General features: G+C 65.5%; 50 protein-coding genes (1 of these 50 only partly in view). 21 read left to right on the top strand and 29 right to left on the bottom strand.

Going from position 1 to position 52603, the window contains the following annotated elements; translation table 11 throughout:
* Positions 1–202: 202 nt before the first annotated feature.
* Genes HMPREF2559_RS08105 through HMPREF2559_RS08085 form a run of 5 tightly spaced genes read right to left on the bottom strand, consistent with a single transcriptional unit; the run spans position 203 to position 5785 of the window.
* Positions 203–1216, bottom strand: coding sequence for a threonine aldolase family protein (locus HMPREF2559_RS08105; protein WP_066510739.1), 1014 nt, complete (start codon positions 1214–1216; stop codon positions 203–205).
* 9 nt (positions 1217–1225) lie between these two features.
* Positions 1226–2497: an ABC transporter permease gene (locus HMPREF2559_RS08100; RefSeq protein ID WP_066484792.1), complete on the bottom strand. Its 1272-nt coding sequence runs from the start codon at positions 2495–2497 to the stop codon at positions 1226–1228.
* Positions 2494–3165: an ABC transporter ATP-binding protein gene (locus tag HMPREF2559_RS08095; RefSeq protein WP_066510742.1), complete on the bottom strand. Its 672-nt coding sequence runs from the start codon at positions 3163–3165 to the stop codon at positions 2494–2496. Before HMPREF2559_RS08095 ends, HMPREF2559_RS08100 begins: the two co-directional genes overlap by 4 nt.
* The gene (locus tag HMPREF2559_RS08090) at positions 3162–4772 is read right to left on the bottom strand and encodes a permuted SH3 domain-containing protein (RefSeq protein WP_066484801.1); all 1611 of its coding nucleotides are present in this window, start codon (positions 4770–4772) and stop codon (positions 3162–3164) included. Before HMPREF2559_RS08090 ends, HMPREF2559_RS08095 begins: the two co-directional genes overlap by 4 nt.
* Positions 4772–5785 carry a PspC domain-containing protein gene (locus tag HMPREF2559_RS08085; protein ID WP_066510745.1) on the bottom strand — a complete coding sequence of 338 codons (1014 nt, stop codon included), beginning with the start codon at positions 5783–5785 and terminating at the stop codon, positions 4772–4774. Before HMPREF2559_RS08085 ends, HMPREF2559_RS08090 begins: the two co-directional genes overlap by 1 nt.
* 112 nt (positions 5786–5897) lie before the next feature.
* Here HMPREF2559_RS08085 and HMPREF2559_RS08080 point away from each other — a divergent pair, with 112 nt between their 5' ends.
* Together HMPREF2559_RS08080 and HMPREF2559_RS08075 are read left to right on the top strand one after the other, a co-directional pair.
* On the top strand, positions 5898–7043 hold the full coding sequence (locus HMPREF2559_RS08080; RefSeq protein ID WP_066484805.1) for an ATP-binding protein: 1146 nt from the start codon (positions 5898–5900) through the stop codon (positions 7041–7043).
* Between the two features lie 2 nt (positions 7044–7045).
* Complete coding sequence (locus HMPREF2559_RS08075) at positions 7046–7699, top strand: LuxR C-terminal-related transcriptional regulator (protein WP_070540227.1); 654 nt, start codon at positions 7046–7048, stop codon at positions 7697–7699.
* 57 nt (positions 7700–7756) lie between these two features.
* Here the strand turns inward: HMPREF2559_RS08075 and HMPREF2559_RS13510 are convergent, their stop codons facing one another.
* The 6 genes from HMPREF2559_RS13510 to HMPREF2559_RS08050 all read right to left on the bottom strand — a co-directional run bounded on the left by HMPREF2559_RS13510 (position 7757) and on the right by HMPREF2559_RS08050 (position 14276).
* Positions 7757–7876, bottom strand: coding sequence for a PspC domain-containing protein (locus HMPREF2559_RS13510; RefSeq protein WP_368527169.1), 120 nt, complete (start codon positions 7874–7876; stop codon positions 7757–7759).
* A 102-nt stretch (positions 7877–7978) separates the two neighbouring features.
* Positions 7979–9214: an alkylhydroperoxidase domain protein gene (locus HMPREF2559_RS08070; RefSeq protein WP_066484809.1), complete on the bottom strand. Its 1236-nt coding sequence runs from the start codon at positions 9212–9214 to the stop codon at positions 7979–7981.
* A gap of 13 nt (positions 9215–9227) precedes the next feature.
* Complete coding sequence (locus HMPREF2559_RS08065) at positions 9228–10838, bottom strand: dipeptide ABC transporter ATP-binding protein (protein ID WP_070540224.1); 1611 nt, start codon at positions 10836–10838, stop codon at positions 9228–9230.
* Positions 10835–11656, bottom strand: a complete 822-nt coding sequence (locus HMPREF2559_RS08060; protein ID WP_066484813.1) for an ABC transporter permease — start codon at positions 11654–11656, stop codon at positions 10835–10837. The genes HMPREF2559_RS08065 and HMPREF2559_RS08060 overlap by 4 nt, the downstream gene beginning before the upstream one ends.
* A complete protein-coding gene (locus HMPREF2559_RS08055) occupies positions 11656–12624 on the bottom strand; it encodes an ABC transporter permease (protein WP_066484816.1) in 969 nt (322 codons plus the stop codon). The genes HMPREF2559_RS08060 and HMPREF2559_RS08055 overlap by 1 nt, the downstream gene beginning before the upstream one ends.
* A complete protein-coding gene (locus HMPREF2559_RS08050) occupies positions 12624–14276 on the bottom strand; it encodes a TIGR04028 family ABC transporter substrate-binding protein (protein WP_070540220.1) in 1653 nt (550 codons plus the stop codon). The genes HMPREF2559_RS08055 and HMPREF2559_RS08050 overlap by 1 nt, the downstream gene beginning before the upstream one ends.
* 105 nt (positions 14277–14381) lie before the next feature.
* On the opposite strand from HMPREF2559_RS08050, the gene HMPREF2559_RS08045 reads away from it, so the two are divergent.
* Complete coding sequence (locus tag HMPREF2559_RS08045; RefSeq protein WP_246818467.1) at positions 14382–16295, top strand: FAD/NAD(P)-binding protein; 1914 nt, start codon at positions 14382–14384, stop codon at positions 16293–16295.
* On the opposite strand, the gene HMPREF2559_RS08040 is transcribed toward HMPREF2559_RS08045, so the two are convergent.
* From HMPREF2559_RS08040 to HMPREF2559_RS13505, 3 genes are all read right to left on the bottom strand, one after another.
* Entirely contained in the window at positions 16292–16969 is a 678-nt protein-coding gene (locus HMPREF2559_RS08040) for an SDR family oxidoreductase (RefSeq protein ID WP_066484822.1), read from the bottom strand. The two genes, HMPREF2559_RS08045 and HMPREF2559_RS08040, sit on opposite strands and share 4 nt — an antisense overlap.
* A gap of 10 nt (positions 16970–16979) precedes the next feature.
* Positions 16980–17198 (bottom strand): hypothetical protein, encoded by a 219-nt coding sequence (locus HMPREF2559_RS12775; RefSeq protein WP_066510765.1) that lies wholly within the window; start codon positions 17196–17198, stop codon positions 16980–16982.
* A 329-nt stretch (positions 17199–17527) separates the two neighbouring features.
* Entirely contained in the window at positions 17528–17689 is a 162-nt protein-coding gene (locus HMPREF2559_RS13505; RefSeq protein ID WP_338078344.1) for a hypothetical protein, read from the bottom strand.
* A 521-nt stretch (positions 17690–18210) separates the two neighbouring features.
* Between HMPREF2559_RS13505 and HMPREF2559_RS13275 the strand changes: the two genes are divergently transcribed.
* Both HMPREF2559_RS13275 and HMPREF2559_RS08030 read left to right on the top strand, forming a co-directional pair.
* The gene (locus HMPREF2559_RS13275) at positions 18211–18615 is read left to right on the top strand and encodes a hypothetical protein (protein WP_230383985.1); all 405 of its coding nucleotides are present in this window, start codon (positions 18211–18213) and stop codon (positions 18613–18615) included.
* Between the two features lie 47 nt (positions 18616–18662).
* Positions 18663–20234 carry a Y-family DNA polymerase gene (locus tag HMPREF2559_RS08030; RefSeq protein WP_066484827.1) on the top strand — a complete coding sequence of 524 codons (1572 nt, stop codon included), beginning with the start codon at positions 18663–18665 and terminating at the stop codon, positions 20232–20234.
* Here HMPREF2559_RS08030 and HMPREF2559_RS08025 read toward each other — a convergent pair.
* Positions 20231–20860, bottom strand: coding sequence for an AMIN-like domain-containing (lipo)protein (locus HMPREF2559_RS08025; protein ID WP_066484829.1), 630 nt, complete (start codon positions 20858–20860; stop codon positions 20231–20233). The genes HMPREF2559_RS08030 and HMPREF2559_RS08025 overlap by 4 nt on opposite strands.
* 96 nt (positions 20861–20956) lie before the next feature.
* Between HMPREF2559_RS08025 and HMPREF2559_RS08020 the strand changes: the two genes are divergently transcribed.
* Positions 20957–21835, top strand: coding sequence for a sucrase ferredoxin (locus tag HMPREF2559_RS08020; RefSeq protein WP_066485557.1), 879 nt, complete (start codon positions 20957–20959; stop codon positions 21833–21835).
* A 56-nt stretch (positions 21836–21891) separates the two neighbouring features.
* Here HMPREF2559_RS08020 and HMPREF2559_RS08015 read toward each other — a convergent pair whose 3' ends face one another.
* The 3 genes from HMPREF2559_RS08015 to HMPREF2559_RS08005 form a co-directional block, all read right to left on the bottom strand.
* Positions 21892–22569 (bottom strand): methionine ABC transporter permease, encoded by a 678-nt coding sequence (locus HMPREF2559_RS08015; RefSeq protein ID WP_066484832.1) that lies wholly within the window; start codon positions 22567–22569, stop codon positions 21892–21894.
* Positions 22566–23609, bottom strand: a complete 1044-nt coding sequence (locus tag HMPREF2559_RS08010; protein ID WP_246818466.1) for a methionine ABC transporter ATP-binding protein — start codon at positions 23607–23609, stop codon at positions 22566–22568. The genes HMPREF2559_RS08015 and HMPREF2559_RS08010 overlap by 4 nt, the downstream gene beginning before the upstream one ends.
* Before the next feature lie 211 nt (positions 23610–23820).
* Positions 23821–24699: a MetQ/NlpA family ABC transporter substrate-binding protein gene (locus HMPREF2559_RS08005; protein ID WP_066484834.1), complete on the bottom strand. Its 879-nt coding sequence runs from the start codon at positions 24697–24699 to the stop codon at positions 23821–23823.
* A gap of 130 nt (positions 24700–24829) precedes the next feature.
* On the opposite strand from HMPREF2559_RS08005, the gene HMPREF2559_RS08000 reads away from it, so the two are divergent.
* The gene (locus HMPREF2559_RS08000) at positions 24830–28075 is read left to right on the top strand and encodes an error-prone DNA polymerase (RefSeq protein WP_070540241.1); all 3246 of its coding nucleotides are present in this window, start codon (positions 24830–24832) and stop codon (positions 28073–28075) included.
* Here HMPREF2559_RS08000 and HMPREF2559_RS07995 read toward each other — a convergent pair.
* Together HMPREF2559_RS07995 and HMPREF2559_RS07990 are read right to left on the bottom strand one after the other, a co-directional pair.
* Positions 28068–28523 carry a hypothetical protein gene (locus HMPREF2559_RS07995; RefSeq protein ID WP_066484837.1) on the bottom strand — a complete coding sequence of 152 codons (456 nt, stop codon included), beginning with the start codon at positions 28521–28523 and terminating at the stop codon, positions 28068–28070. The genes HMPREF2559_RS08000 and HMPREF2559_RS07995 overlap by 8 nt on opposite strands.
* A 31-nt stretch (positions 28524–28554) precedes the next feature.
* The gene (locus tag HMPREF2559_RS07990; RefSeq protein WP_066484840.1) at positions 28555–28749 is read right to left on the bottom strand and encodes a hypothetical protein; all 195 of its coding nucleotides are present in this window, start codon (positions 28747–28749) and stop codon (positions 28555–28557) included.
* Between the two features lie 219 nt (positions 28750–28968).
* Here HMPREF2559_RS07990 and HMPREF2559_RS07985 point away from each other — a divergent pair, with 219 nt between their 5' ends.
* Genes HMPREF2559_RS07985 through HMPREF2559_RS07975 form a run of 3 tightly spaced genes read left to right on the top strand, consistent with a single transcriptional unit; the run spans position 28969 to position 33040 of the window.
* Positions 28969–31107 carry a BCCT family transporter gene (locus HMPREF2559_RS07985; protein ID WP_082723158.1) on the top strand — a complete coding sequence of 713 codons (2139 nt, stop codon included), beginning with the start codon at positions 28969–28971 and terminating at the stop codon, positions 31105–31107.
* A 38-nt stretch (positions 31108–31145) separates the two neighbouring features.
* The gene (locus HMPREF2559_RS07980) at positions 31146–31619 is read left to right on the top strand and encodes a PH domain-containing protein (protein WP_371325680.1); all 474 of its coding nucleotides are present in this window, start codon (positions 31146–31148) and stop codon (positions 31617–31619) included.
* A complete protein-coding gene (locus HMPREF2559_RS07975; protein ID WP_369799403.1) occupies positions 31616–33040 on the top strand; it encodes a PH domain-containing protein in 1425 nt (474 codons plus the stop codon). Before HMPREF2559_RS07980 ends, HMPREF2559_RS07975 begins: the two co-directional genes overlap by 4 nt.
* 91 nt (positions 33041–33131) lie before the next feature.
* On the opposite strand, the gene HMPREF2559_RS07970 is transcribed toward HMPREF2559_RS07975, so the two are convergent.
* Positions 33132–33602 (bottom strand): tRNA (cytidine(34)-2'-O)-methyltransferase, encoded by a 471-nt coding sequence (locus HMPREF2559_RS07970; protein ID WP_066484846.1) that lies wholly within the window; start codon positions 33600–33602, stop codon positions 33132–33134.
* 24 nt (positions 33603–33626) lie between these two features.
* Between HMPREF2559_RS07970 and HMPREF2559_RS07965 the strand changes: the two genes are divergently transcribed.
* Together HMPREF2559_RS07965 and HMPREF2559_RS07960 are read left to right on the top strand one after the other, a co-directional pair.
* On the top strand, positions 33627–34484 hold the full coding sequence (locus tag HMPREF2559_RS07965) for a bifunctional methylenetetrahydrofolate dehydrogenase/methenyltetrahydrofolate cyclohydrolase (protein WP_066484849.1): 858 nt from the start codon (positions 33627–33629) through the stop codon (positions 34482–34484).
* A gap of 13 nt (positions 34485–34497) precedes the next feature.
* A complete protein-coding gene (locus tag HMPREF2559_RS07960) occupies positions 34498–34890 on the top strand; it encodes a DUF3017 domain-containing protein (protein WP_082723159.1) in 393 nt (130 codons plus the stop codon).
* 146 nt (positions 34891–35036) lie between these two features.
* Here the strand turns inward: HMPREF2559_RS07960 and HMPREF2559_RS07955 are convergent, their stop codons facing one another.
* The 3 genes from HMPREF2559_RS07955 to HMPREF2559_RS07945 form a co-directional block, all read right to left on the bottom strand.
* A complete protein-coding gene (locus HMPREF2559_RS07955; protein WP_066484850.1) occupies positions 35037–36185 on the bottom strand; it encodes a homoserine O-acetyltransferase MetX in 1149 nt (382 codons plus the stop codon).
* A 437-nt stretch (positions 36186–36622) separates the two neighbouring features.
* Positions 36623–37954 (bottom strand): O-acetylhomoserine/O-acetylserine sulfhydrylase, encoded by a 1332-nt coding sequence (locus tag HMPREF2559_RS07950; protein WP_070540216.1) that lies wholly within the window; start codon positions 37952–37954, stop codon positions 36623–36625.
* A gap of 153 nt (positions 37955–38107) precedes the next feature.
* The gene (locus HMPREF2559_RS07945) at positions 38108–38323 is read right to left on the bottom strand and encodes a hypothetical protein (protein ID WP_066484867.1); all 216 of its coding nucleotides are present in this window, start codon (positions 38321–38323) and stop codon (positions 38108–38110) included.
* Positions 38324–38823: 500 nt separating this feature from the next.
* Here HMPREF2559_RS07945 and HMPREF2559_RS07940 point away from each other — a divergent pair, with 500 nt between their 5' ends.
* The 3 genes from HMPREF2559_RS07940 to HMPREF2559_RS07930 are packed head-to-tail and all read left to right on the top strand — an operon-like array spanning position 38824 to position 42954.
* Positions 38824–41421 (top strand): nitric-oxide reductase large subunit, encoded by a 2598-nt coding sequence (locus HMPREF2559_RS07940; protein WP_070540212.1) that lies wholly within the window; start codon positions 38824–38826, stop codon positions 41419–41421.
* Positions 41422–41445: 24 nt separating this feature from the next.
* Positions 41446–42102 (top strand): hypothetical protein, encoded by a 657-nt coding sequence (locus HMPREF2559_RS07935; RefSeq protein ID WP_066510784.1) that lies wholly within the window; start codon positions 41446–41448, stop codon positions 42100–42102.
* Between the two features lie 57 nt (positions 42103–42159).
* The gene (locus tag HMPREF2559_RS07930) at positions 42160–42954 is read left to right on the top strand and encodes an SPFH domain-containing protein (RefSeq protein ID WP_369814867.1); all 795 of its coding nucleotides are present in this window, start codon (positions 42160–42162) and stop codon (positions 42952–42954) included.
* Between the two features lie 98 nt (positions 42955–43052).
* On the opposite strand, the gene HMPREF2559_RS07925 is transcribed toward HMPREF2559_RS07930, so the two are convergent.
* Complete coding sequence (locus tag HMPREF2559_RS07925) at positions 43053–43661, bottom strand: MBL fold metallo-hydrolase (RefSeq protein WP_066510792.1); 609 nt, start codon at positions 43659–43661, stop codon at positions 43053–43055.
* Between the two features lie 41 nt (positions 43662–43702).
* Positions 43703–45307: a cytochrome c biogenesis protein CcdA gene (locus HMPREF2559_RS07920; protein WP_070540209.1), complete on the bottom strand. Its 1605-nt coding sequence runs from the start codon at positions 45305–45307 to the stop codon at positions 43703–43705.
* Between the two features lie 189 nt (positions 45308–45496).
* On the opposite strand from HMPREF2559_RS07920, the gene HMPREF2559_RS07915 reads away from it, so the two are divergent.
* Genes HMPREF2559_RS07915 through HMPREF2559_RS07905 form a run of 3 tightly spaced genes read left to right on the top strand, consistent with a single transcriptional unit; the run spans position 45497 to position 47147 of the window.
* Positions 45497–45856 (top strand): hypothetical protein, encoded by a 360-nt coding sequence (locus tag HMPREF2559_RS07915; RefSeq protein ID WP_066510802.1) that lies wholly within the window; start codon positions 45497–45499, stop codon positions 45854–45856.
* 53 nt (positions 45857–45909) lie between these two features.
* On the top strand, positions 45910–46473 hold the full coding sequence (locus HMPREF2559_RS07910; RefSeq protein WP_230384013.1) for a sigma-70 family RNA polymerase sigma factor: 564 nt from the start codon (positions 45910–45912) through the stop codon (positions 46471–46473).
* Entirely contained in the window at positions 46470–47147 is a 678-nt protein-coding gene (locus HMPREF2559_RS07905) for an anti-sigma factor (RefSeq protein WP_066484906.1), read from the top strand. The genes HMPREF2559_RS07910 and HMPREF2559_RS07905 overlap by 4 nt, the downstream gene beginning before the upstream one ends.
* A gap of 35 nt (positions 47148–47182) precedes the next feature.
* On the opposite strand, the gene HMPREF2559_RS07900 is transcribed toward HMPREF2559_RS07905, so the two are convergent.
* Positions 47183–48532: a MocR-like pyridoxine biosynthesis transcription factor PdxR gene (locus tag HMPREF2559_RS07900; protein WP_070540206.1), complete on the bottom strand. Its 1350-nt coding sequence runs from the start codon at positions 48530–48532 to the stop codon at positions 47183–47185.
* Between the two features lie 80 nt (positions 48533–48612).
* Here HMPREF2559_RS07900 and pdxS point away from each other — a divergent pair, with 80 nt between their 5' ends.
* Both pdxS and pdxT read left to right on the top strand, forming a co-directional pair.
* Positions 48613–49500, top strand: a complete 888-nt coding sequence (pdxS, locus tag HMPREF2559_RS07895; RefSeq protein ID WP_066484911.1) for a pyridoxal 5'-phosphate synthase lyase subunit PdxS — start codon at positions 48613–48615, stop codon at positions 49498–49500.
* 4 nt (positions 49501–49504) lie between these two features.
* Positions 49505–50155, top strand: a complete 651-nt coding sequence (pdxT, locus tag HMPREF2559_RS07890) for a pyridoxal 5'-phosphate synthase glutaminase subunit PdxT (RefSeq protein WP_068801606.1) — start codon at positions 49505–49507, stop codon at positions 50153–50155.
* On the opposite strand, the gene HMPREF2559_RS07885 is transcribed toward pdxT, so the two are convergent.
* Together HMPREF2559_RS07885 and HMPREF2559_RS07880 are read right to left on the bottom strand one after the other, a co-directional pair.
* A complete protein-coding gene (locus HMPREF2559_RS07885; protein WP_070540203.1) occupies positions 50152–50394 on the bottom strand; it encodes a helix-turn-helix domain-containing protein in 243 nt (80 codons plus the stop codon). The two genes, pdxT and HMPREF2559_RS07885, sit on opposite strands and share 4 nt — an antisense overlap.
* Positions 50395–50433: 39 nt before the next feature.
* Complete coding sequence (locus HMPREF2559_RS07880) at positions 50434–50664, bottom strand: helix-turn-helix domain-containing protein (RefSeq protein ID WP_068801604.1); 231 nt, start codon at positions 50662–50664, stop codon at positions 50434–50436.
* A gap of 282 nt (positions 50665–50946) precedes the next feature.
* Between HMPREF2559_RS07880 and ppc the strand changes: the two genes are divergently transcribed.
* Positions 50947–52603, top strand: partial view of a phosphoenolpyruvate carboxylase gene (gene ppc, locus HMPREF2559_RS07875; RefSeq protein ID WP_070540201.1) — the 5' portion only. The gene runs 1064 nt beyond the window's last position; 1657 of the gene's 2721 nt are visible here — the first part of the coding sequence; it begins with the start codon at positions 50947–50949; the stop codon falls past the right edge of the window.

The raw sequence follows: 52603 nt of genomic DNA, 5'->3' as shown, positions 1-52603 counted from the left end.
AACTTGGCATCGGCAAGCGTTAGGCCGCGGTCGCGCAACTGGGCGACGGTGAGGCCGGCGGCTTCCTTGAGAGAATCAACACCGAGAGCAAGAGCATCGAAGATCGAGACGGTCATGCCACGGAGATTAAAGAGGCATCGGAAAGCCTGCAACCGATTGCCCAATGCATTTGTCGAACAGGGGTATTCGAACAGGGGTAGACCTAGAGTTGGGCGATGGAGGCACAGAGCGCGTCGACGTCCTCGTCGCGCGTGGACCAGGACGTGCAAAAACGCACGGCGCGTAGGCCGTCGTGTTCCTCGAAGAACTGGCAGACGTAGTCCTCGGACAGCGCAGCCTCCTGCTCGGGTGTGAGGAGTGCGAACTGCTGGTTGGTGGGTGAGTCGAAGAGCAGCCGAATGCCGACGGAGGCGAAGGCGGCGGCTATGCGCTGGGCTTGTTCGTTGGCATGCGCCGTAATTGCCTCGTAGAGGCTGTCGGTGAAGAGGGCCTCGAACTGCGCGCCGAGCAGCCAGCCCTTGGCCAGCAGCCCGGAGTTCTGCTTCATCGCGTTGCGGAAGTAGGGGTGCGGGGTGGCGAAGACGATGGCTTCGCCGAAAGCGGCGCCGCATTTGGTGCCGCCGATGGTAAACACGTCCGCGAGACGCGCGAGGTCCGGCAGCGTGACGTCGGAGGCGGCGAGGCCATAGCCGAGGCGCGCGCCGTCGACGAAGAGCGTGAGCCCGAACTCATCGCACACGGAGCGCAACGCGGCGAGCTCAGAACGTGAGTACACGGTGCCGTATTCGGTGGGTTGCGAGATATAGACCATCGCGGGCTCGACGGCGTGCTCGAGGACGCCGGAGCCGCGGTACTCCTCGACGAGCGCAGCGACCTGTGCGGCCGTGATCTTGCCCAGCGCTGAGGGTAGCGTCAGGATTTTGTGGCCCGCGTGCTCGACGGAACCGGTCTCGTGGGTATTGATGTGGCCGGTATCGGCGGAGATAACGCCCTGCCACGGCCGCAGCAGGGAGGCGATGGCAGTCGTGTTGACCTGCGTGCCGCCCACCATGAAGTGCACGTCTGCGGCGGGCGCGGCACACGCGTTACGGATGAGCGACGCGGCGCGGGCGGAGTGCTCGTCGAGACCGTAGCCCGCATGTGATCCCGGCGCGGCGAGGGCCGCGAGGACGGCGGGATGGGCAGTTTCGTTGTAGTCGTTGCCGAAATGAATCATGCAGCCAGGCTACTCGTAGCGCAGCGCCTCAATCGGGTCGAGTTTTGCCGCCTTGCCCGCGGGGTAGTAGCCGAAGAAGAGCCCGATGGCGAGCGCGAAGAGCAGCGAGACCACAATCGCGCCGAGCGGCGGGAACACGAAGTAGCCCATGAGTGAGGATCCAATCATGCCCGCCACAGCGCCGAGCACCACGCCGATGAGCCCGCCGATGAGACACACGATGATGGCCTCCGTCACGAACTGCAGGCGGATGTCACGCCGCCGCGCGCCGAGCGCCTTGCGCACGCCAATCTCGCGCGTGCGCTCCGTGACGGTAATCAGCATGATGTTCATAACGCCGATGCCGCCGACGAGCAGCGAGATCCCGCCGATAGCCGCAATCGCCGCGGACAACGCCGTGAGCAGCTGGTTGAGGCTCGCCAGGTCCTTGCTAAAGTCGGTGACCTCGACGCGGTAGTCCTCGTTGTCGGCGTACATCGAGTCGAAGGCCGCTTGGAGCCGTGCGCCGAGCGCGGCCTTGTCTGTGCCGGCCGCCGCGCGGATGGACACGGAGGAAAAGGCCTCGCCGGCTAAGGGGGCATCGGAAAGCTGGGCAGCGAGGGGATAGGGCACGAGCGCGTGTTCGGGCCCGCCGCCACCGATGAGCGCGCCGGTGGCGGGGCTGTCGTAGACGCCGATGACCGTGAGCTCCAGATCCGTGCCGTCGAGCGGGGCAAAATTCAGCGTCTGGCCCACCGGGTCGGCGTCGCCGAAGAGCTCGGTGGCGGTCGCGGCGGAGAGCATGGTCACGGCACGGTCGGCTGCGATGTCGTCGTCCGTGAGTGCGCGGCCGGTGCGGACGGTGAACTGCGAGGCCGTCACGTAGTCCGGGTTGGTGGGTTGCACCATCACCGCTGAGCTTTCCGATGCCCCTTCGGGCGTCAGGTCGCCCGGATGCGTGTCGTATTCGCCGATGATGACGCCCTCGACGTCCGGCGCGAGCGCCGTGCGCACCTGCTCGAGCTGTTCGGGGGTGAGGAGGGAGTCGGGGTCGTCGACGGAGGACTCGACGTAATAGTCGGTCTCGCCTTCGTCGGTGCGTTCCTTGACCTGGACCTGGAAGTTATTGGCGCCGACCTTGTCGAGGTCAGAGGTGAACTGGCCCTTGAGCGCGGAGCCGAGGGTGAGGATCGCGATGACGGCGGCAATGCCGATGATGACGCCCAACAGCGTGAGTAGCGAGCGCATCTTGTTGGTGCGCAGCGAGGTGAGCGCCATGCGCAGGGATTCGGTGAGATTCATTTCAGCACTCCGTCCGTCATGGTTACGGTGCGCGAGCACTCGGCGGCGAGTTCTGGGTTGTGGGTGATAAACACGATGGAGGTGCCACGCTCGCGGTTGAGCTCGTGGAAGAGGTCCATGACCAGGCGGCCGGTCTGGGAGTCAAGGGCACCGGTGGGCTCGTCGGCGAGGATGACCTCCGGGTTGTTGGCGAGCGCGCGGGCGATGGCGACGCGTTGCTTCTGGCCGCCGGAGAGTTCGTTGGGCAGGTGGCTGGCGCGCTCGGACATGCCGACGAGGTCGAGGAGCTCGGCGGCGCGGCGGGCGCGCTCGCGGCGGGGCACACCGGCGTAGACCATGGGCATCTCCACGTTGGCAAGCGCGGTGATGCGGCCGATGAGGTTGAAGTTCTGGAAGACGAAGCCGAGCTTGTCGGCGCGCAGGCGGGCGAGCGCGTCATCGTCGTAGGCGGAGACGTCCTCGCCGTCGAGGAAGTACTCGCCTGCGGTGGGGCGGTCGAGCAGCCCAATGATGTTCATGAGCGTGGATTTGCCGGAGCCGGACTGGCCGATGACGGCGACGAACTCGCCGGGCTCCATCGAGAAGTCGCAGCCGGGCAGGACGGTGATTTCGGCGTCGGTGCCCTCGTTAAAGCGCTTGACGATGCCCCGCATGTCGATGAGGCTCATTTCTCTCCGCTCGCTGCGTCGGGCAGGTATGCCTGCTGACCTACGTCACCTTCGTGGGCCGCGCCCTGGGTAAGCACGCGGTCGCCGCGGTGGAGGCCTTCGGTCACGGCGGCCTCGAAATCGGTGCGGGTGCCCAGTTTCACGTCGCGGCGCTCGATGGTGCCGGAGTCGGAAACGACGAGCACGGCTTTGTCGCCGTCGATGAGTGCGCTGAGCGGCACCGTGAGCGCGTCTTTGTCCTCGTGTGTGACGACCTTGACCTTCGCGGTGGAGCCCAGGCGTAGGCCCTCGCGGTTGCCGTCCACGCGGACCTCGATGGGGAACTCGGCTTTCGCAGAGCCGGAGCCGGCGGGCGCGGCGGCTGCGGCGCCGGAGGAGGCGGCATCGTCAGGCGCTGCGGGGGAGGCGGCGACGGGCGAGATGAAGGACACGGTGCCCGTGTATTCCTTGTGCGGCTGGCTGGGGGAGGTGAAGGTTACGTGGTCGCCGACCTGGATGTCCGCGATGTCGGCCTCCTTGACCGTGGCCTTGACGAGCAGCATGGAGTCGTCCGCGACGCTGAGCAGCGGGCCTTCGGCGGGGCGGCCCTGCTGGGCGGTGACAGTCGTGACCACGCCGCTTAGTGGCGAGAGGAGCTGGGCGCCGGAGATGTCGAACTCGAGCTTCGCGTTGGCCTCCTCGGCGGCGACGCGGGTGCCCGCGGCGGACTTGAGGGCGTGGTCGACAGCCTGGGATTGCGCGTCGACTTGCTGTTGGGCGCTGAGCTCGGCGGCGCGCTGGGCGAGCTGGGCATCGGAAAGCTGGGCGTAGGCGGCGTTGGCGGCGCGCTGTTTGGCACCGACCTCGCGGTCGACGGCCTCGAGCGCGCGGGCGTAGGACTCCTCGGCGTGGTCGAGCTGGGTCTGCGCGTCGCTCACCGCGTGGTCGGCCTCGGTCCACTGGACGAGTGCAGTGGCCATGGTCGTGCCGGGGACCTCGCCCTCGTTCGTCGCGCCGAGCGAGGCGAGCGCGGCTTGGAGCGATGCGTTATTCGCGGTGCGCAGCCCGGCGCGGGCCGTGTCGACCGCGGCGGCGGCTTCGGCGACGGAAGGATCTGCGGCGGCGCGGGACTCGGCGACGGCCTGCTGCGCGTCGTCGAAGCTGTGCTGCGCGGTGCCCACGGAGGCGCGGGCGGCGTTGACCTCGCCGTTGAGGCCTTGAGCCAGCGCGTCCTGGAGCTGGGTGAGCTCGAGCTGCGCGGCCTCGACCTGATTGAACGCGCCGATTTCTTCCGCGGCCTGAGCGGCACGCTGACTGTGGAGTTCGCGTTCGGCGGCAGACGTGTCGAAGGAGGCGAGGACCTGGTTGGCCGTGACGCGCTGGCCGACCTTCGCGTCGAGCGTGACGATGGGCCCAGACTGCGTCGTGGCGAGCGAGACCTCGCGGACGGGTGCGATCGAGCCCGTGGCGGGCACGGACTGCGTGATGTCCTTCGCCGCGACGGTCGTGACATCGGCGGCGGTGAGCACCACGCCGTCGGGGCCGACGGCGAGGTAGTAGGCGCCGCCACCGCCCGCAGCGAGGACGGCGAGGGCGGTGGCGGTGAGGGCGATAGTCTTCTTTTTCATTACTCGTGGATAGTTGTAGTGCCAATTTCGTTGTCGATAATCACAGTCAACTTAGCACCTGCGTCCTTGCGCGGCGTGCAATTGCTCGTGCCGAGTCCGGTATCACATTCAATGGCGATGGGCGTCTTCTTCGGAAGGTAGACATCGATGCTGCCCACGCCGTTATCGATGGTGAGCGTGCGGGGCTTATCGAGCGTGAGCTCGCGCAGGTCGACGGTCATGGAGCCCACGCCGTTGGAGTAGGTGTCTGGCAGGTCCGCGGCGTCGCGCACGGTATAGGTGACCGAGCCCGCGTGGTTCTTCGTGTTCTCTTCGGACGCGGCCATTGTCAACATAAATGAGATGCCCACGACGACAGCGGCGCTCACGGCGACCGTCGCGATGAGACCCTCGTGGGATTTCTTCTTGGGTGCGGGGGCGGGCGCGGGGTCTGGCAGGTCCCAGGCCTCGGGCACGGTGCCGAGAGGGTCCCACGCCGGCGGGGTCTGGCGGCCAGGCGGGAAGGGGTAGCCCTCGACCGGCGTGAAGACCGACATGTCAGGGCCCGGCGCGGTCTCCCGCGCGGTGGCGAGCAGACCCGCCGGCGGGACGGGCTGATGGCGGTGCAGGCCGTACCACGCGGCGGCCGCGAGGACAACAATGACCAGGGTGGACACCATCTGCCGGTCGTCAAAGAAGCGGCCGAGGCCAACAGCGATGATAAGCAGGATGAGCAGTGAAATTCCCAGGCCGGACTCGGACTTGGGGCCATCCTGTTTACCAAAGAGGTCCTGGATGGGCGCGGTGGACTTGCCGTAGAGCGGCATGCACGCCCACACCAGCACGTAGAGGGCGAGGCCGCCGCCGAGGACGAGCGCGGTGACGACGAAGGCCACGCGCACGAGGGTGGGGTCTACTTGGTAGCGCGCGCCGATGCCTTCGCAGACGCCGGCGATCTTGGCATTGCCGCCCTGAGAGCTCGGGATGCGGGGCGGGCGCGTTGCCCACATCTCGTTGAGAGTCGCGGTGTTCATGTCTTTATCGTCGCCCACGGTTCGTGCAAGAGCTATCGGGGAACGCCCTGATTTTTAAAGTTCAGGGTTTACCCCGATCCGCGCCAGGGAGGCGCGTGCGAAGATAAAACGCATGACTTCTCCCTATGCGCCGCGTGAGGTCCAGCCCGCCTACCCGCGCCTGTCCCGCCCGCAGGACGGCCGCGTCGTGGCGGGCGTGGCTGCAGGGCTCGCGGGGCACCTCGGCGTCGATGTGCTCTTTGTGCGTCTGGCGTTCACTGCGCTGTGCGCCCTGGGCGGCCTGGGCGCGTTCCTCTACGCCGGCGTCTGGGTAGCCACCAAGCCTGCCGATGCCCCCGCCCCCACCTCGCGCTTTGACTTCCGCGCCCATTGGCTGCTGGTCCTTGCCGCCGTCTTGGCCGTCGGGCTCGGCATGAGCGCGGGAGGCCTGCTCATTCCGCTGGTCATCGTCGGTGCCGGTGCGCTGATTACCTGGCAGGCCTACGACCGCGGCCTGGGCTCCGTGACGAATAAGGTCAGCGTGGGGGCGGGCGGCGTGCTCGTGCTGGCCGGCGTGGTCATTACCGTCGCGCGGTGGAACGGCGGGACGGACTTTGGGCCAGCGTTGGCCGCGGTGCTGCTCACGGTGGTCGGCTTCGGTGCGCTCGTCGTGCCGCTCGTGCTGAAGCTGTGGCGGCAGGTGGCGGACGAGGGCGCGGAGAAGGCGGCATCGGAAGCACGGGCGGACATGGCGGCGCAGCTGCATGACTCGGTGTTACAGACCTTGGCGCTCATTCAAAAACGGGCGGAGGACCCGGAGGAGGTCGCGCGCTTGGCGCGCGGGCAGGAGCGCGAGCTGCGCGCGTGGCTCTTTGACTCGCCGTCGGCGGCGCCAGCGACCGTCTTCGGCGCGCTCGCCGTGGCGTGCGGCGAGGTCGAGGACCTCTTCCCGGTGCGAATTGCGCCGGTTACGGTGGGCGAGGACGTGGAGCTCACCGAGGCGACGAAGCTTGCGGTGCAGGCCGCGCGCGAGGCGATGGTCAACGCGGGCAAGCACGCGGGGGTGGACACGGTGGACGTGTATGCAGAAAATCTGGCTGGTGAGCTCGCGATTTTTGTGCGCGACCGCGGCGCGGGCTTCGACATGGATGCGGTAGCGGAGGACCGGCATGGGATTCGGGATTCCGTCTGCGCGCGCATGGAGGCCGCTGGGGGCACCGCGCGGGTGAACTCGCGTCCGGGAGAGGGCACAGAGGTGGAGCTCACGGTAGCTTTGTAGCCATGGTTGCTGTTTTCCTCGTCGATGATCATTCTGTCTTCCGCGCCGGCGTGCGTGCGGAGCTGGCCGCCGCGGGGGATATCGAGGTCGTGGGCGACGCGGGCACGGTCGCCGAGGCGGTCGCCGGGATTGAGTCGGCGCACCCGGACGTGGTGCTGCTCGACGTGCATATGCCGGACGGCGGCGGGGTGGCCGTGCTGCGTGGCGCCTCGGGACCGGTGTACTTGGCGCTGAGTGTTTCGGACGCGGCGGAGGACGTCATCGCGCTCATCCGCGCCGGCGCTCGGGGCTACGTGACGAAGAATATTTCAGGTCCGGAGCTGGCCGCGGCCGTGCGCCGGGTGCATGAGGGGGATGCGTATTTCTCGCCGCGGCTGGCGGGGTTCGTGCTCGATGCGTTCGCATCGGGTGCGCCTGCCGAGTCGAAGCCCGGCGCGCCGGACGAATCCGTGGACCCGGCGGTTGACGCGCTCACACGGCGCGAGCTCGAGGTGCTGCGGCTGCTCGCGCGCGGTTACACGTATCGCGAAATCGGCGAGCGTCTCTTTATCTCGGTGAAGACGGTGGAGACGCACGCGTCGAATATTTTGCGCAAGACGCAGCAGTCGAACCGCTATCAGCTCACGCGCTGGGCCGCGGACCGCGACTTGGCCTAGCGGGGGCGCACGGTGCCGATGCCACTCTCTCCGTGATCCCGGAGAGGGGTGCCGAGCTCACCACGAGGATGAACGCGATGAGGAGCGCAATGCCGTGGCCGCCGCCATGAAGTATGCGCGCACCACGGTGGGATCGAGAGCGTAGCGCTGCGCGATGCCTGCGCAGACGCTGGCGATTTTTGTGTTACTGCCCGCGGGTGGCTCACATCCGGCTGAGCGTGGAGGTATTGTCCCTCCTGCTCAGGAGGGATAAAAGGGAATGAGATGTGATGTGTGTGCTTAGCGGAAGCGCGCGGGTAGCTCCGCCGTGCCGAGAGTGAGCATGAGGCGGTTGGCCCAGTTGAAGAAGGACGCGGCGTTGACGACGTCGAGGATGGCGATATCGTTGAGGCCGGCGGCGCGCAGGGCGCTGACGTGTTCCTGTCCGAAGGCGAGAGGCGTCGCGGTGAGCGCGAGGGCGGCGCGGCGGATGGCGTCCCAGAGCTCGGAGCCGAGGTCGGCCTCGATGCCCTCGAAGAGGAGGCGGTCGACGGCGGCGCGGTCGCCGCCTTCCTCGACGGTGCGGCCCTGGTGGACCGAGGCGCAGTACTCGCAGCCGTTGAAGCGCGAGACGACGGTGGCGGCGAGCTCGCGCTCGGCGCGGGGGAGGCCGCCTTCGACGTTGTAGAAGATGTCGAAGTCGGTGAGCGTGCGGGCCTTGAGCGCGGCGGCGTCGCGGGCGAGCAGGCGGAAGTAGGCGGACTTGGCGCGCTCGGGCTTGATGAGCGCGTCGCGTTGCTCTGCGGTGAGCTCGTCCTCGTCGAGCGCGGCGATCCAGGGGACCCAGCCGAGGGAGTGGTTGACGAAGCTGTCTGGGCGCACGACGTCCTCGGCCGTGTTGATACCCGCGACGGGCTGCCAGTCCGGGGCGGACGTGGGGCGTGGGTTCGGTGCGGCAGGTGCGGCCGGCGCGTGGCCGGCGAGGACCGCGGCGCCGTGGGCGACGCGCAGCTGGAAGGCCTCGAAGGCGACGAGCTGGGACAGCGAGACGACGGTGTCGGCGTCCCAGCCCGCGGCGTAGAGATGGCCGAGCGCGGCGGGTGAGGCGTCCTTGGGATGGAAGGTGAGCAGGTGCGCGTAGTCGAGCGCGGCGGCGAGGCGCGCGCCGAGTGCCGCGGCGTTGTGGAGTGCGAAAGCGGGCGCGGCGGGGCCTGCGATATAGGGGCCTTGCGTGCGGCCGGCGGCGATGGCGGCCTCGACGGGGGCGACGAGCTCTTCGGACTCGTCGGCTAGCAGATCGAGGTAGAAGCTGCCGCCGGCGTGCGTGAGGCCCGCGACGAAGGCGGCGACGGCGTAGCGCTCGGCATAGGTGAACGTGCCGGGCTCGGCGGGCTCGAGGAGGGCCTCGAAGCTGGCCTGGGCGTTGGAGACGGCGTCGGGGCGCGCGGAGCGGGCGGTCGCGATAGCGGCGGCAGCGCCGGTCGCGGTGTCGGACTCGGATTCGAGGCCGGCGAGGAGGTTGATGATGTCAGACATGTCTGGTCCTTTCTTAGAGCCCCAGATTGAGGTCGCCGGCGCGGTAGCGCTGGCCTGGGATGGCGTCGATGAGCTCGCGGGTAAACGGGCTGGCCGGGTGGGCGAAGACTTCGCGGGTGGTGCCGGATTCGAGTTGCTTGCCGTGGCGCAGGACGGAGACGGTGTCCGAAATCTGCGAGACGACGGCGAGGTCGTGCGAGATGAAAATATACGTGAGGTCGAGCTCGCGTTGCAGGCGGTCGAGCAGGCGCAGGATCTGGGCCTGGACGGTGACGTCGAGAGCGGAAACGGCCTCGTCGAGGATGACGAGCTTCGGCTCGACGATCATGGCGCGGGCGATGGCGACGCGCTGGCGCTGGCCGCCGGAGAGCTCACGGGGACGGCGCTCGGCAAACTGTGGGTCGAGGGCGACGAGGTCGAGGAACTCGCGGGCCTTCGTGCGGGCGGCGGACTTCGAGGCTCCTGTGAAGTTACGCAGCGGCTCGGCAATGATATCGCCGATGGACATGCGCGGGTTCAGCGAGGAGTACGGATTCTGGTAGACGAGCTGGATGCCACGGCGCAGCTCCTTGAGCTCAGCCTTCGAGTGCTGCGCCGTGACATCGTGGCCGCCGACGGTCACGGTGCCGAAGCTGGCTTGCTCGAACATGGAGATGATGCGGCCGGTGGTTGTCTTGCCGGAGCCGGATTCGCCCACGATGGCGTGGGTCGTGCCGCGGGCGACGTCGAAGCTCACGTGGTCGATGGCCGTGAAGTCGCCGAAGGTGCGCGTGAGGTCGCGGACCTGCACCAAGGTTTCCGATGCCGCCATCTTGCGCGGCGACGTAAAGGACTCGGGGTGGCGGTCGACGTCGGCGACGGTGAGGGAGGGGGCATCGGCAAGCAGGCGGCGCGAGTAGGGGTGCTGCGGGTCGGCGAAGACGCGTGCGGCGAGGCCTTCTTCGCGGACCTCGCCCTCTTCCATGACGACGATGCGGTTGGCGCGGTCGCCAGCCACGGACAGGTCGTGCGTGATGAAGAGGATGCCCAGGCCGAGCTCGCGGCGCATGTCGTCGAGGAGATCGAGGATGGTCTTCTGGACGGTGACGTCAAGGGCAGAGGTGGGCTCGTCAGCCACGATGAGGTCGGGCTCGAGGGCGAGCGCGGCGGCGATGAGCACGCGCTGCTTCATGCCGCCGGAGAGCTCGTGCGGGTATTGGCCGTAGCGGCGCTCGGGGTCGTCGATTCCGACGCGGGCGAGCCAGTCGAGGGCGGTGGCGCGCAGGTTTTGCGTGCGGCCGTGAATGCGCAGGCCTTCCTCGATGGAGTGGCCGATGGTCTTCAGCGGATTGAGTGAGTTGTTGGGATCCTGGGGGATGAGCCCGACGCGGGCGCCGCGCAGGGCGCGCCATTGCTTGTGCGTGAAGTGTGTGACGTCCTGGCCGTCGAAGGTGATGCGGCCGGAGTCGATGCGTGCGTTGGCCGAGTTGAGGCCGAGCGCGGACATGGCGGTGGTGGTCTTGCCGGAGCCGGACTCGCCGACGATGGCGGTCATCTCGCCGGGTTCGACGTGCAGGCTAATGCCCTGGACGGCGGGTTTATCGCCGTAGGAGACCGAAAGGTCTTCGATAGTGAGCAGCGTCATGCGCGGGCTCCTTCGCGGTTCTGGAGGCGTTGGGACAGGTAGTTGGCGCTCATCACGACGGCAACGATGGCCAGGCCGGGCAGGATGATGAGCCACCAGGAGGTGGCCATGAAGTCGCGTCCCTCGGCGATGATGAGGCCCCACTCCGGCGTGGGCGGCGGGGCGCCGTAGCCGAGGAAGCCCAAAATGGACAGCTGGAGGATGGCGGTGCCGAACTGCAGGGTGGCCAGGGCCAGGACAGGCGTGAGCGAGTTGGGCAGCACGTGGCGGGCGAGCACCTGCGCGGTGGTGGCGCCGGAGCCGTAGGCGGCCTCGACGAACTCGGAGTTGGCGACCGTCATGACCTGCGAGCGCGCGAGGCGGGCGAAGGCGGCGACGGTGGTCATACCGACGGCGAAGGCGGCCTGCAGTGAGCCGAAGCCGAGCAGGATGATGATTGACAGCGACAGCAGGATGCCGGGGATGGACAGCAGGACGTCGACGACGCGCATGAGCACGGTGTCGACCCAGCCGCGCAGCGTGCCGGCGAGAAGGCCGAGCAGCGTGCCGAGGACGAGGCCCACGGCGACGGCGATGAGCGCGCCGAGGAGCGACTGGCGGGCGCCGAAGATAACGCGGGCGAGCACGTCGCGGCCCACGGCGTCCGTGCCGAACCAGTGCGCGGAGTTCGGGGCCTGGAGGGCGACATCTGTGCCGGAGTACGGATCCGCGGAGGTGAACACGCCGGGGAAGAGCGCCCAGGCGAAGGCGACCACGAGGATGACCGCGGAGAGGACCACTGGGAGGACCACGGGGACAGTGGTGGTAAAGCGACGCATTAGGCGGTCCTTTCAAGCTGGGCGGAGGTGGAGGGGGCATCGGAAAGCGGGCGCTCGCGCAGGCGGACGTCGAGGACGGGGTAGAGCAGGTCGACGACGAGGTTGATGAGCACGTAGGCCGTGGCGGCGATGATGACGATGGCGAGCAGGACCGGGGTGTCGCGGTTGGAGACCGCCTGGACAGTGAGGTAGCCCAGGCCGGGGCGACCGAAGACGGTCTCGGTGACGACGGCGCCGCCCACGAGCTCGCCGAAGAGGAGGCCCACCATGGTGAGCGCGGGGAGGAGCGAGTTGTGCAGGATATTGCGCCAGAAGACCCAGGACTCGGAGGCGCCGCGGGCGCGGACGACCTGGACGAAGGTCATGGCGCGGGTGTCGTCGATGGACCGGATGAGCACCTGAGTGAGGGGTGCGGCCATGGGCACGGCGAGGGTGAGCGTGGGCAGGATGAGGCCCTCGAAGGGGCTCGGGTCGATGACGCGGACCCAGCCGAGTTTGAAGGAGAAGAACTGCAGCAGGAGGATGGCGATCCAGAAGCCCGGCAGGGAGACCATGAACGACGGCAGGGCACGGAAGAAGCCGCCCACGGCGGGGACCGTTGTGGCGAGGAACGCGAAGGCGAGCGCGACGACGATGGCCAGGGCGATGGAGCTCGCGGCGAGCGCGAGCGTGTGCGGCAGTGCGGTGGCGACCATGGAGCTCACGGCGGTGCCGGTCTGCGTGGAGATGCCGAAGTTGCCCGTGACGAAGCCGGCGAGCGAGGTGAGGTACTGCGTGAGCAGGGGCTTGTCGATGCCCATCTCCTCGCGGATGCCGTCAATCTCGGCCTGGGAGAGGCCCAGGGCCGGGTCGCCGAAGCGGGCCATGACGCCGTCAGAGGGCAGGGCCGAGAGCAGGAGGAAGGCGACGGTGAAGGTGATGAACAGGACGAGGACGGCCTGTCCGATGCGGCGTGCGATGTGGGCCATTACTGGGCCTCCTTGGCGGCGTGGTCGATGTAGGCCTCGTAGCACCAGGGACGCGCGACGGCCTCGGGGCTAAATCCCTTGAGGTAGGGCGCGACGGCGTAGACAACGGGTTCTTCGAAGAGCGGCAGGGAGTAGGACTGCTCGGTGATGTAGTCCTGGACGTCCTCGGTGGCCTGTTTGCGCTCGGCGTCGGTGGGCGCGGAGATGACCGTGGTGAGCAGGTCCTCGAGGTGCTGGTCGATGGGGTTGCCCTTGGCGTCCTGGTTGAGGAAGGCGTCGCGGTTGGTGACCGAGTACAGCGAGTGGATGGCGTCGTAATCCGCGCGGCCGACCATGGAGTGATAGACCTGGATTTTGTCGATGTCCTTGGCATCCGCGTTCTGCGTGGCTTGGTCGCCGGCGTTGATGAGCCATTCGATGCCGAGCTCGCGCATGTCTTCCTGGACCATGGTCTGGACCTCCTTGGAGCGCGGTTGCGGCAGGGCGGTGTTGACGCGCAGGGTGAGGCGTTGGCCGTCCTTGACGCGGATGCCGTCTTCGCCGGGGACCCAGCCAGCCTCGTCGAGGAGCGCCGTGGCGTGTTCGGGGTCGTAGGAGTAGGCGGCGGACTGGTCCTTGTAGCCCAGACCGGTCGCGGCGACGGTGGACGTGGCCAGGGGGTAGGTGGGCGAGAAGAGGATGCGCATGATCTCTTCGCGGTTGATGCCATTCATGATCGCGTCGCGCACCCGCTTGTCCTTGAGGATGGGGTGGTTGAAGCGGAAGGCGAGCTGGTTATTCATCGAGTTAGTGCCGCGGGCGATGATGTTGATGCCCTGGGCCTCGAGCTGCTTTTCCACGGGTGCGGAGACCTGGCGGGCGATCTGTGCTTGGTCGGAGACGAGCGCGCCGGCGCGGGTGGATTCCTCCGCGGCGAGGCGGTAGTGGATGCCATCGAGACGAGCGCGGCCCTGGTGGCGGGCGGCGGGCGGGGCCCAGTTGTAATCGTCGCGCGCGGTGAGGTCGAGGGCGGTGTTGAGCGTCTCGCCTGTGATGACGAAGGGACCGGAGCCGATGACGGCCTCGGCGTTGCCGGGGGCAAAACCCTCGTTGTCGAGCTGCAGCGTGGAGTCGGCGACGAGGCCCGCGTTGTAACCGGCGGTGGCCTGGGCGAAGCCGGGCGAGGGCGCCGAGAAGTAGAACTTCACGGTGTCGTCATCGACGACCTCTCCGTGGTCGTAGTTCGTAATCTGCTCCGAGGAGTTGAGCGTGCGCGACTTATCGCCCTTGCCGTAGAGGTCGAAGTTCGCGACGACGTTTTCGGCCGTGAGCGGCGTGCCGTCAGAGTACGTAACATCGGTGCGGATGTTGAAGGTGTACTCCGTGGCGTCCGCGTTGATCTTAGGCAGGTCGGTGGCGATCCACGGGGAGAGCTGAAGCGTTTCCGGATCTTGGTAGAGCAGGCGGTCGGTGACCTGGTTGACCACGCCGCCGTTGGGGTAAAAGCCTGCGGCCGGCGGATAAAGCGTCCTAAACATTTGGGGCTCGAGGTAGGTAATCCAATTCTCGTCGGTAGACGCCGACGATGAGGATGGAGACGCGCAGCTCGTCACCGCCCCGGCGAGGGCGAGAGCCAGCGCGGCGGCGAGCGTCGCACGGAAGGGAGATTTCACGGTTTTCCTTTAGCGTTGAAGTTTAACGAGAGTGAACAGTACACCACGGTGGACGATTTTGTCTCATCTTTACATACTGATCTGTCTAGTAGTACTGTCAACGAGGTGACTGATAATAAAATTCCTTCCGCCGCTCCGGCGATTGCGATCGTGGGCGCGGGTCCGCGCGGCGTCTCGCTCGTCGAGCGCCTGGGTGCCTACCTGCGCGAGCCTGCCTACGCGGGACGTGCGGTGGAGCTCCACATCATCGATGACGCTCAGGTTGGCTCCGGCCGCATCTGGAACACGGAACAGACCCGTACGCTGTGCATGAACACGCTGGCCGGCGCCGTGACGCTCTTTACCGAGCCGGGCTCCACGGTGGGTGCGCCGGTGCTTGAAGGCCCTACGATGTTCGAGTGGATTCAGGCGCTGCGCGGCGAGGAAATTCCGGCCGCGAAGGCCGCGCTCGTGGAGCGTTACCCCGCGCACGTACCGGATGAATTTAAAGCCGAGCTGGATGCCACTGTGCCGGAGTCGAACCCGTCGCGCGCGCTCTACGGCGAGTACATCGCGTGGGTCTTCGAGGTCGCGCTGGGCGAGCTGCCGGAGACGGCGACGGTGGAGCGCCACGCAGCCCGCGCGGTGCGCCTGACTGAGAGCGACGGCGTGGACGGCATCGAGCTCTCCGACGGCACGCGCATTGAAGCCGCGACAACCGTCATAGCCTCGGGCTGGACGACGCCTGCGCTGAACGCGGAGGAGCGCGCGCTCGCGGCTGCGGAGATTGAGTGGGTCGCGCCGGCCAACCCGGTGGAGCAGAACCTGAGCGCCGTGCCTGCGGGCGAGGACGTGCTCGTGCGTGGCTTGGGCATGGGCTTCTTCGACGTCATGGCGCGCCTCACCATGGACCGCGGCGGCCGCTTCATTGAGGATGACTCGGCGCGCGCCGGGCTGCGCTACATCGCATCCGGCCGCGAGCCGCGCCTTATCGTCTCCTCGGGCCGCGGCTACCCGTACTTGCCGAAGAGCGAGTATCACTCGCTGCCGCCCAAGGCGAACCTTGAGCGCCTGCGTACGACCATCGCGGATAACCAGGTGGAGGCGGGCTCCAACTCGCTCAACTTTGGCCGAGTGCTGTGGCCGGCGCTCGTGCGCGATGCGTTTGCGGAGTACTACCGCACGCTCGCCGAGGTACGCCCCGAGGCGCTCACCGTCCCGCTCGCCGAGATTCTCGCGACCATTGACGAGGACCTGCCCGTCGACCAGTTCGACGCGACGGTCACCCCGGCCGCGCTCGAGGCCAAGCTTGGCCGTGCCACCTCCGAGCCCTTTGTTCTTACCGACTGGTTCTACCCGCTCGCCGGCACCGAAGGCATGACGCGCGAGGAGCTCACCGCACATATTGCAACGGGCATGGAACGCGACATCGCGGAGGCCGTCGCCGCGCGTCGCTCGCCGCTCAAGGCGGGCCTGTGGGCGATCTCTGCGGGCCGCAAGCCCTCGTCCATCGCAGGCTCGAATGGACGGTTCTGCTGGGACTCGCGCTCGGGATCCTTCAACCAGTTCATGGCGCTAGGGCAGATGGTGGGCTCGGGCCCGCCGCTGTTCCGTACGCGTGAGCTCCTCGCGCTCGTCGATGCCGGGCTGGTCACGTTTCTCGGCGCACGCCCAGCCTTGGCGCTCGCCGACGGTGAGGTGACGCTCACGGCGGGGACGAAGGCGGCATCGGCAAGCGTGCTCATTGATGCGTGGATGCACAGCCCGGACGTGCGGCACCGCGCGGACCCGCTCACGCTGTCGCTGGGGGAGCGCGTGCGGCCGTTCGTGGATGACGGGCGGGAGACCGGTTCGCCGGAGACGACGCACGAGCGCCGGACCGTGCACGCGGACGGCGCGGTGGACGAGCGCCTGCACGTCGTGGGCATTCCGACGTACGCGCAGTGGCCGGATACGACGATTTCGCCGATGCCGGGCACAGACCCGCTCATGCTGCAGGAAACCGACCGCACCGCGGCGGACCTGCTCGCGCTTATTTAGTCGCGGCCGAGGGCGGCGCGCTGCGCGAGCTCGAGGCGCGGGCGGACCTGGACCTCGGTGAGTTGGGTCGTGGGGCCGGCGTCGACGACGGCGCGGATGGCGCGGGCGACCTCGACCGGCGCGATGACGTGTTCCGGGTTGTAATCCTGCAGGCCCTGCAACATGGGTGTGTCCGTGGGGCCGGGCGCCACGGTGGAGACGCGAATATCGGGCTCGGCGAGGCGCAGGCCATCCGCGAGGGCGTAGAGCGCGTGCTTCGTTGCGGCATAGATGACGTTGTCTGCATAGGAGTGACGGCCCGCGCCCGAGTTGATGAAGACCACGGTACCGCCCGCTGCGCGCAGAGCAGGCAGGAGCAGGCGGGTGACCTCGGCGGGGGCGTGAACGTTGAGATCCATCTGCGCGCGCCAGTCCGCGGGGCGGGCCGAGTCGACCGAGAAGTGCTCGGCGCGGGCGGCGGCGTGGACGAGGACGTCGACGCGCTCGAGCTCCGGCAGCGGGAGGTCCTCGATATCGGCGACTAAGTCGATGGCGACGGGCGTGATGTTGTCGAGGCCCTCGAGCGCCTCGGCACGACGGCCCAGCGCGTAGACGTGGTGGGTGCGGGCCAAGTCCGCGATGATTTCGCGGCCCATGCCGCCGGTGGCTCCGGTTACTACTGCGATTTTATCCATGCGTACAACCCTAGCGGCGTGCGACCGCCGCGGCGCCATGTTCGAGCAACTGGCCGGACAGCTTCAGCAGCCTGGGCAGGGGCATCGCCTTGCCTGTAGTGACCCAGTGCCGGTCAAGGCCCACGGAGCTCGACACCATGAAATTGTTGACCATGGCCTGCTCCGCGGCGGGCAGATGCGCGAAAGGATTGAAGTGCTCTCGGTTATGCCGCAGGTTCGCCGCGTTCACCCGGTGCGCGAGCTCCGCTCCGGTCGAGGGCGCGACCAACGAAGGGCTCGAGCCGGTCGCGGATGCGGAGTACGACGCGCTCTAAAACCGCATGCAAAAGGCGCGCTTCCCGTTGCGGGAAGCACGCCTTTGAGCGTGTGAACTAGGCCTCGCGGTGAGCGGCGGCCTTGTCGAAGACAGGAAAGAAGCCGTCCTCGCCGTAGTTCTCGAGCGGCGGCAGGTTGTTGAGGGTTTCCATGTCGGCGTCCGAAATCTCGAACTCGACGTCGGCGTTGGAGTCGATGCGCTCGTGGTCGCGGACTTGGGCAGGGAGATAAGCCCCAGCTTATTTAGGGACTCGGTAATCGACGCGAGGGCGGTGTTGTGGTCTTTGATCTCGCCCTGGATCTTGGTGGTGACACAAAGTTCTTCGCGCGGGCGATGCTACGGCCTACACCCGCCTCGTTGCCGTACGCCTGTGCGGTGTCGATGTGGCGGTAACCGTGTGCGATGGCGTGGTAGACGGGCTCGACGACAGCGTCGTCATCGATAAGTCAGGTGCCTAGTTCGAGCTGGGGATGGTGTGATTGTCGTTGAGTGTGAGCGTCTGGTCGAACATGGGTGTATTCTGCGCTGAGGAACGGGGAACCGCATGACGCTGAGCATGCTTTTCGAACAGTAGTTTGCACATGTCGGGCGGGTGAATAAACTGTGTTGCGTGACTGGATCAGGTGTTCGAAAGCTCGGCGAGGACAAAGCGTCCCGCGTCGCGGCTTTGCGCGCCCAGGTTGCGGCCATGGAGTCTGGATCGGCGCTGGCGGGAAGCGGTGCGGCGGCTCGCGTGCTGCGTGCTGTGCCCGACGCGGAACCGCCGGTCGAGGGCGCTGACCTGCTGGAAGTGGGCGGCGATTTGGCGCGCTTGTTGCCGGGTGGCGGGCTGGAGCGCCGTGCGGTCACGGAGTTGAACGACTGTCCGGCGCTCGCAGTGGAACTGCTTGCGCGGGTTACGCGGGCGGGTGGGTTCGCCGCTGTTGTGGGGTGGCCCGAACTCTCTCTCGCACGGGTGATCGACGAGGGGGAAGCGGCGCGGATCATCGCGGTGCCGGACCCGGGTGCGCAGCCGTGGGAGGCCACGAGCGTGCTCGTTGAGGGTCTCGATCTTGTCATCCATCACGGCGCGGCCGCGGAGCTCAGCCCTACGCGGGCGCGCCCCATCTTAGCGAAGCTGCGTGCGGGGCATGCGGCGCTCGTCACGGTAGGCCCGCACCTGCCGGGCGCGCGGTTGACGTTGCGCGGTGAGGTGACGACCTACCGGGGCATCGGCCGCGGGGCGGGACGCATTCGCGGTGTGGACCTTGCGGTGACGGCGCGGACGAAGCGGGGCGAGCAGCGCGGCACCGTAACCGCCGGGCAGCGGCGCCGTTTGGAGCTCGTATGAGCGCGCCAGCAGTGCGCAGAAAGCGGCATGGCTCGCGCGCGGCGGGCATGCGTGTTGCGGCGCTGTGGTTTCCGGATTGGCCGGTGCAGGCCGCGGACTTGGACGAGGAGGTGGCGCCGGGCGTGGTTGCGGGGCCGGTGGCGGTGGCGGCGAACCATCACGTCGAGGTGTGCAACGGACCGGCGCGCGGGGCCGGCGTGCGGCGTGGCATGCGCGTGCGTCAGGCACAGGCGGTGTGCCCGGAGCTGGTCGTCCTCGATGCAAACCCGGAGCGTGACGGCGCGGTCTTTGGGGCGATTGCGGACTCGCTCGATGACGTGGCGTCCTCGGTGGAGATCCTGCGGCCGGGGCTGGTGATCGTGGACCTCGCGGCGGCGGGTGCGTTCCATGGTGGGGAAGATCGCGCGTTGGAGATGCTCATCGACGCCACCGCACGCGCGGGTGTGGATTGTCTTGTGGGCGCGGCGGACGAGATTGCCACGGCGCTCATCGCGGCTCGGCATGCCGGGCGCGGCGCGGTTGTCGCGGCGGGCGAGTCGCGGGAGTTTCTCGCGGGTGAACCGGTGGGCGTGCTCATCGCGGAAGCAGCGCTGGGCGTGGATGCGCGGCTCGTGGAACAACTGGGCAAGCTTGGCGTGCGACGTTTGGGCGAGCTCGCCGGGCTGCCGCGCGGGCAGGTTGTCACGCGCTTTGGACAGGCGGGTGCGAAGGCCCAGTCCATCGCGCAAGCCACGCCCGACCGTCGTGTCGCGCCGGAGCTGGCGGTCACGGAGCTGCGCGTGGGGCTTACCCCGGAAGAGCCCATCGAGCGTGTCGATGCCGCTGCATTCGCCGCGCGCCAACTCGCCAGCTTGTTGCATGGCAAGCTCGACGCGGCGGGACTCGTGTGCGTGCGCCTCGAGGTCGTCGCGGAGTTCACGAGCGGCCAGCGCCTGGAACGCGTGTGGCGCACGCGCGAGGCCTTGGATGAGGAAGCGACGGCCAACCGGGTGCGCTGGCAGCTTGATGGGTGGCTGAGCACGGCGCGGGCGGCGGAGGCTGGGGGCATCGGAAGGCTGGAGCTTGTTCCGGTGGAAGTAGCGCCGCCGGAGGCGGGTGAGCTCTTTGGCGCGCGGACGAGCGATGAGCAGGTGCGGCGCGCGGTGGCGCGCGTACAGTCGCAGCTGGGCGTGGATAAAGTGCTGGTCCCGCGGCCGGCGGGCGGGCGCGGCGTGGCTGAGCGCGTGGAATTCGTGCCCTATGGCGAGGCGCGCGACCCGGCGCCACGGGGCACGTGGCCGGGCCGGATTCCGGGGCCGCTGCCGGCGCGGCTGGGTGGCGGCATGAACCATCCTGCTTCGCGTTTTTACCTGGTGAGCGCGAAAGATGAGCCGGTTATCGTTACGGCGGAGGCGGAGCTCAACGCCGAGCCCTATGCCGCGAAGTGGGGCGCGTACGTCTACCGCGTGGCGGGCTGGGCAGGGCCCTGGCCCGTGGATGCACAATGGTGGACGGCGGAGCCGGGAAGCCGAGTGGCGCGGCTGCAGCTCGTGGGACAAGCCGACGGCGAGGAGGTGCAGCGGGCGTGGCTGCTGTACTTCGCGCGCGGGGCGTGGCGTGTGGAGGCGGCCTATTTTTAGGACAGGATGTCGATGACCAGGCGCGTGGGTTCTTCGAGAGCCTGCACGGAGTAGGCGTGCTGGCCCTTGAGCCCGATGAAGAATTGGGAGCGGCCCTCAAAGGTGCCGACGGGGACGACTTGGGTGATAAAACCGCCGTGGCCGTCCGTGGTCTTCAGGCCGGGGTCGTCGTGGCCTACCTCGAAGGGGAGGACGGTGCCGTCGATGTTGACGTTGAGGGCGGCGTCGCCGTCGACCTTGACGGTGTTGCCGGAGCCCTGCTGCGTGGGGCGGTCCGTAAAGTCGATGAACCAGCCCGGCGTGCCGGTGCCTTCGAGATCAAAGACGACGCGCTCGAAGCCCTCGTGCTTGCCCGTGCGGATATTGGTGACGAGCAGCTGACTAGGCGCGCCGGGGCGCTCCGTCTTGAGGGTGGTGTTGGCGTCTCCCAAGGGAGTGAGTCCGGCGCCGGTATTCCCGGACTCGGCGGACGCGGCCATCGTCTTCAGCGTGGTGCTGGCAGACGAGGCCTCGTGTGCGGCCGGAGTGCTGGTGGGAGCGGCGGAGCATGCGGTGAGAGCCAGGACGCAGGCGGCGCCGAGAGCACACGCGAGTGCGGCGGACGGAGTGGCCTGAGAGGGATGCATTCCTCCACCGTAAAGGTTCACTGGAGAAAGCGAAAATTACTATCGTGAGAAAGCACATTTCTTAACCGGATTGTTGTCAAAGCTATGCTGGGGGACATGACTTCCACGCACAACTTGTGCTCCGACGCGTACCTGCACGGCGATCCGGAGCCGCTGCCCGGTACCGCGAAGCAAGAGTCCGTCTATGTTCTCTTTGAACAGCCAGGCCGGTGGTCGCACGACATTATGGACGGCCACACGTTTGGCGAGGAGCTCACGGCGCAACTCAAAGCGAAGATGAAGGGCCAGGCTGGCCTGCAGCTCATTCGCCTGCCAGGTCGTGAGGGCCGTGACGTCGGTAAGTTGCACCGTTGCTACCTCGTGTGGGCGAAGGAGCAGGTGATGGAGCTGCTCCTGCTGGAAAAGCCGGAAGACATGCTCGACCTGGATCTCACCGGTCCGGGCCGCAATGGCGGCGAGCCTGTCGATACCCCCTTGGTGCTGGTATGCACGCACGCCAAGCGCGACCAGTGCTGCGCTATCAAGGGCCGTCCGCTCGCTGCGGCGCTCAACGAGGAATTCCCCGGCAAGATGGTCTGGGAAGCCTCGCATATGAAGGGTCACCGCTTCGCGCCGACGCTGCTGCTTATGCCGTGGGCGTACTCCTTTGGCCGGCTCAATGAGGAGGCGGCGCGCCAGATGACGCGTGCGGCGCTGCGCGGCGAGATGTTTGTTCCCGCCAATCGCGGCTCCGGCCTGCTGCCCCCGCGCGGGCAGGTGGCGGAGCTGGCTGTCGCGGCCATGCTCACGGGGCTGCACTACGGCGAACTCGAGGTGGTAGACCCCGGCGAGGGTGCCGTCACCGTGCGCCACCCGGATGGGCGTGCGTGGCGTGTGACGCTTACCCAGCGCGAGGTTTACGGGATTGTCTCCTCGTGTGGGGACGAGCTGAAGACGTCGCAGGCGTGGGTCGCGGATTCCGTAGAGACGCTCTAGAACGAAGCGCGGCCCCGTCCTCGTGTGAGGGCGGGGCCACGCGCATGCGCGGGGACTTAGCGGCGCATGATCTTGGCGGAGAGCCAGTTGCCGAAGAACTGGGCTGCTTGGACCATGACGATGATGATAAGCGTCGCGACGACGGTGACTTCCCAGTCGAAGGAGCGGTAACCGTAGACGATGGCGAAGTCACCCAGGCCGCCGCCGCCCACGTAACCGGCCATCGCGGACATGTCGATGATGCCGATGAAGAGGAAGGCGTAGCCAAGGACCAGCGGGCCGAGGGCCTCGGGGACGATGACGGAAGTGATGATCTTCCAGGGGCTCGCCCCCATGGCGCGGGCGGCCTCAATAACGCCCGGGTCAATAGCCATGAGGTTTTGCTCGACGATGCGCGCCACGGCGAAGGTCGCAGCGATGACCATGACGAAGGTCGCGGGGTTACGGCCGATAGACCCGCCCATGACGGCAACGGTGAGCGGCTGGACGAAGGCCAGCAAAATGATGAACGGGATAGGGCGGACGAAGTTCACCGCGACGTTGATGAGGAAATAGATGAACTTGTTTTGCAGGATTCCGCCGGGGCGGGTGGTATAGAGCAGGACGCCCAACGCCAGGCCCAGGATGCCCGCCACGAGAAGCGTGACGGAGACCATGATGAGCGTGTCGACGATGGCGGTGACGAGGGTATCGCCTAGGCGATCCCAGTCTGCGGCGAGGGTGGTGACGGTCATCGCTGAATCTCCTCAATGTCGGTGGTGCGGGCAAGCGTGGCGTAGAACTCCTCGATGGCGGCGTCGGGGCCGTTGAGGCGGACCGTCACCTTGCCAAAGGAATGCCGCTGCAGCGTCGTGATGCCGCCGTGGACGATGGCGATGGTCACTCCAGCTTCGGCGAGCTTCGCCGCGGCGTTAAAGAATCCGGAGTGTTCGGTGAGGTTGACGGTAAACAGGCGTCCCTCGTGGGCGAGTAGGTCATCGGCCTCGACGAGGTCCGGGGTATTGCGCAGCGAGGTTGACACGAACTTCGCGGCGGTGTCCGTCTGCGGGTGCGAGAAAACCTCGTAGACCGAGCCGTTTTCGACGACGCGGCCGTTTTCCATGACCACGACGTGGTCCGCGATGGAACGCACGACCTCCATCTCGTGAGTGATGACGACGATGGTGATGCCTAGTTCCTTGTTGACGCGGCGCAGGAGTTCGAGGACCTCGTGCGTCGTGGTGGGGTCGAGGGCGCTCGTCGCCTCGTCTGCGAGCAGCAGGGAGGGGTTGACCGCAAGCGCACGAGCGATGCCCACGCGCTGCTTCTGGCCGCCGGAGAGCTGCTCCGGGTAGTTGCCGCCCTTATCGGCCAAGCCGACGAACTCGAGAAGTTCCTTGACGCGCTTGGTGCGCTCGGCCTTGGGCATGCCCGCCAGCTGCAGCGGGTATTCGATATTGCCTGCCGCGGTGCGGGAGGTGAGCAGGTTGAACTGCTGGAAGATCATGCCGATGTCGCGGCGGATGGTGCGCAGCTTCTTCTCCGGCAGGCCCACGATGGATGTGCCGTCGAGGAGCACGTCACCGGAGGTGGGCGTGTCGAGGGCGTTGATCATGCGCACGAGCGTGGACTTACCGGCACCGGAGTAGCCGATGATGCCAACGATCTGTCCGGGCTCGATGGCGAAGCTGACGTCCTGCAACGCGGCGGTTTCGGTCTTCTTGTTCTTGAAGACCTTGCTCAAGTTGCGGAACTCGACGCGCGTGCCGTGGCGTTGCGGCAAAGATGTGGTCACGAGTGGGGTCCTTTATGGGTTCAAACTATGGGTGTTCTTGTCGGGCTTTGAGTGTGCCCGACGCGGCTGACAATGTCGACTGCAGCGTCACTACAGCGTCTGCTGCACCGTATTTAACAAGAAGACGGTGGTGAAAAGGGGTGCGACCCCCGGTGCGTGCGCAGGGAGCCGGGGGTGCGGGAGTGAAAGGGGAAGGGGAGAGGGGTCGGGACTAGAGCTGCTCAGTGAGACGGTCGACGATGGCCTTGAGCTCCTCCGGGGTGCGCTCGACCTCAACCGAGGTGCCCTTGGAGTCCTCGGAGACGGCTGCCTGGACGGCATCGGAATGCCAGACCTCGGCGAGCTTGGTGATGTTTTCGTTGGTGGCGTCCTCGGCGCGAACGACGAAGGCGTTGATGTAGGGCTCGGCCTCTTCGGAGTTTGGGTCATCCTGGAAGACGGAGGTCGTCGGGTCGATGCCGGCGCGGTCGAGGAACGAGTTATTGATGATCGCCGGGGTGCCCTCGCCGTAGGCGGCCGGGGTCTGGGCGGCATCGACGGCGGTGACCTTCACCTTGGAGGCGCCCTCGTCGATATCGGCGATGGCCGGGGTAATGAGGCCTTCCTTCTTCAGCTTGACCAGGTCAGCCTGGACGAGCACGTTGATGGCGCGGCCCTGGTTGGTGGAGTCGTTCGGGATAACGATTTCCTGGCCCTCGATGCCGTCGAGGGAGTCGTGGTCCTTCCAGAACAGGGCGAGCGGAACGATCTCGGTGGCGACGATCGGCACGAGGTCGGTGCCGTTGGCCTTGTTGTACTCGGAGAGGAACTTGAGGTGCTGGAAGTTGTTGGTATCCAGGGCGCCCTGGTCGAGGGCCTGGTTCGGGGTGGTGTAATCCGAGAAGTTCTGGATTTCGACCTTGAAGCCTTCCTTCTTAGCTTCGTCCTCGAAGGCGGCCCAGGCCTTCTTGGAGGCATCCGTCGTGCCGACCTTGATGGTGGGGTTATCGCCGGAGGCGGAATCCGACGAATCGGAGGAAGAGCAGGCGGCGAGGCCGGTGGCGGAAATGGCCACGGCGGCGGTGGTGGCGAGAACGCGACGGAGGAACATGATGGAGACTTTCTTACTTGGGGTAATTTGCTGTTGCTCAACGTAGCAACGAACGAACCGCTTTGTCTATCCCGGGTCGGACGAACGGAAAGTTTTGATTGGAACGAGTTTTCGAAATATCATGTGGCGCATGAGGTTCAATGGAGGCGAGGCGCTGCCGTGGTCACGCGTGGAGCGCATCCTGTCCGGCCGCCCTGGGCCTACGCCCGTGCCTGCCGATGCCCCCTCGGCGCTCGAGGTGGCTCTCGCCGGGGCTTCCGATGCCGCCGCGCGGGGCCGCGCGCAGGGTCCCGCCTTTGCGGAGCTCCATGCCGTTTCGTCCTACTCTTTCCTTGACGGTGCCTCGGAACCAGAGGATATGGTTGCCCGCGCGCTGGAGCTGGGGCTCTCGGGGCTCGCGATCCTGGATAGGGACGGTTTTTATGGCCTTATGAAGTTTGTGGAAGCCGCAGCGGAGGCGGGTTTACCGGCGGTCTATGGCGTGGAGCTCTCGGTCGAGCGGGCGCCTGGCGACACGGCGCGCGGCACGCGTCCTGCGGGAATTGTGGCGACGGAAGGCCGGCGGCTCACGGTGCTCGCGCGCACGCCGGAAGGCTACCGGCGGCTGAGTCGACTCGTCGCCCGCGCGCGCATGGATGCGCGCGCAAAAGGCGAGGTTGCCTACCCGCCGCTCGAGGCGATTCTGGACGATCTGGGGGAGGAATGTCTCTATCTTCTGGGCCACGAGTGGATTGACTCTTTCGATATCTTTAGCGAAAGAATAAAAATAGACAGCTTGGTTTTGGAGTATGTCTGCGAGCAGCTGCCGGAGGACGCGGACCGCCACGCGGCGCTCGACGAGCTGCGCGACCGTCGGCCCGGGCTGCGCGCCATCGCGACGGCGCGGCCCGCGGCGGCGACCCGCGATCGCGCGCGGCTGGCCGGTGCAAAGCGGGCGCTTGCGCGCCGCAACTCCGTGGGCGAGGCGGAGCCTAATGCGCATCCCATGGGGGCGAGCTGGATGCGCGGCGGAGCGCAGATGGCGAAACTGCTGCCGGGGCGCCCCGAGCTGCTCGCGGAAACGCTGCGCGTGGTGGAGGAGTGCTCCTTTACGTGGACCTCGCTCGCCCCGCGTCTGCCGGACTATGGCGTGCCGGAGGGGCACACGGAGATGTCCTGGCTCGAGCACCTCACGTGGGAACGTGCCGAAGTCCGCTACGCTTCGCGTGACGCCGATATTAGGGAACGGGCGTGGACGCAGATCGAGTATGAGCTGGGGGTCATCGAGAAGCTCGGCTTCCCAGGCTACTTCCTCATCGTCTGCGACCTCGTGGACTTCTGTAAGAAGACGAATATCCTGTGTCAGGGTCGCGGCTCGGCGGCGAATTCCGCAGTGTGCTTCGCGTTGGGCATCACCAACGCCGAGCCGATTTCCGCGGGCCTGCTCTTCGAGCGCTTTCTCTCGCCGGACCGTGACGGCCCGCCCGATATCGATATCGACATCGAGTCAGGGCGGCGCGAAGAAGTCATCCAGTATGTCTACGAGTCACACGGGCGCGAGCGCGCGGCGCAGGTCGCCAACGTCATTACGTACCGGCGCAAGGGCGCCACGCGCGACGCGGCCCGCGCGTTGGGCTACCCGCAGGGCACCGCGGACGCATGGGCCAAGGGCAAGGGCGAGCCGCCGGAGAACGTGCGGCAGCTTGTGGAACAATTCAAGGGACAACCGCGGCACCTGGGCATTCACTCCGGTGGCATGGTGCTGTGCGACCGGCCGATTTCGGACGTCGTGCCCATGGAGTGGGCGCGCATGGAAGCTCGCTCGGTCCTGCAATGGGATAAGGATGACTGCGCGGCGGCGGGGCTCGTGAAGTTCGACCTACTGGGCTTGGGCATGCTGGAAGCTCTGCATCACATGCTCGATCTGGTGGAGGAAACGACCGGACGCGTGGTCAACCTGTGGGAGCTGGACCTCGCGGACGGGGAAGTCTACGACATGCTCTGCCGCGCGGATGCTGTGGGTGTGTTCCAGGTTGAGTCGCGCGCGCAGCTGTCCACGCTGCCGCGCCTGAAACCGCGGCGCTTCTTTGACCTCGTGGTGGAGGTGGCGCTCATCCGACCGGGCCCCATCCAGGGCGGCTCGGTGCACCCGTACCTGCGCCGCCGCGATGGGATTGAGCCGGTGACGTATGAGCACCCGGTGCTCGAGAAGTCGCTGGGCAAGACACTGGGCATTCCGCTGTTCCAAGAGCAGCTCATGCAGATTGCTGTCGACGCTGCGGGATTTTCCGGTGCGGAGGCCGACAGCCTGCGCCGCGCGATGGGCTCCAAGCGCTCGCCGGCGAAGATGGCGGCGTTGCGCGACCGCTTCTACACCGGCCTGCGCGAGACCAACGGCATCACGGGGCAGACCGCGGACACGCTGTGGAACAAGATTGTGGCGTTTGCGGCTTACGGCTTCCCGGAGTCGCACTCGCAGTCTTTCGCCTCGCTCGTCTATTTCTCGGCGTGGTTCAAGCGTTACTATCCGGCGCAGTTCTGCGTTGGCCTGCTGCGCGCGCAGCCCATGGGCTTTTACTCGCCGCAATCGCTGATCCAAGACGCGCGGCGGCACGGGATTTCGATCTTGCCGGTGGACGTCAATGCGTCGGGCAAGGAAGCCCGCGTCGTGCCGGTCGAAGGCTCTGCCAGCGGCTTTGGCATCCGCGTGGGCCTCAACCTGGTCAAAGGCTTGGGTGGGAAGGCTGCGGAGCGGGTGGAGGCGGCATCGGCAAGCGCGGCGTTTGTGGATATCTCAGACCTTGCACGCCGGGCGGACCTTAATGTCGAGCAGGTCGAGGCGCTTGCGACCGCGGGCGCGCTGGATTGCTTCGGCGTGGACCGCCGCCAGGCGCTGTGGCAGGCGGGCGTGGCCGCGACGGAACGCACCGGGATGTTGCCGGGGCTCTCCGCGATTGAGGCGCCGTCGCTGCCGGGGATGAGCGCGTTCGAGCTCATGGCCACGGACATTGCGGCGACCGGGGTGACGGCTGACCATCAGCCCATGGATTTCGTGCGCGCGAACTTAGAACTGCACGGCGTGCTCACGGCGCGCGACCTCAAGCGTGTGGAGGATGGCTCGCGCGTGCGGATCGCGGGGATTGTCACGCACCGCCAGCGGCCGCAGACCGCGTCCGGCGTGACCTTCTTTGGACTGGAAGACGAGACGGGGTTGCTCAACGTCATGGTGACGCCCGGGCTGTGGGCGCGGCATAAGACGCTCGCGCGCACGGCGCGGGCGCTCGTCGTGCGCGGCATCGTGCAGAATGCCTCGGGGGCGGTGACCGTGGCCGCGGACAAACTCGAGCCACTCGAATTATCCGAGTGGCTCTCAAGGGGGTCGCGGGACTTTAGATAGTGGCGGGTGTAGAGTCGGCGCGCTCGTCTGCGCTCATGCCCAGCGAGATGGTGCCGAGCTGGGTTAGCGAGACTCCAAACATAAGCACGCCAGCGAGCATGCCCGCGGAGCGGAGTACTTCTGGCCACGGGATGTCTGAACCAGTGAGATTGAGGAGCGGGAGGAATAGCAGCGCTACCATAAGTCCGCCCAGAACGAAGAGAGCGAAGCTCAACGAATGGGGGCGCGCGCGATCGATGCGTGCACGCTGGTATTCGTCCGCGAAACCGGGATCCGAATTGTCTTTGCCAATAGTCTTTTGGAGACCTCCAATCGCCACCAACATGAGGATTATGCCAAAGACCCAGAGATAAATGGCCCACTCTATCTCGAGGGAATTGAGCGCGACTGCAACAAGTAGCGGGACGAGGGAAACAAGTGCAAGGTGCAAGAAGTTCTGACGTGACATGGTCGTTTCCTTTGAACTAGGCGGGATGGGGTTATTCGGAGGAGATGAGCTCGTCGCGGTTGATTTTTCCGGCGAGGGAGCGGGTGACGGTGAAGGGGACAAAGGCGAGCTGGGCGCAGATGAGCTTGAAGTAGATGTGCGCGACGAAGACGCCGTCCATGAAGCCGGTGAGGCGGGCGCTGACCGCGATGAGGCCGGTAACGATGAGGAGCCCGATGCTCGCCATGAGCGCAGCGCGGAGACCATCGTTGCGGGCCTCGGCGAGGCGCTGGAGCTCGTACTCGTCGAGTGCCTCGGGGCGCGAGCCACAGGGACGGGCATTCGGGGCAGAAGCAATGTGTCTGTATTTAGGGAAACTGCAGCGTTTGGGTGTGTGCGCTGCAGATTTTCGTTAGCCTGAATGGGTAAGGAGTTAGTAGACCAATCATGGAAAAGCTTTCACGCAATGAATAGAGACAGCAGTAAGAAAAATTCTGACGGCGTCTCGGGGGTCTCGAATTCCTCCGGTGACCAAGCCGATGACCGCGCGTCGAACTTTGAACGCAACGCGCACGCCAGCCCGCGGGCCGATGCCCACGGGCTGAAACCAGCGACCACGGTGGAGCCCACCGTGGCGGACCGCAGCCGCACGCGCACCGCCAAGCGGATTCTCAAAGACATCATTTATCCGCACAATATCCACCCGGCGCTGGTGCCTGGCGTGTCCATCGACTCACAGAAAGTGCGCTACGGCGTGGATAAACCCATCCTCTTCGTCGTGGGTGGCCTCATCATCGCCTTCGTCGTCTGGGGTGTGGCCAAGCCACAACAGGTCTTTGACATCTCGTCTACGGCTCTGACCTGGGTCATGCACAACTTCGGGTGGGTCTTCACCACGCTCGCCGCCGGACTCTTGTTCTTCCTGCTCTACCTCGCGGTGTCGAAGTACGGGCGCATCCCGCTTGGCGTCGACGGCGAGGACGTCGAATACTCGACGGTGAGCTGGGCGGCGATGCTCTTCGGTGCCGGGATCGGCATCGGCATCATCTTCTTCGGTCCGTTCGAGCCGCTCACGTACTACCTCTCGCCGCGGCCGGGCGCTTATGAGGCGGCATCGGAAGAAGCAATCATGGGTTCGCTCGCCCAGGCTGCCATGCACTGGGGCATCAACGCGTGGGCCATCTACGCCGTGGTCGGCCTCGCCGTCGCGTACGTGTCCTATCGGCGCGGACGCGTGCCGCTCATGAGCTCCATCCTCATGCCGCTGTTCGGTGCGAAATCCACAGACTCGTGGCAGGGCCGCATCATTGATGGTCTGGCTATTATCGCCACGCTCTTCGGTACCGCGGCCTCCCTGGGCATCGGCGCCATGCAGATCTCCCAGGGCGTCACAGTCGTCTCTGGGTGGTCACCGACGGGCAACGCGCTCGCCATCGGCATCATCGTTGTCTTGTCCATTGGCACCATCATCTCCGCCGTGTCCGGCGTTGCCAAGGGCGTGCGCTGGTTATCTAATATCAACCTGGCACTCGCGCTCGTCCTCGCTCTGTTCTTCTTTATTGTCGGCCCTACCGCGTTCCTCGCCAACGTGCTGCCCGCGACGATCATCGAGTACATCTCCAAGTCTCCGGAAATGCTCAGCGCGAATATGGGCCAGGGCGAGGACATGCAGGAGTTCCTGTCGAGCTGGACCACCTTCTACTGGGCTTGGTGGGTGTCCTGGTCGCCCTTCGTGGGCGTGTTCGTGGCGAAGATTTCGCGCGGGCGCACCATCCGTCAGTACGTCTTCGGCGTGCTGTTTATCCCGTCGTTTATCATCGTTGCGGCGTTTACCATTCTGGGCGGTACGACCATGTGGATACAGCGCACGCAGGGCACCATCGCGCCGGATGGCACGGCGGACTCCATGCCGGCTGCGGCGGAGATCTTCTTTATCGTGCTCGACCACCTGCCGGGCGCGCAGTTCATCGCACCGGTGGTCGTCGTCATGCTCGCCGTCTTCTTCATTACGACGGCGGACTCCGCGTCCCTGGTGAACTCCCAGCTTTCGCAGCGGGGCAACCCACATCCCAAGAAATGGGTGACCATCTTCTGGGTGGCGTGTATGGCGGGCATCGCCGTCGTTATCCTCGTCGCCGGTGGCCAGCAGGCGCTGCAGGGCCTGCAGAACTTCATCACCGTCACGGCGTTGCCGTTCGCGTTCATCATCGTGCTCATGGTCGTCGCTCTCATTCGTGAGCTGCGCTTTGATCCAGCCGTCATTCGCCAGTCTTACGAGGAACACGCACTTGCCAACGCCGTGGTTCAAGGCGTGCGCGAGCACGGCGACGACTTCGCGCTTGCCGTCGAGCCCACCGAGCCTGACTCGGAGTACGCGGCCGGCGCCGATTTCGACTCCACCTCGGAAGAAGCCACCGAGTGGTACGTGCGCACGGACGAGGAAGGCACGCCCATCCCCTACGACTACGAGGAGGGTGAGTACATCTCCGAAGAAGAAGCACGTGAGCGTGGGCACGCGGATATCCAGGACGTTGTCGAGGCGATGGGGGAGGATACCGCCGCGACTGACAGCGTCGCGGAGGAAGACTCTGGCAACCAGAAGTAGCGCGAAGAAAACACTGGCCTTTTGCTAGTGTGACCATCATGAATCCTGTCGTTCCGCCGAATATGAATGCGGTCTCGCCCGCGCTGGTGAAGGTGCGCTATATCGTCAACCTCACGTGGACTGTCCTTTGTGCGGTGACGTGCGTGGTGGCGGCGTACTTCTGGGGACCGTGGTGGCACATCGGTACGGCCTTCTTCGCCGTGCTCTTCGTATGGCTGCTGTGGCTCATTCCGGCGCAGGTGTGCAACATGGGATGGCTCGAGACTGAGGATGAGCTGCTCATTACCAAGGGCAAGTTGTGGCACAAGTTTACGGTCGTGCCTTATGGCCGCATTCAATTCGTCGATGTCACGGCGGGGCCTGTGGCGCGGGCCTATGGGATGAAGACGGTGAAGCTGCACACGGCATCGGCAGGCACGGACGCCACCATTAAGGGATTGCCGGCAGCAGAAGCTGACGCCTTGCGCGAACGGCTGGCAGTCCAAGCACGCGAGAGGATGAGCGGGCTGTGAGCCGTCACGCGCGTGGCCGCATGCCGGTCGACGAGGAGGGTTTCCGCCGCGTCCATCGCCTCACGCCGTTGCTGCGGTTCTGGTCGCTCATCCTGGCCATCGTCGCGATCTTTATCCTCAACTTCAACCTAGAGATGGTCGCGGACTTCGTGACCTACCTGCGCGACGGCCACTGGCGGGACATGGGGCGCGACTCGCTGCTCACCCTCGCGGGTTTTGTCGTGGTGTGCGTCGTCATCTGGTTCGTGAGCGAGCTGTGGTGGCGCAAGCTGGGCTTCAAAATCGACGAAGAAGAGGTATCGCTGCGCCACGGCGTGCTGTCTAATTCCTTCCGTTCGGCGCGCTATGACCGCATTCAAGCCGTCGACGTCGTCGAGTCCGTCATCGCCCGCATCTTCGGACTGGCGCAGGTGCGCGTGGAAACCGCCGGCGGCACCGCGTCGGTTATCCAGATTGGGTATCTGCCCAAGCCCGAGGCGGAGGAGGTGCGCCGCGAGGTCTTGGCGCACGTGCATGCGCGACCCATGGCGGACGGCGGTGCGGTGACAGAGTCGGAGGACGCGGAGCACTCGGCGGTCTTGCCGGAGATTCCCATTGGCCGCACGCTTCTCGCAGAGGCCCTGCGACCCGGCACCCTCGTGATGGTCGCCGTGGCTTTCGGCCTGCTTGCGTTACCGGTGGCGAATGCCTCGGTTATCCCCATCATCGTTGGTTTCGTGCCGTCTATGTGGAATCTCGTCGACACCTCGTGGCGTTTTAGCGCGCGCCTCGACGCGGACCGTGGCGTCCTCAACGTGAACTATGGTCTGGCGGATAGGCGCCGGCAGGCTATTCGTCTCTCGCGCATCCATGGCGTGCGCGTGTCCCAGCCGTGGACGTGGCGGCCTTTCGGCTGGTACGAGGTGCACGTCTCCGTCGCTGGCTATGGCACGGCAGGCGGCAAGCAGTCGGGTTCCACGCGCATCGTCCCGGTGGGCACGCGCGAGCAGGCGCTCGCGATGTTCGCGGTGGTCTCCGATCTCTCGCCTGCGGAGATCGACGCCGTAGCCCTGCCAGAAGGCCATACCCAGCCCACGTTTACCTCGCCGCGCCGGGCCTGGTGGGCGTCGCCCATGGACCGTGCGCGCCAGTCGGTGACCCTGCATGAGGGCGTAGCCATCGTCCATCGCGGGCGGCTCACGCGCCGGGTCATGGCCGTCGCGTTGCCGCACATCCAGGAGGTCACCTATAAGGCGGGGCCGCTCGCGCAGCTGCTCACAGTAGGCACGGTGCGCTTCGAGCTCGTCAACGGTCCCGTGAAGATGGCCGCCGAAGAGCTCGAGCCTGCCGATGCCGCCCTCCTCATGGAGCGCCTGCGCGCCCGGCGTCTGCCGGAGCTCGCCGCCGTGCCCGAGGCCGGGGACGGCGAGCCAGAAGCCTAAGACGGTGAGCTTTACTCCGGCGTGGATTCGGGCTTGTGCTTGAGGGTGTCCTCCCACGCGCTGATCTTGCGCAGAGCACGTCGAGGCGGGACTAGACAGCTCCCTCAAAGCCCAGCTGGCGCCACGCCTCGAAGACGGCGGTCGAGGCGGCGTTCGACAGGTTCATCGAGCGACGCGCGGGCATCATCGGAATGCGGACCTGCTCGGTGATGCGTGGGTGCTCGAGATGTTCCTTGGGCAGGCCGGTGGGCTCGGTGCCAAAGAGGAGCACGTCGCCGTCGCGGTACTCGACATCGGTGAACCACTTGGTGGTGTGCGTGGTAAAGGCAAAGACGCGCGCGCCGGGTAGGGCATCCATGCAGGCCTGGAAGTCCTTGTGGATCTGTAGATCTGCCAGGTCGTGGTAGTCGAGGCCAGCGCGTTTTAAGTGCTTGTCATCGAAGTTGAAGCCCAGCGGCTCAATGAGGTGGAGCGTGGCACCGGTGACGGCGGCGGTGCGAATGGCATTGCCCGTATTAGTAGGAATGACGGGGTTATCAAAGACGATGTGCAGCTGGCTCATAGTGCTCAGTCTAGGATGGTGGGCATGAGCGCTACCAAACTAGACGGCACCCTGTACCGCGACGAGATCTTTGCAGACCTGGCCACTCGTGTGGCGAAGCTCAAGGAGCAGGGGGTGACCCCGGGCCTGGCGACGGTCCTCGTGGGCGACAACCCGGGCTCCCATTCCTACGTGAAGATGAAGCACCGTGACTGCGAGCAACTGGGCATCAACTCCATCCGCAAGGATCTGCCGGAGGAAACCACGCAGGAAGAACTCGAAGCTGTCATCGACGAGCTCAACGCGGATCCGAACTGCACGGGCTACATCGTGCAGCTGCCGCTGCCCAAGCACCTCGACGAAAACAAAATCCTCGAGCGCATCGATCCAGACAAGGATGCCGATGGCCTCCACCCGGTGAACCTGGGCAAGCTGGTTCTCAATGAGCCGGCCCCGCTGCCGTGCACCCCGAACGGCTGCATCCACCTGCTGCGCCGCTACGGCGTGGAGCTTGATGGCGCCAAAGTCGTCGTCATCGGCCGTGGCGTCACGGTCGGCCGCCCTATCGGCCTCATGCTCACCCGCCGCAGCGAGAATTCCACCGTCACGCTGTGCCACACCGGCACGAAGGACCTTGCCGCGGAGACCCGCGAGGCGGACGTCATCATCGCTGCCGCCGGCAAGGCACACATGCTCACCGCGGACATGGTCAAGGAAGGCGCGGCCGTGCTCGACGTCGGAGTCTCCCGCGTCGACGGCAAGCTCGCTGGCGACGTGGCCGAGGACGTCTGGGAGAAGGCCGGTTTCGTCTCCCCGAACCCGGGCGGCGTGGGCCCTCTCACGCGTGCGTTCCTTGTCTACAACATCGTCGAGCGTGCCGAGCAACTTGCTGCCCAGGCCTAAGAGCGTGCACGGCATGGAGCCACAGCGCGACCAGCACGACCCGCGCCGCTCGGTTGCTCGTTCCGCGTCTGCGCAGACGACTCCGGAGGGGCTGTCCCTGGCTAATCCGCACGACATCGGTCTCAAGGCCTCGCGGCTGCCGAGCACCGTGCAATGGGTGATGATTGGGATCTTCGTCGTGTTGGTGGCGGCATCGGCAGGCTTTGCTGCGTTTGAACACTGGCGGCGTGCGTCCTTTGCGCTGGGTACTGGGCTGCTGTGGCTCACCGTCGTGCGTCTGACCTGCGACTCAGAGCGCGTGGGCATTCTCGCGGTGCGTTCGCGCCACTTTGACGCCGTCTTCACCGCAGCTGTGGGCGCGGCGATGCTTTTCCTGTCGACGTCGGTGGACGCGCTGGGGAGTTAGTCGTGCTGTAAGCGCGTCATGGTGGCTATCGATCGCAAGTGGACCCAGATTCAGCTTCAGGCGCGCGAGGCACTCGCGCGTTTCGGCGTGAAGTTCTAGGCGCGCGGCAGCACATGCTCCGGAGAGTGTGAGTGCGGCGTCGGCGATTAGATGTAGTATTCGTCGCCGACGTAGGCCGGGCCGAAGTTCAGGCCATCCGGCGCGGAGAGCGTGAGGAAGTTGCGCAGGATGCGGTCCATCTGGCGTGTCTCGGTGAGGAAGGCGTCGTGACCGACCGGGGAGACGACCTTCGCCATGGCGAGGAGATTGCCGAGGTTGCGGGAGAGGTGTTCCTGCTGGTGGTAGGGGTACAGAATGTCTGTGTCCACGCCGACGACCATGGTGGGAACTTTGCTTTGGGCGAGCGCTTTGATGAGTCCGCCGCGGCCGCGGCCGATGTCGTGGCGGTTGAGGGATTCCGTGAGCGCAACGTAGCTGCCGGCATCGAAGCGATCGGCGAGACGAGCGCCCTGGTAGTCCAAGTAGGAGTTCACGGCGAAGCGTTGGTCGTTGCTGCGGTAGGGACCCAGAGGATTTTCGCCGCGCTGGGGCTGGGCGCCGAAACGCTCGTCGATTTCCTGCTCACCGCGATAGGTGAGGTGCGCGATACGGCGGGCGGCGGCGAGGCCGTCGCCGGGGACTTTGCCGGTGGAGTAGTAATCGCCGCCGACCCAATTCGGGTCGCGCACGATGGCGGAAATCTGTGCGGTTTGAATGCCTATCTGCCAGCCGGAGGCACGCGCGGACACGGCGATGACGCAGGCGGCGTCCATCTTTTCGGGATAGAGCAGCGTCCATTCCAGCGTGCGGGCACCGCCCATGGAGCCGCCGATGACGGCGTGGACGCGGTGAATGCCGAGCGCGTCGAGGAATTGCTTTTCCGCCTGGACTTGGTCGCGAATGGAAAGTGCCGGGAAGCGTGAGCCCCAGGTGCCGCCGTCCGGGTGTTTGCTGGCGGGGCCGGTAGAGCCCTTGCAGCCGCCGATGACGTTGGTGCATACGACGCACCAGCGCGTGGTGTCGAGCGCCTTGCCAGGTCCGATGAGATCGCCCCACCAGTCCGCTGCGTCGGAGTCGCCAGTGAGCGCGTGCTCGATGAGGAGGACGTTATTGGCGCCATCCGGGTCGCCGGCGAAAGCACCCCAGTGCTGATAGGCAATGGTCGCCGCAGGGATTTCGGCGCCCGCCTCAGTCCGCAGGGTTCCGATATCGGTGAAGGCGAGCTCGCCTTCGAGCGCGAACGTGGGGTACGACATCTAGCGGCGATCCTTTCTGCGGAGGGGCGAATCGATTTCATGGCGAAACCCGGATTGAGTGTCCAGGCGTCTGGTTCAAAGTGTAGATGAACCGCTTGGTCTGTTTTGGTATTAGATTCATGTGCGGTAGCGGCGGCGTGCTGTCGTGACGGAGCGGCGGACGTTGGCGATACTTGGAGTGGATGACTTTTCCTCATGAACGCGCGCAGCGTCAATGGCCAAGTCCCCGCCGAGAGCATCGCGAAGGAGTGGGTCGAGACCCTCGACCTGTAAGCAACCTTGACGCAGAAATCCCGCCGCTCGCGTTTCCCAGGACGCGAGCGGCGGGACTTTTGTGGCACGCGCGGCCTCCAGGAGGAGCGGCCGCGGAAGAAAGCGGGGCCAGCATGAGCCGGCCGATGTCCAGCGTTTGCCGACCGTTGGCTGGTGAGGTGCGGTTAGGCGATGGCCGCGAAGCCCAGCTCGAGGTCGGCGAGGATGTCCTTGATGTCCTCGATGCCGACGGACAGGCGAATGGTGGCCTGGTTGATGCCGGCGACGCGCAGGCCCTCTTCGTCCGACTGGGAGTGCGTGGTGGTGGCCGGGTGGACGACGAGCGAGTGGGTGTCGCCGATGTTGGCCAGGTTAGAGTGCAGCTTCAGGGCGTCGATGAAAGCCCATGCGACCTCCTTGGCGTCGCGCTCGCCCGGGGCGATGTCGAAAGAGAGAACGGAGCCGGTGTACTCGGCACCGATCTTTTCCTTGACCGCCTTGTACGGGGAGTCCGCGAGGCCCGCGTAATTGACCTTGGCGACCTTGTCGTGGCCAGCGAGGTACTCGGCGACGGCCTGCGCGTTCTCGTTGTGCTTGCGCACGCGCAGGGAGAGGGTCTCCAGGCCGGTGAGGGTGAGCCAGGCATTGAACGGGGAGACGGCCGCGCCGGTGTCGCGGAGCAGGCCCGCACGAGCCTTGAGGGCGAAGGCCGGGGCGCCGAGCTCGGCGTACTTGAGGCCGTGGTAAGCCTCATCCGGCTCCACGAAATAGGGGAAGACGGGCTTGCCGTCGCGCTCGACGGTCCAGTCGAACTTACCGCCGTCGACGAGGATGCCGCCCACGGCGGAACCGGAGCCGGAGTAGAACTTCGTGGTGGAGGCGACGACGACGTCGGCGCCGAGTTCCAGCGGGCGAACAAGCGCCGCGGTGGCGATCGTGTTGTCGACGATGAGCGGAACATGGTGCTTGTGAGCGACCTCGGCGACGGCTGGGATATCGAGGACGTCAGCGATGGGGTTGCCGAAGGTCTCACCGTAGAAAGCCTTGGTATTCGGCTGGACGGCCTTCTCCCACTCGGCCGGGTCATCCGGGTTCTCGAGGAGGGTGACGTCGATGCCCAGGCGCTTCAAGGTGACGGCGAACAGGGTGGTGGTGCCACCGTAAAGGCGCGCGGAGGAGACGATGTGGTCGCCGGCAGAAGCGACGTTGAGGATGGCGGCGGTCTCAGCGGCCTGGCCGGACGCGAAAGCCACGGCGGCGACGCCGCCTTCCAGGGCTGCGATGCGGCGCTCGAGGGCGTCCACCGTCGGGTTGGTCAGGCGAGTGTAAATCGGGCCTGCATCCGAGAGGTTAAAGCGAGCGGCAGCGTGCTCGGCGCTGTCGAAGACGTAGGACGTCGTCTGGTAAATCGGAATGTTGCGCGAGTTCGTCGAGCCATCCAGATCCTGCCCTACGTGGAGGGCACGGGTTTCGATGGACCAGTCGGCGAAGTTGGTGTTGTCATATTTCGTAGTCATGCCAGAAACACTAGACCAAGCTGTCCAAACGTGGCCAAGGATTCCAGGAGTTCCGCGCATTTCACCCGGTAGGGGTACGAATAAAATTAGACCGAGCGGTAAATAGATACGCTCGATCTAGGGCTCCGCAGGGAGAGGGATGGAGTGTGGCCGCTACTGGGCGGCGGAGCTCTTCTTGCGGTTCTGGATGAGGTACCAGATGCCCAGGATGGCGCCGAAGAGGATGAGGGCTGAGGCGACGAAGACGACGGCGACGAGCATGGTCTCGTGCGGGTCGTTGAGGAAGATCATGGACACGATGGCTGCGAAGAAGATGGCGGCAAAGAGGGTGATGACCCAGTTGCGCTTGGTGTGTTCTGCGAAGTTCATGATCCAAATAATACGGCTTTTTCGGTTTAATTCAACATCTCGGCCGCGCGATTGGAAAAGTTCCCTATATGGCCACTAGTGACCAAAGTCATATATTCGGGGCTATAAGTTGAATAATGAAGTTAAATTATCCGGGTTCTACCGTAAAAAATGCAGCGAGCGGGATTGGTGTGGCTACATCCTTTGGGGTGTGAATGGTCACTCTGTTCGTGTGTCAAGGCGCGCTCTACCTCTTTCGGTTGACTTCATTTGTGGCAGTGGAAGTGCCGCGCTCTATTTAAAACTGGATTTTCCGTTCATAATTATCCGTGGTGGACTCCGTCCTTGGGGCCCATGAATATCTCTAATGCACCGCGCTCTCGCTCGTTCCGTGTGCATCGTGTGAGTACAACCGCGTGAGTACAGCCGTGTGAGTACAACACTGAGCACAACGCTGTATCTCATTGGTGTGCACGGCGACGTGGAAGCGGTGTTCACTATCTGAATCGACAGGAAGATACATGTCTATCACCACTAGCAGCGAAGACCGGGCCAAGCCGGTACTGAAGCTGAGTAGCGTGTGGGTGCAGGGTGTCGCTCTCGTCATGATCTTTGGCTTCTTGGTCATGGGTTTCTTGGCGTACCGTACCTACACCGCCTCAATGCCCCTGCCCGACAAAATCGTGTCACAGTCGACCGGCGAGACCATCCTGGCTAAGGAAGAGATCCTCAACGGCCAGGCTCTGTACCAGGCTCGTGGTTTGCAGCAGTATGGCTCAGTCATGGGCCACGGCGCGTACCTCGGCCCCGACTACACTGCAGAGTACCTGCGCATGGCGGCCGACAAGGCGCGCGAACTCAATGACCAGAACGGCTACCCGGACTTCATTGATGAAAACGTCACGCCGGAACAAGCGGTCATCGACGAATTCCGTACCAACCGTTACAACGAGGACACCAAGGTTCTCGAGTGGACGGACAACCAGATTGCTGCCTTTGAGTCCAACAAGGCCTATTACGCCAAGTACTTCGGCGAGGATTCCCATGAAAAGGGCCTTCCTTCCGAGTTCATCACCGATGACAAGCAGATCAACAACCTGGTCGGTTTCTTTGGCTGGACCGCGTGGGCCTCGGCCGCTGAGCGTCCGGGCCACGATTACTCCTACACCAACAACTGGCCTGCTGAGCCGCGTGTGGATAACGGCCCGACCGCTGACCTCGTCGTGTGGTCTGTGCTCTCGCTCATCGCGCTCATCGGCGGCACCGGCCTCATCTTCGCCATCTACGGCCGCTGGTCCAAGTCCATCGGCTGGCACGCAGAAGAGGCTCCGAACCTTGACTTCACTCAGCCGAGCGAGGTGGGTCTGACCAAGTCCCAGAAGGTTGTCGCCTGGTTCGTCCTCGTCATCGTCTTACTCTTCCTCATCCAAGCCCTCCTAGGCGCGGCCTCGCAGCATTACCGAACCGAGCTCACTGGCTTCTTCGGCATCCCGTTGCAGGAGATCCTCCCGTACAACGTGTCGCGTACCTGGCACCTGCAGCTGTCCCTGCTGTGGACCGCAGGTGGTTTGCTTGCCGCCGGTATCTTCATTGCATCCTTCGTGGGCAAGAAGGAACCGAAGGGCCAGCACTGGCTCGTGTGGTTCCTGCTCGGCGCGATCGCCTTTGTTGTCTTCGGCTCGATGGCCTTCGAGTGGCTGTCCACCATGGGCTACATCAAGGAAGGCACGCTGTTTTCTCAGCAGTGGGAGTTCCTTGACCTGCCTCGTTTCTTCCAGGTGCTCCTCACCGTGGGCATGTTCGTGTGGATCTTCATCCTCTTCCGCCAGCTGCGTGGCCGTTTGAAGACTGAGAACAAATCCAACATGCCGTGGATGTTCTTCTACGCCGGCATTGCCATCCCGGCGTTCTACGCCGTGGGTAACTTGGCTGGCTCGGAGACGCACATCTCCGTCGCCGAGTTCTGGCGCTTCTGGGTCGTCCACCTCTGGGTGGAGGACTTCCTTGAGCTGTTCACCACCGTGATGGTGGCCTACGTCTTCGTCCTCCTGGGCGTCATTCGCGAAAAGATCGCCCTGGGCATTATCTTCCTCGACATCATCCTGTACTCCACGGGTGGCGTCCTGGGTACCATGCACCACCTGTACTTCTCCGGTACGCCGGTCGAACACATGGCTCTCGGTGCCTTCTTCTCCGCAGCCGAGGTCGTCCCGCTGACCTTGCTTACCGTAGAGGCCTGGACCTTCATGCAGCTCGGTTCCCGTCAGCGTGCCTCAGGCGAGCGTCCGTTCCCGCACCGCTGGGCCGTCATGTTCCTGGTTGCCGTGGGCTTCTGGAACTTCCTGGGTGCCGGTATCTTCGGCTTCCTGGTCAACCTGCCTATCGTCTCCTACTACGAAATCGGTACGGCGCTTACCGCCAACCACGCGCACGGCGCCATGATGGGTGTCTATGGCTTCCTGGCCCTCGGCCTGTCTGCCTTCGCCCTGCGCTACCTCATCCCCAAGGACAAGTGGTCAGATAAGGCCATGGCATGGTCCTTCTGGCTCACCAACCTGGGTCTGCTGTGGATGGTTGTCATTTCCCTTCTGCCGCTCGGCATCATGCAGCTCTACGAGTCTGTTGCTTCCGGGTATGTCGAGGCACGCTCCCTGGGCTACATCACGGAGCCGGGCAACTTCATCATGGAGTGGCTGCGTATGCCGGGTGACGTCATGTTCCTTGCCGGTATCTTCCCGTTCCTGTGGATGGCGCTCAAGGGCGTGCTCTACAACAAGGAGATCCCCACCATCGAGGAGCACCCGACCGATCCGCTCTTTAGCATCATCGCTCCGGATGACGATGACCACGCCGGTGAGATTCCGGTCGGCTCCTCCGTGGGCCTGGTCTCTGGTGGCAAGGGCCGTGTCGACGATCGTCGCCGCGTGGCTGGCCGGAAGTACGGCTACATCGACGAGCGCGGTGCGTTCGTTGAGGAAGTCGATCCGGATTCCGGTCGCGGCGACTCGGCGGCCTCCGGTCCGCAGGATCCGAAGTTCGATTCCCGCACGAAGTGGGGCGGCACCTACGGGTCCGACAAGCGTAACGGTGCTGACGGCACCGACGCTGATAAGAAGTAAAAGAAAGGCAAGCGAACATTCGTTATGGACGCACCTGGAATCTTTACCGTCCTCGCGGCGGCCTATGGTCTCTTTCTCGTCGCGGTGGCGTGGGGCTTCGACCTTATGGCGAAGCAGACCGCGAACCGCACGATGAGTAATCAGGCGGGCACGTTCCGTTATCTCGAGGAACACGATGCCTGGCAGTGCCCCGAGGATCAGTGGCTGTGGCCATCGAGCTTCGATCCGGAAAACCGCGTCATGCGCTACCGCGCAAACCCGACGGTGTGTAATACCTGCCCCGTCAAGGACGCCTGCACGGTCTCGCACCATGGCCGCGAGGTCACCCGTCAGCTCGATCCGTGGCCGCACTCGGATTCCGGGCGTTTCCATCGCGGTATCGCTCTGGGAGTCGCTGCGATGGCATACCTGTTGCCGCTGTGCTCGATGATCACCAACCACTCGCTCTCGGAGATTCTCATCTCCGTCGGCACCCTCATCGTCATCACGGGCCTCGGCGTGTACCCGTTGGCTCGCCATCTGTGGAATACGCCGTCGAACGCACCGAAGATTGTGGTGCCGGAGATGAGTAACCGCGAAGCCGAGCTGTCTGCGCAGATTGACCGCTTCAGCTCGAAGTACGGAAATAGTACGCGGACGCGTTATGGCTCGGATCGCCGCAAGGAAAAGGAAGCAAGTTAAATGTCAGCATTCGTCTTTTGGCCGATCGTGATCGGCATTATTATCGCGCTCATTATCATGTTCTTGATGTATTCCCTGAAGGTCATCAAGCAATACGAGCGCGGTGTGGCGTTCCGCTTTGGCCATTTGCGTCCGCTCCTGCAGCCGGGCTTGCACTTCATGTGGCCGGGAATCGACAAGCTTGAGCGCGTTGATCAGCGTGTGGTGACGCTGACCATCCCGCCGCAGGAAATCATCACCAAGGACAACGTCTCCGTGCGCGTCAACGCCGTGGTCATGTTCGAGGTGACGGACGCTGAAAAGGCCGTCCTGCAGGTCGAAAACTACGCCGTCGCGACCTCCCAGATCGCCCAAACCACCCTGCGTACCCTGCTGGGTCGTGCGGACCTCGATGATCTCCTTGCTCACCGCGAGGAACTCAATGAGGACCTGGCCACTATCATTAACGGCCAGACCGAACGTTGGGGCGTTATCACCCGCATCGTGGAGATCAAGGACGTGGAAATTCCTGAGATGATGCAGCGCGCCCTGGCCCGCGAGGCGGAGGCCGAGCGTGAGCGTCGCGCAAAGGTCATTTCCGCGCACGGCGAACTTCAGTCCTCGCGTGAGCTGCGTGAGGCCGCTGAGGAGCTGGGCAAGGCTCCGGCCGCGCTGCAGCTGCGCTACCTCCAGACCGTCCTCGACCTGGGCGCAGACCAGAACTCGACCATCGTGTTCCCGCTGCCCATCGACATCATGGGCGGCTTCATGGAAAACCTGGGCACCTTCTCCAAGGGCTTCCAGGACTTCAACAAGAACATGTCGCAGCTCTCCGGCAAGACCGAGACTGCACAGTCTGAGAAAGAGTCTTAGAACGCACCTGAGAAGGAGCTACGCGGTGTAACTCCGCAGACACCAACGCCGGCCCGTCCCATCACATGATGGGGCGGGCCGGCGTCGTGTATGAGTGCCTAGAACTCGACGGTCTCACCGGTCTCGACACGCTGGTATCCGGGCACGCCCACCTTGCCCAGCATGCCGTCAGTAATCGCCTTGCCGCCGGGGGAGAGCACCGCGTCGTGGATGGGGATGGTCACGCGTGCGCCAACCTTGACTGCGTAGTCTGCGGCCTCGGACCCCTTGACCCACGGCGCCGCAATCGGCAGGAGGAGTACCTCAACGGGCAGAGGACACTCGACGTATTCGTCGCCCGGATGGAGCAAGCCATCCATGTAATATCCCAGGTTCTCTGGCCGTGGCAGTGACGGGTGGATCTCTGCGTGCTGGCCACCAAAGACGCGAATGTGCTGGCCCAAAATGTCGAACTCCGAGTCACGCTGCACCACCGTGTCTTCCGCGCGGTCACCCAAAGCCGCGATAGCTTCGGCCGTGCCCCACACCGGCAGGCCGGAGTCGCGCACCGCGTCGACGTTGAGGTGGTCCGGGTGCGCGTGCGTGAGTAGCACCGCGTCCGCGGACTTCAGGCACGCCGGGTCGGTGAGTGAACCCGGGTCGATAACGATGGTGCCCTCAGGCGCGTCGATGGCGATGGCGGAGTGGCCGAGCATGGTGAGCTTCATGCGTCCCAGCCTAGCTGCGCCACACGACGCGCCGTTGAGGTTTATCCGAACGTGAACGAAAACAGCTCCACGCCCGGGGTCACCGCCAGATGGAGCGTGCCCTCTCGGGCCGCGTCCCCGCGCAGGAGGTCAATCGTCCCGTCCTCGGTAACCGGAATCTCCTGAGTCGTGTCGCCATCGGACACTGTGATGGTCCCGCGCCCTGCAACGACCACCTGGACCCACGCCGCGTGGTAGGCCAGATCCACCGTCGCGTCGCGGCCCGCGGTAATCGGCTGACCCGCCAGCGTCCACTCGCCACCCAGCGCGTAGCGCCCCTGCCGCGGCGTCACCGCCGTGAAGGAATGCGTGCCATCGACATACTCGGCCGCCGGGTTGTCGAAATACCGCGCGCGGTCGGTGCCCAGGTACGTTTCCGGATTGCGGTCGGCTGCACCCACGGCGGCCTCAGTGCTCTCGACCGGCGTGGGTAGGCGTACCTGCGGGTCGCGTTCCTGCAGCAAAGAACGAATCTGGTGCTCCGTCTCCGCGTAGTCGCCCTCGCCCGCGTGGCTGCCGCGCAGTTGCCCCTGCGCGTCGACGAGGTAATGCGCCGGCCAGTATTGGTTGCCGAAAGCACGCCACGTCGCGAAGTCATTGTCCTGTGCGACGGGGTAGGCAATGCCTTGCTCCGCGGCCGCGCGGCGCACGTTGGAGGACTCGCGTTCAAACGGGTATTCCGGCGCGTGGATGCCCACGACCTCCAGGCCGTAGTCCTTGTACGTGTCGTAGAGCTTCGCGATATGCACGTTGTTGCGCTGGCAATTGATGCAGGCATACGCCCAAAAATCGATGAGCGTCACCTGCCCATTCGTGCGCGGGGCCACGGGTGTATCCGTGTTGAACCAGCCGGTGAGCCCGGCAAATTCCGGGACCGCACCCGAGCTTGCCGATGCCGCCTGTACCTCGGGTTGGCTGAGACTTGGCAGCTTCTGCTGGAGCCAGGCCGGTGCGCCCGTGGCGATCGCACCTGCCATGGCGATGACGAGGAAGCCCGAGGTGAGGCGCACGCCGCGCTGATGTGACTGGAAGAAGCTCACGCGCCGGCCGATCTGCTCACCGCCGAGTGCAAAGATGAGGAGCGGCACGGCCACGCCCACGGCAAAGGACAAACACAGCACGAGGATATGGGCGTCGACGTGGCCCGTGGCGCCCGCCACGCTGATGGCGGCGAGGACCGGCCCGGCGCAAGGAACAAAGACGACGCCGAGCGCGAGCCCCACGAGGAACCCGCCCTTGTCGCGAACCTTGGCCTGCAACCCGCCGGCCTTCGGCAGCTTGAGAAACGGCCACTCGAGGAGCTCCTGGACCTTGGGGAAGATCATGCCCAGTCCCACGAGTACGAGGAGCCCCAGGCCCACCTTCCATACGAGGTCACCGGGCAGATGCAGGGCGTTGAGCGCCGTCGTGGCAAAGAGCGTGACGGCGGTAAAGCTCGTGACGAGGCCTGCGATGATGAGCCACGGCCGCGCTCGTGAGCGCTCCTCGCCAGGCGCGCCGCTCACGGCCAGCACGAGCGGGAGAATAGGCAGGATACAGGGGGAGATGCCGGTGATGAGCCCTCCGGCAAGCCCCACTGCCAGGGTGGTGAGCGTAGTCGAGACCATGATGGTTTCCTTCTTTCAGACGGTTCTTTCGTACGGTCTGCCCTTTATTCGGCGCCGAGCCCCAGTGCGGATGGTTTGAAAAAAGTTTTCGTCGATTCCAATCCGCCCCAGCCGCGTGCTCCGAATGAGTTCACGTAAGGCCGCGCACCCCCGCACGGCAGAACCCGTTACCTCTAAAGGAGAACACTCATGAAGATCAAACTCATCGCCGCCGCTACCGCCCTCGCGCTCACTGCCACTGGCTTGGCTGCCTGCAATGACACGAAGAACACTCCGGCGACGGAGACTCCCTCGATGGCTCCTTCGGATGCCATGATGTCGGATTCCATGGCTCCGTCCGGTGCCGTGGCTTCTGACTCGATGGCACCTTCTGACTCCATGATGTCCGGCGAGATGAAGCCCTCGGACGCGATGATGTCGGATTCCATGCAGCCCTCGGATTCGATGATGTCTGATGAGATGAAGCCGTCAGACTCTATGATGACCGACGAGATGATGTCGGACGAGATGATGACCGAAGCGCCTATGTCCGGCTCAATGTCACACTAAAGATGTCCGCTCCCGTCCTCGAGGGGAAGGTAAGATCAACGTCCGTGTCGACAATGTCTCCCGATAAGCTAGATCGACTCAACGACTTGCTCGTTGCGTCTGCGGCGGGGGATACGCATGCCTTTTCCGAGTTCTACGACGCACTGGCACCGCTCGTCTACGGCGTGACGCTCCACGTTCTGCGTAATCCGGCTCTTGCTGAGGAAGTCGCCCAAGACGTCTTCGTCGAGGTGTGGTCTAAGGCCGCAAACTTCGATCCGGCGCGGGGTTCGGCACGCACCTGGGTGGGACGCATCGCCCACGGCCGCGCGGTGGATCGCCTGCGCTCGCACATCGCGAGCGTCGAACGGGATGACCGCGAAGCCACGCTCCGCGCGGCGCTGCGGGGTGATGACGTGGAAACAGACGCGCTCGACCGTGTGGAGTCGCAGCGTCTGCGCGCCGCCGTCGCTGCTATTGGTGAACCCCACAGCACGGCGGTGGAGCTGGCCTTCTTCGGTGGTCTCACCCACGCCGAGCTGGCAGAATCAACGGGAGTACCGCTGGGCACCGCAAAGACGCGCGTGCGCGATGGCGTCCGCAAACTTAAGGAACTGATGGCGAGGGAGGAACGATGAGTAATACGCGTGAATTCGACGACGCGAGCTTTGAGAACTTCCTCGACTCCGTGCCCGAGGTCGAGCCACCGGCCCGTCTGAAAGACGCTGTCTTCGAGCGCCTCGAGCGCACGCCACAGGAACCGACCACTGTGGTTGCCGGGGGCGGTAACGACAGCGGCAGTGGTGACGGCGGCGTCATTGACCTCGGCGCGCGGCGCCGGCGTCCTTGGTTCGCGGTGGTCGCCGCGGCGCTCGTTCTCGTTATCGGCGGCGTGACCGTCGCGCAGTTCCTTCCGGCTGGCGAGGACACGCAGCTGGCCCAAGACGCACCGGCCCCGGAGAGCCCTGGCGAGAAGGAAATGCATGCCATCATGGGCGCGGAGGATCTGCGCAGCGCCGATGCCGAAGCCGAAGGCGCACGCCTCCAGATTGTGTCTTCCGAGGACATGGGCAAAGCCGGCGCGATGGTCGACGGCGAGCCGGAACTAGACGCTGGCATGGGCGCGCAGGTGTGGGCCGTGTCGAGCACCGGCGAGATGAGCTCCGCCGGCGTCATCGGGCAGGACCCGCACGACGGCGTGTGGATGCCTTTCGACGGTGACGTCACCAAGGTGCTCGTCACTGAAGAGCCCATGGCTGGCAGCGCGGAGCCCTCTGGACGCATGCTCGCGTCGGTGACTCTCAACGCTTAAGCCGCGCGCGGGGCAGCTGGCATGTCGAGCTGTGCCTAAAGCCGCGCTGCCGTCGCGACGACGCGCAGCGCGGCGTCGAGCTCGCTATCGGCTAAGTGACCGAAGCCGAGAACCACGCCGCCGGGTGCGTCCTCGCCGCCCCAGTACTCCGCGAGCGCGGTGAGCCCCACGCCCAGACGCCCAGCCGCCGCAACAACCTCATCGGCGGGTTTCTCGCAGAGCAACACCGCGTGCAGGCCACCTCGGATGGGGAGCAGTTGCGTGCCCGGAAGGTCGCCGAGGTAAGAATCTACGAGGTCGCGGCGGCGGCGATAGGCGCGGCGCACGGAGCCGGTGTGGCGACGCAACGCGCCGCTAGCGAGATAGCGTGCCAGCGCGGATTGCGTGATGAGGCTGACCGGTTGGCCGGTAAGTTCGCGTTCCGCGCGTAGCCGCGGCACGAGCGAGGATGGCGCGACGAGATAGCCGCAGGCCACGCCGGGGGAGATGACCGAGGAGAAGGTTCCCAGCAACGCCGTGCGCGCGGGCTCCAAAGCCGTGAGCGCTGGCAGTGGCTGGCCCGCGTAGCGCAGCTCCGAGTCGAAGTCGTCCTCGATGAGCAGGGCGTCCGTCCGTCGTGCCCACGCGACGAGCTCCGTACGGCGCGCGGCCGACAGTGATTCGCCATACGGGTACTGGTGGCTGGGCGTCACGATGAGCGCGTCGAGCGGCGTGGCGGGGACGCGCACGCCCTCGGAGTCCGTGGGGATTTCCGCGACGGCATGGCCAAAGGCCGAGGGAATGCGGCGCAAGCTGGGGTAACCGGGGGACTCCACGCCCACGGTGAGTGCGCCGCCGAGCGCTGGCGCAAGCGCGCGGAGTAATAGCGCCAGTCCTTCGCGGGCGCCCGAGGTGATGAGGATGTGCGCTGGGTCGACGGCGAGTCCGCGCATGGTGCCGAGGTGTGCAGCCACCTCGTGGCGGAGGGCGGGGAGGCCGGAGGCGGGGGCATCGGAAAGCGGAGTGGACGCCGCGCGACGCCATGCGGAGCGCCATTCGGGGGTAATGATGCCCGCGGTGTCTGGGGCGCCGGGGGTAAGTTCCACGAGCGCGCGGGCAGGCTTCTGTATGGCCGGTTCCGGGGCTGGGGAAACGGGGTTGTGGTGAAGGCGGCGGCTCACGTGCGTGCCGGAGCCGACGGTGGCCTCGAGGTAGCCCTCGGCGAGGAGCTGATCGTAGGAAGCAACGACGCTACCTCGGGAAATGCCGAGTTCTGCGGCGAGCTGGCGCGTCGACGGAAGGGCCTCGCCGGGGGAGAGGATGCGTGCGGAAATCTGGTCGCGGATGGCGTGGGCGAGTTGCACCGGAAGGGTGCGGGTATCAGCCGGGTCGAGGATGACGTGCATGGGGTAAGGGTAAGTGGTCTAATTCAATTGGGTGAAATTGGCTCTTGTAATAGACCACTTGCGGCGTTGAAATAGTCGCCATGACTGAACAGATTGCAACTACCCGTGTGAAGCGCGGGCTCGCTGACATGCTCAAGAACGGCGTCATCATGGACGTCGTCACCCCGGAACAGGCCAAGATCGCGGAGGACGCCGGCGCCGCCGCCGTCATGGCGCTCGAACGCGTTCCTGCCGATATCCGTGCGCAGGGCGGCGTGGCCCGCATGTCTGACCCGGACCTCATCGAGGGCATTGTCGATGCCGTGTCCATCCCGGTCATGGCCAAGGCGCGCATCGGTCACTTCGTCGAGGCGCAGATTCTTGCCGAGCTGGGCGTGGACTTCATCGACGAGTCCGAGGTTCTCTCCCCGGCGGACTACGTCAATCACATCAACAAGTGGGACTTTGACGTGCCGTTTGTCTGTGGCGCGACGAACCTGGGCGAGGCCCTGCGCCGCATCACCGAGGGCGCTGCCATGATCCGCTCCAAAGGCGAGGCTGGCACCGGCGACGTCTCCGAGGCCGTCAAGCACCTGCGCACCATCAAGGGCGAGATCGCCCGCCTGCGCAACCTGGACAAGGACGAGCTCTACGTCGCAGCGAAGGAACTGCAGGCTCCGTACGACCTCGTCGCCGAGGTCGCCGAGACCGGCGAACTGCCCGTCGTTCTCTTCGTTGCTGGTGGCGTGGCTACGCCTGCCGATGCCGCCCTCGTGCGCCAGATGGGCGCCCAAGGCGTGTTCGTCGGTTCCGGCATCTTCAAGTCCGGCAACCCGGCCGCCCGCGCCAAGGCCATTGTCGAGGCAGCCGCCCTCTACGACGACCCGTCCGCGCTCGCTCGCGTCTCCCGCGGCCTGGGTGAGGCCATGGTCGGCATCAACGTCGCCGATGTCCCGGCCCCGCACCGCCTCGCTGAGCGCGGCTGGTAATCCCATGCGCATTGGAGTGCTTGCCCTCCAGGGCGGGGTCGAAGAGCACATCGAGGTTCTCGAATCTCTTGGCGCGGACACGCGCCGAGTGCGCCAGGTGGCGGACCTTGAGGGCCTCGACGGCCTTGTTCTTCCCGGCGGAGAATCCACCGTCATTGACCGCCTCGCGCGGTCCTTCGGCCTGGCCGAACCGCTGCGCGCCGCCATCGACGCCGGTCTGCCCGTGCTCGCCACCTGCGCTGGGCTCATCTACCTCGCGCGCGAGCTCGAAAATCCCGCCGCTGGCCAACAGACCCTGGGCGCGCTCGACGTCACTGTGCGCCGCAATGCGTTTGGCAATCAGCGTTTCTCCGCGGAGCGCGTCGTTCCAGTCATTCTCGACGACGGCGAAGCGGGAGTCGACGGCGAAGCCGGAGTCGGCGGCGACGTCGTCGACGTGGACGCTTCGTTCATTCGCGCGCCCATCGTTACCCGTACCGGTCCGGGTGTGGAGGCTATCGCCACCGTCTCCGGTAACGCTGGCGAGGGCGAATTCATCGTGGGCGTGCGCTCTGGCGCCATCACCGCGCTGAGTTTCCATCCTGAGGAAAATGGTGATGCCCGCGTCCATGCGGCGTGGTTGGCGCAGATTCCGGCGGCCTCGGCTGTGGCCTAAGCGCCCCACAACCGGCAGCGATACGCGAGCACGTGGGTGAGGTCGCGGCGTCGCCGGGGGTCGAAACCCACGACAAACAAGATGGAAATGGCCTTATCGAGGTGAACGCTGCCTTTGCTGGATTCGAAGGCTCGGACACAGCGCTCAGGCACGTCCGCGAGGAGAGCGACGTCATGCTGGCTCAGGCCAGCTTCGCGGCGTTGTTCCTTCGCGAAGCGGCCCAATTCCTGTGTGTCCATCGAACCTCCCCGACGGAAAACCGGCATGATCGTGCCGTTTTATGCCATCGCGTCGAACGGCAGTGCGCCTGCCGTTTCGACACGGACGTGCAGTCCAATCGCTGCGAGCACAGCGAGCGCCTTGTCGAGCTGTACTGTGCCTTTCCCTGTTTCTAAGTCGCGCACGAAGCGCTCGGACACGCGGGCGCGCCGGGCGACGTGTCGCTGTGTCAGTCCTCCTTCGCGGCGGCGTTCGCGCGCGATATCCCCGATTGTTTCAGCCGTGAGCATGGCGTAGGCCCCCGTCTCCCCGATATATGCATGGTGTCCCGCCAGTCTAAAACGTCGTGGCGGGTGCCGCTACTTGAAAAGGGGGCTGCGGCGCGGCGGGCGAGTGCTGGTCGTGCTTCCCGTGCTTGCACCACAACTGGGGGTAGTGCGCCACCTTAACTCGGCGCAGAATAGTGACGTGGGCTACATTTATGTAAATCCTGTAAACCACAGTGTGTTAACTCAGCGGCTGTGCTGAGACAGTACAGAATCCGCGCCGAGTCGGCATAGAAAGGACTCCTCATGACCACTGCCAGCTCGTCCCGTGACTTCGTCAAAGACGATATCCGCCTGCTTGGACGGGTACTTGGCCGCGTCATTGCGCAGCAGGAGGGTGAGAGTGTCTACGAACTCGTCGAGTCCACGCGTCGCCTAGCTTTCGATGTCGCCCACGGGGACGCCAGCGCTGAGGACTTGCTTGCCGTCTTCCGCGACCTCGACATCACGAAGGCCAACCTCGTCGCTCGCGCCTTCTCCTACTTCGCGCTGCTTGCCAACTTGGTCGAGGACCTTGCGGACGAGTCCGTGCCTGCGCCGGTCTCCCTGCGCACGACCTTTGACAAGCTCAAGGATTCGCCGGTCACCGCGGCTCAGGCTTCCCGCGTCGTCCGTGATGCCGTGGTCGCGCCGGTCCTTACCGCGCACCCCACGGAAACTCGCCGCCGCACGGTCTTCGATACTCAGACACGCATTAAGAAGCTCCTCCAGCAGTGGCATCTCGGCGGCGATGAGTCGGACATTGAACGCGAGCTGTACCTGCGTATGACGCTGCTGTGGCAGACCGCGCTCATCCGCATCGCGCGCCCGACCCTCGAAGACGAGGTTGACGTCGCGCTGCGCTACTACAAGCTTTCCCTGCTCGAGCAGATTCCGGCGCTCAACCGTGCCGTCCGCGAGGGCCTCAAGGAGACCTTCGGGCTGCAGCTTCCCGAAGCCGCTCTCATGCGCCCCGGCTCTTGGATCGGCGGCGACCACGACGGCAACCCTTTCGTCAACGCGGATACGCTCACCTACGCCACCTCGCGCGCGGCGGAGACGGCGCTCAAGTACTACGAAGATCAGCTCGCGGAGCTCGAGCGCGAGCTCTCCCTCTCGGACCGCTATTCCTCCTGTTCCACGGAGCTGGAGCAGCTTGCCGATGCCGCCCATAATGACTGGGAGTCCCGCGTCGACGAGCCCTACCGCCGCGCTATCTTCGGGATCCGTGCCCGCGTCGCCGCCACGCGTAGGCACTTCTTCGGCGACGAGGCGGCGACCGTCGCCCCCTTGACGGAGCGCCGCCGCCCCGACCTTCTGCCAGCCTCGGGTGCCGCGCCCGCCGAGCCATACGAGGGGCCCGCGGAGCTGCAGCATGACCTCGACATCATCGACCGTTCGCTGCGCCAGCACAATGACGACATCATCGCCGAGGACCGTCTGGCACGCCTGCGCGACGCTATCTCGACGTTCGGGTTCCACCTCTACACGCTCGACATGCGCCAGAACTCTGAGTCCTTCGAGGCCGTCCTCGCCGATATCTTTGCTGCCGCCGGTCTCACCGACGACTATGCTTCGCTCGACGAGACTGCCCGCGTCGAGCTTCTCGTGGGTGAGCTGGGTACGCCGCGCCCGTTGCTCTACCCGAACCACGCCCCGCTGGGCGAGCTCGCGGAGAAGGAGCTCGGTATCTTCCGCGCGGCTGCCGCGGCCGTCGCGAAGTTCGGCGAGCGCTCCGTCGCGCACTGCATCATCGCTATGACCGGTACCGTGAGCGACATCCTCGAGCCCATGGTTCTGCTCAAGGAGGTGGGGCTCACCCACGTCGACGTCGTCCCGCTCTTCGAGACCATCGATGACTTGAAGGCCGGCGCCCACATCCTGGAAGAGCTCTGGTCCCTGCCGTTCTATCGCGACTACCTGC

Origin of the sequence: Corynebacterium sp. HMSC072G08 (assembly GCF_001809185.1) — a bacterium.
Lineage (GTDB): Bacteria > Actinomycetota > Actinomycetes > Mycobacteriales > Mycobacteriaceae > Corynebacterium > Corynebacterium phoceense.
This window is presented reverse-complemented; position numbering and strand designations above follow the sequence as displayed.

Coding starts and splice junctions, on each gene's coding strand:
- HMPREF2559_RS08105 (WP_066510739.1), bottom strand. CDS start 1,216: ATGATTCATTTCGGCAACGACTACAACGAAACTGCCCATCCCGCCGTC.
- HMPREF2559_RS08100 (WP_066484792.1), bottom strand. CDS start 2,497: ATGAATCTCACCGAATCCCTGCGCATGGCGCTCACCTCGCTGCGCACC.
- HMPREF2559_RS08095 (WP_066510742.1), bottom strand. CDS start 3,165: ATGAGCCTCATCGACATGCGGGGCATCGTCAAGCGCTTTAACGAGGGC.
- HMPREF2559_RS08090 (WP_066484801.1), bottom strand. CDS start 4,772: ATGAAAAAGAAGACTATCGCCCTCACCGCCACCGCCCTCGCCGTCCTC.
- HMPREF2559_RS08085 (WP_066510745.1), bottom strand. CDS start 5,785: ATGAACACCGCGACTCTCAACGAGATGTGGGCAACGCGCCCGCCCCGC.
- HMPREF2559_RS08080 (WP_066484805.1), top strand. CDS start 5,898: ATGACTTCTCCCTATGCGCCGCGTGAGGTCCAGCCCGCCTACCCGCGC.
- HMPREF2559_RS08075 (WP_070540227.1), top strand. CDS start 7,046: ATGGTTGCTGTTTTCCTCGTCGATGATCATTCTGTCTTCCGCGCCGGC.
- HMPREF2559_RS08070 (WP_066484809.1), bottom strand. CDS start 9,214: ATGTCTGACATCATCAACCTCCTCGCCGGCCTCGAATCCGAGTCCGAC.
- HMPREF2559_RS08065 (WP_070540224.1), bottom strand. CDS start 10,838: ATGACGCTGCTCACTATCGAAGACCTTTCGGTCTCCTACGGCGATAAA.
- HMPREF2559_RS08060 (WP_066484813.1), bottom strand. CDS start 11,656: ATGCGTCGCTTTACCACCACTGTCCCCGTGGTCCTCCCAGTGGTCCTC.
- HMPREF2559_RS08055 (WP_066484816.1), bottom strand. CDS start 12,624: ATGGCCCACATCGCACGCCGCATCGGACAGGCCGTCCTCGTCCTGTTC.
- HMPREF2559_RS08040 (WP_066484822.1), bottom strand. CDS start 16,969: ATGGATAAAATCGCAGTAGTAACCGGAGCCACCGGCGGCATGGGCCGC.
- HMPREF2559_RS08030 (WP_066484827.1), top strand. CDS start 18,663: ATGCGTGTTGCGGCGCTGTGGTTTCCGGATTGGCCGGTGCAGGCCGCG.
- HMPREF2559_RS08025 (WP_066484829.1), bottom strand. CDS start 20,860: ATGCATCCCTCTCAGGCCACTCCGTCCGCCGCACTCGCGTGTGCTCTC.
- HMPREF2559_RS08020 (WP_066485557.1), top strand. CDS start 20,957: ATGACTTCCACGCACAACTTGTGCTCCGACGCGTACCTGCACGGCGAT.
- HMPREF2559_RS08015 (WP_066484832.1), bottom strand. CDS start 22,569: ATGACCGTCACCACCCTCGCCGCAGACTGGGATCGCCTAGGCGATACC.
- HMPREF2559_RS08005 (WP_066484834.1), bottom strand. CDS start 24,699: ATGTTCCTCCGTCGCGTTCTCGCCACCACCGCCGCCGTGGCCATTTCC.
- HMPREF2559_RS08000 (WP_070540241.1), top strand. CDS start 24,830: ATGAGGTTCAATGGAGGCGAGGCGCTGCCGTGGTCACGCGTGGAGCGC.
- HMPREF2559_RS07995 (WP_066484837.1), bottom strand. CDS start 28,523: ATGTCACGTCAGAACTTCTTGCACCTTGCACTTGTTTCCCTCGTCCCG.
- HMPREF2559_RS07990 (WP_066484840.1), bottom strand. CDS start 28,749: ATGGCGAGCATCGGGCTCCTCATCGTTACCGGCCTCATCGCGGTCAGC.
- HMPREF2559_RS07985 (WP_082723158.1), top strand. CDS start 28,969: ATGAATAGAGACAGCAGTAAGAAAAATTCTGACGGCGTCTCGGGGGTC.
- HMPREF2559_RS07980 (WP_371325680.1), top strand. CDS start 31,146: ATGAATCCTGTCGTTCCGCCGAATATGAATGCGGTCTCGCCCGCGCTG.
- HMPREF2559_RS07970 (WP_066484846.1), bottom strand. CDS start 33,602: ATGAGCCAGCTGCACATCGTCTTTGATAACCCCGTCATTCCTACTAAT.
- HMPREF2559_RS07965 (WP_066484849.1), top strand. CDS start 33,627: ATGAGCGCTACCAAACTAGACGGCACCCTGTACCGCGACGAGATCTTT.
- HMPREF2559_RS07960 (WP_082723159.1), top strand. CDS start 34,498: ATGGAGCCACAGCGCGACCAGCACGACCCGCGCCGCTCGGTTGCTCGT.
- HMPREF2559_RS07955 (WP_066484850.1), bottom strand. CDS start 36,185: ATGTCGTACCCCACGTTCGCGCTCGAAGGCGAGCTCGCCTTCACCGAT.
- HMPREF2559_RS07950 (WP_070540216.1), bottom strand. CDS start 37,954: ATGACTACGAAATATGACAACACCAACTTCGCCGACTGGTCCATCGAA.
- HMPREF2559_RS07945 (WP_066484867.1), bottom strand. CDS start 38,323: ATGAACTTCGCAGAACACACCAAGCGCAACTGGGTCATCACCCTCTTT.
- HMPREF2559_RS07940 (WP_070540212.1), top strand. CDS start 38,824: ATGTCTATCACCACTAGCAGCGAAGACCGGGCCAAGCCGGTACTGAAG.
- HMPREF2559_RS07935 (WP_066510784.1), top strand. CDS start 41,446: ATGGACGCACCTGGAATCTTTACCGTCCTCGCGGCGGCCTATGGTCTC.
- HMPREF2559_RS07930 (WP_369814867.1), top strand. CDS start 42,160: ATGTTCTTGATGTATTCCCTGAAGGTCATCAAGCAATACGAGCGCGGT.
- HMPREF2559_RS07925 (WP_066510792.1), bottom strand. CDS start 43,661: ATGAAGCTCACCATGCTCGGCCACTCCGCCATCGCCATCGACGCGCCT.
- HMPREF2559_RS07920 (WP_070540209.1), bottom strand. CDS start 45,307: ATGGTCTCGACTACGCTCACCACCCTGGCAGTGGGGCTTGCCGGAGGG.
- HMPREF2559_RS07915 (WP_066510802.1), top strand. CDS start 45,497: ATGAAGATCAAACTCATCGCCGCCGCTACCGCCCTCGCGCTCACTGCC.
- HMPREF2559_RS07910 (WP_230384013.1), top strand. CDS start 45,910: ATGTCTCCCGATAAGCTAGATCGACTCAACGACTTGCTCGTTGCGTCT.
- HMPREF2559_RS07905 (WP_066484906.1), top strand. CDS start 46,470: ATGAGTAATACGCGTGAATTCGACGACGCGAGCTTTGAGAACTTCCTC.
- HMPREF2559_RS07900 (WP_070540206.1), bottom strand. CDS start 48,532: ATGCACGTCATCCTCGACCCGGCTGATACCCGCACCCTTCCGGTGCAA.
- pdxS (WP_066484911.1), top strand. CDS start 48,613: ATGACTGAACAGATTGCAACTACCCGTGTGAAGCGCGGGCTCGCTGAC.
- pdxT (WP_068801606.1), top strand. CDS start 49,505: ATGCGCATTGGAGTGCTTGCCCTCCAGGGCGGGGTCGAAGAGCACATC.
- HMPREF2559_RS07885 (WP_070540203.1), bottom strand. CDS start 50,394: ATGGACACACAGGAATTGGGCCGCTTCGCGAAGGAACAACGCCGCGAA.
- HMPREF2559_RS07880 (WP_068801604.1), bottom strand. CDS start 50,664: ATGCTCACGGCTGAAACAATCGGGGATATCGCGCGCGAACGCCGCCGC.